General features: G+C 53.1%; 57 protein-coding genes, 3 pseudogenes and 1 riboswitch (1 of these 61 running past the window's edge). Of the genes and pseudogenes, 34 read left to right on the top strand and 26 right to left on the bottom strand.

Annotated features, from left to right (window positions below; translation table 11 throughout):
* Both MK323_04785 and MK323_04780 read right to left on the bottom strand, forming a co-directional pair.
* Positions 1-283, bottom strand: the 5' portion of a protein-coding gene (locus MK323_04785; GenBank protein ID MCH2481474.1) for a glutamine synthetase family protein. 1,178 nt of this gene lie to the left of the window's left edge; only the first 283 of its 1,461 coding nucleotides appear in the window; it begins with the start codon at positions 281-283; its stop codon lies beyond the left edge, outside the window.
* On the bottom strand, positions 270-1,622 hold the full coding sequence (locus MK323_04780; GenBank protein ID MCH2481473.1) for an aromatic ring-hydroxylating dioxygenase subunit alpha: 1,353 nt from the start codon (positions 1,620-1,622) through the stop codon (positions 270-272). The genes MK323_04785 and MK323_04780 overlap by 14 nt, the downstream gene beginning before the upstream one ends.
* A 213-nt stretch (positions 1,623-1,835) precedes the next feature.
* Here MK323_04780 and MK323_04775 point away from each other — a divergent pair, with 213 nt between their 5' ends.
* The 4 genes from MK323_04775 (at position 1,836) to MK323_04760 (ending at position 7,005) form a co-directional block, all read left to right on the top strand.
* On the top strand, positions 1,836-2,984 hold the full coding sequence (locus MK323_04775; GenBank protein MCH2481472.1) for an acyl-CoA dehydrogenase family protein: 1,149 nt from the start codon (positions 1,836-1,838) through the stop codon (positions 2,982-2,984).
* A 206-nt stretch (positions 2,985-3,190) separates the two neighbouring features.
* The gene (locus tag MK323_04770; protein MCH2481471.1) at positions 3,191-4,651 is read left to right on the top strand and encodes an OB-fold domain-containing protein; all 1,461 of its coding nucleotides are present in this window, start codon (positions 3,191-3,193) and stop codon (positions 4,649-4,651) included.
* Positions 4,652-4,663: 12 nt separating this feature from the next.
* Positions 4,664-5,869 carry an acetyl-CoA acetyltransferase gene (locus MK323_04765; GenBank protein ID MCH2481470.1) on the top strand — a complete coding sequence of 402 codons (1,206 nt, stop codon included), beginning with the start codon at positions 4,664-4,666 and terminating at the stop codon, positions 5,867-5,869.
* 38 nt (positions 5,870-5,907) lie between these two features.
* Complete coding sequence (locus MK323_04760) at positions 5,908-7,005, top strand: Zn-dependent alcohol dehydrogenase (GenBank protein ID MCH2481469.1); 1,098 nt, start codon at positions 5,908-5,910, stop codon at positions 7,003-7,005.
* Between the two features lie 69 nt (positions 7,006-7,074).
* Here the strand turns inward: MK323_04760 and MK323_04755 are convergent, their stop codons facing one another.
* The 4 genes from MK323_04755 to MK323_04740 all read right to left on the bottom strand — a co-directional run bounded on the left by MK323_04755 (position 7,075) and on the right by MK323_04740 (position 11,687).
* Entirely contained in the window at positions 7,075-8,469 is a 1,395-nt protein-coding gene (locus tag MK323_04755) for an amidase (protein ID MCH2481468.1), read from the bottom strand.
* Positions 8,470-8,548: 79 nt separating this feature from the next.
* Positions 8,549-9,472, bottom strand: coding sequence for a VOC family protein (locus MK323_04750; protein ID MCH2481467.1), 924 nt, complete (start codon positions 9,470-9,472; stop codon positions 8,549-8,551).
* Complete coding sequence (locus MK323_04745; GenBank protein ID MCH2481466.1) at positions 9,469-10,677, bottom strand: CoA transferase; 1,209 nt, start codon at positions 10,675-10,677, stop codon at positions 9,469-9,471. The genes MK323_04750 and MK323_04745 overlap by 4 nt, the downstream gene beginning before the upstream one ends.
* 143 nt (positions 10,678-10,820) lie before the next feature.
* The gene (locus tag MK323_04740; protein ID MCH2481465.1) at positions 10,821-11,687 is read right to left on the bottom strand and encodes a TauD/TfdA family dioxygenase; all 867 of its coding nucleotides are present in this window, start codon (positions 11,685-11,687) and stop codon (positions 10,821-10,823) included.
* 200 nt (positions 11,688-11,887) lie between these two features.
* Between MK323_04740 and MK323_04735 the strand changes: the two genes are divergently transcribed.
* The 4 genes from MK323_04735 to MK323_04720 all read left to right on the top strand — a co-directional run bounded on the left by MK323_04735 (position 11,888) and on the right by MK323_04720 (position 15,492).
* A complete protein-coding gene (locus MK323_04735) occupies positions 11,888-13,564 on the top strand; it encodes an NAD(P)/FAD-dependent oxidoreductase (protein MCH2481464.1) in 1,677 nt (558 codons plus the stop codon).
* Positions 13,565-13,597: 33 nt separating this feature from the next.
* Positions 13,598-14,044 (top strand): DUF4396 domain-containing protein, encoded by a 447-nt coding sequence (locus MK323_04730; protein MCH2481463.1) that lies wholly within the window; start codon positions 13,598-13,600, stop codon positions 14,042-14,044.
* A gap of 135 nt (positions 14,045-14,179) precedes the next feature.
* Entirely contained in the window at positions 14,180-14,977 is a 798-nt protein-coding gene (locus MK323_04725; protein ID MCH2481462.1) for an enoyl-CoA hydratase-related protein, read from the top strand.
* A gap of 20 nt (positions 14,978-14,997) precedes the next feature.
* On the top strand, positions 14,998-15,492 hold the full coding sequence (locus MK323_04720; protein ID MCH2481461.1) for a hypothetical protein: 495 nt from the start codon (positions 14,998-15,000) through the stop codon (positions 15,490-15,492).
* A gap of 62 nt (positions 15,493-15,554) precedes the next feature.
* Here MK323_04720 and MK323_04715 read toward each other — a convergent pair whose 3' ends face one another.
* The 4 genes from MK323_04715 to MK323_04700 all read right to left on the bottom strand — a co-directional run bounded on the left by MK323_04715 (position 15,555) and on the right by MK323_04700 (position 19,276).
* Positions 15,555-16,715, bottom strand: coding sequence for a Rieske 2Fe-2S domain-containing protein (locus MK323_04715; protein ID MCH2481460.1), 1,161 nt, complete (start codon positions 16,713-16,715; stop codon positions 15,555-15,557).
* A gap of 117 nt (positions 16,716-16,832) precedes the next feature.
* Positions 16,833-17,579 (bottom strand): ABC transporter permease, encoded by a 747-nt coding sequence (locus MK323_04710; GenBank protein MCH2481459.1) that lies wholly within the window; start codon positions 17,577-17,579, stop codon positions 16,833-16,835.
* Entirely contained in the window at positions 17,576-18,277 is a 702-nt protein-coding gene (locus tag MK323_04705) for an ABC transporter ATP-binding protein (GenBank protein MCH2481458.1), read from the bottom strand. The genes MK323_04710 and MK323_04705 overlap by 4 nt, the downstream gene beginning before the upstream one ends.
* A 63-nt stretch (positions 18,278-18,340) precedes the next feature.
* Positions 18,341-19,276, bottom strand: a complete 936-nt coding sequence (locus MK323_04700) for an ABC transporter substrate-binding protein (protein MCH2481457.1) — start codon at positions 19,274-19,276, stop codon at positions 18,341-18,343.
* A 217-nt stretch (positions 19,277-19,493) separates the two neighbouring features.
* Positions 19,494-19,590, bottom strand: a riboswitch (TPP riboswitch).
* A 150-nt stretch (positions 19,591-19,740) separates the two neighbouring features.
* On the opposite strand from MK323_04700, the gene MK323_04695 reads away from it, so the two are divergent.
* Positions 19,741-20,484: an aspartate/glutamate racemase family protein gene (locus tag MK323_04695; protein ID MCH2481456.1), complete on the top strand. Its 744-nt coding sequence runs from the start codon at positions 19,741-19,743 to the stop codon at positions 20,482-20,484.
* Between the two features lie 139 nt (positions 20,485-20,623).
* Positions 20,624-21,013: a PPOX class F420-dependent oxidoreductase gene (locus MK323_04690; GenBank protein MCH2481455.1), complete on the top strand. Its 390-nt coding sequence runs from the start codon at positions 20,624-20,626 to the stop codon at positions 21,011-21,013.
* A 55-nt stretch (positions 21,014-21,068) separates the two neighbouring features.
* Here MK323_04690 and MK323_04685 read toward each other — a convergent pair whose 3' ends face one another.
* The gene (locus tag MK323_04685) at positions 21,069-22,196 is read right to left on the bottom strand and encodes an FIST C-terminal domain-containing protein (GenBank protein MCH2481454.1); all 1,128 of its coding nucleotides are present in this window, start codon (positions 22,194-22,196) and stop codon (positions 21,069-21,071) included.
* Positions 22,197-22,354: 158 nt separating this feature from the next.
* Between MK323_04685 and MK323_04680 the strand changes: the two genes are divergently transcribed.
* From MK323_04680 to MK323_04665, 4 genes are all read left to right on the top strand, one after another.
* A complete protein-coding gene (locus MK323_04680) occupies positions 22,355-22,999 on the top strand; it encodes a carboxymuconolactone decarboxylase family protein (protein ID MCH2481453.1) in 645 nt (214 codons plus the stop codon).
* Between the two features lie 73 nt (positions 23,000-23,072).
* Positions 23,073-23,612 (top strand): AhpC/TSA family protein, encoded by a 540-nt coding sequence (locus MK323_04675; GenBank protein ID MCH2481452.1) that lies wholly within the window; start codon positions 23,073-23,075, stop codon positions 23,610-23,612.
* A gap of 108 nt (positions 23,613-23,720) precedes the next feature.
* A complete protein-coding gene (locus MK323_04670) occupies positions 23,721-24,593 on the top strand; it encodes a phytanoyl-CoA dioxygenase family protein (GenBank protein MCH2481451.1) in 873 nt (290 codons plus the stop codon).
* Entirely contained in the window at positions 24,526-25,692 is a 1,167-nt protein-coding gene (locus MK323_04665) for a metallophosphoesterase (GenBank protein MCH2481450.1), read from the top strand. Before MK323_04670 ends, MK323_04665 begins: the two co-directional genes overlap by 68 nt.
* A 41-nt stretch (positions 25,693-25,733) precedes the next feature.
* On the opposite strand, the gene MK323_04660 is transcribed toward MK323_04665, so the two are convergent.
* Entirely contained in the window at positions 25,734-26,174 is a 441-nt protein-coding gene (locus MK323_04660) for a 2OG-Fe(II) oxygenase family protein (protein ID MCH2481449.1), read from the bottom strand.
* A gap of 86 nt (positions 26,175-26,260) precedes the next feature.
* On the opposite strand from MK323_04660, the gene MK323_04655 reads away from it, so the two are divergent.
* The 4 genes from MK323_04655 (at position 26,261) to MK323_04640 (ending at position 28,717) form a co-directional block, all read left to right on the top strand.
* Complete coding sequence (locus MK323_04655) at positions 26,261-27,205, top strand: LLM class F420-dependent oxidoreductase (protein ID MCH2481448.1); 945 nt, start codon at positions 26,261-26,263, stop codon at positions 27,203-27,205.
* Positions 27,206-27,435: 230 nt separating this feature from the next.
* On the top strand, positions 27,436-28,203 hold the full coding sequence (locus MK323_04650) for a sterol desaturase family protein (GenBank protein MCH2481447.1): 768 nt from the start codon (positions 27,436-27,438) through the stop codon (positions 28,201-28,203).
* A 27-nt stretch (positions 28,204-28,230) separates the two neighbouring features.
* Complete coding sequence (locus MK323_04645) at positions 28,231-28,404, top strand: hypothetical protein (GenBank protein MCH2481446.1); 174 nt, start codon at positions 28,231-28,233, stop codon at positions 28,402-28,404.
* A complete protein-coding gene (locus MK323_04640; protein MCH2481445.1) occupies positions 28,382-28,717 on the top strand; it encodes a DUF6166 domain-containing protein in 336 nt (111 codons plus the stop codon). The genes MK323_04645 and MK323_04640 overlap by 23 nt, the downstream gene beginning before the upstream one ends.
* 21 nt (positions 28,718-28,738) lie before the next feature.
* On the opposite strand, the gene MK323_04635 is transcribed toward MK323_04640, so the two are convergent.
* Entirely contained in the window at positions 28,739-30,376 is a 1,638-nt protein-coding gene (locus MK323_04635) for a thiamine pyrophosphate-dependent enzyme (protein MCH2481444.1), read from the bottom strand.
* Positions 30,377-30,525: 149 nt separating this feature from the next.
* Between MK323_04635 and MK323_04630 the strand changes: the two genes are divergently transcribed.
* The 8 genes from MK323_04630 (at position 30,526) to MK323_04595 (ending at position 41,353) form a co-directional block, all read left to right on the top strand.
* On the top strand, positions 30,526-31,680 hold the full coding sequence (locus MK323_04630; GenBank protein ID MCH2481443.1) for a hypothetical protein: 1,155 nt from the start codon (positions 30,526-30,528) through the stop codon (positions 31,678-31,680).
* Positions 31,677-32,546, top strand: coding sequence for a succinate--CoA ligase subunit alpha (locus tag MK323_04625; protein ID MCH2481442.1), 870 nt, complete (start codon positions 31,677-31,679; stop codon positions 32,544-32,546). Before MK323_04630 ends, MK323_04625 begins: the two co-directional genes overlap by 4 nt.
* A 37-nt stretch (positions 32,547-32,583) precedes the next feature.
* On the top strand, positions 32,584-33,765 hold the full coding sequence (locus MK323_04620) for an acyl-CoA/acyl-ACP dehydrogenase (protein ID MCH2481441.1): 1,182 nt from the start codon (positions 32,584-32,586) through the stop codon (positions 33,763-33,765).
* A gap of 39 nt (positions 33,766-33,804) precedes the next feature.
* Positions 33,805-34,785: a glycosyltransferase gene (locus MK323_04615; protein ID MCH2481440.1), complete on the top strand. Its 981-nt coding sequence runs from the start codon at positions 33,805-33,807 to the stop codon at positions 34,783-34,785.
* Positions 34,786-34,837: 52 nt separating this feature from the next.
* Positions 34,838-35,758 (top strand): aminotransferase class IV, encoded by a 921-nt coding sequence (locus MK323_04610; protein ID MCH2481439.1) that lies wholly within the window; start codon positions 34,838-34,840, stop codon positions 35,756-35,758.
* Between the two features lie 65 nt (positions 35,759-35,823).
* A complete protein-coding gene (locus MK323_04605; protein ID MCH2481438.1) occupies positions 35,824-37,038 on the top strand; it encodes a multidrug effflux MFS transporter in 1,215 nt (404 codons plus the stop codon).
* Positions 37,039-37,195: 157 nt separating this feature from the next.
* Entirely contained in the window at positions 37,196-38,938 is a 1,743-nt protein-coding gene (locus MK323_04600; GenBank protein MCH2481437.1) for an adenylate/guanylate cyclase domain-containing protein, read from the top strand.
* Positions 38,939-39,151: 213 nt separating this feature from the next.
* Positions 39,152-41,353: a SulP family inorganic anion transporter gene (locus MK323_04595; GenBank protein ID MCH2481436.1), complete on the top strand. Its 2,202-nt coding sequence runs from the start codon at positions 39,152-39,154 to the stop codon at positions 41,351-41,353.
* 87 nt (positions 41,354-41,440) lie between these two features.
* On the opposite strand, the gene MK323_04590 is transcribed toward MK323_04595, so the two are convergent.
* The 5 genes and pseudogenes from MK323_04590 to MK323_04570 form a co-directional block, all read right to left on the bottom strand.
* Positions 41,441-42,139 carry a hypothetical protein gene (locus MK323_04590; GenBank protein MCH2481435.1) on the bottom strand — a complete coding sequence of 233 codons (699 nt, stop codon included), beginning with the start codon at positions 42,137-42,139 and terminating at the stop codon, positions 41,441-41,443.
* A 31-nt stretch (positions 42,140-42,170) separates the two neighbouring features.
* On the bottom strand, positions 42,171-43,100 hold the full coding sequence (locus MK323_04585; protein MCH2481434.1) for a TauD/TfdA family dioxygenase: 930 nt from the start codon (positions 43,098-43,100) through the stop codon (positions 42,171-42,173).
* Positions 43,091-43,264, bottom strand: a pseudogene (locus tag MK323_04580) (SDR family oxidoreductase). The gene MK323_04585 and the pseudogene MK323_04580 overlap by 10 nt, the downstream one beginning before the upstream one ends.
* 114 nt (positions 43,265-43,378) lie before the next feature.
* Positions 43,379-43,504 (bottom strand): annotated as a pseudogene (locus tag MK323_04575) (hypothetical protein).
* Positions 43,501-44,097, bottom strand: coding sequence for a hypothetical protein (locus MK323_04570; GenBank protein MCH2481433.1), 597 nt, complete (start codon positions 44,095-44,097; stop codon positions 43,501-43,503). Before MK323_04570 ends, MK323_04575 begins: the two are co-directional and overlap by 4 nt.
* 215 nt (positions 44,098-44,312) lie before the next feature.
* Here MK323_04570 and MK323_04565 point away from each other — a divergent pair, with 215 nt between their 5' ends.
* On the top strand, positions 44,313-45,548 hold the full coding sequence (locus MK323_04565; GenBank protein ID MCH2481432.1) for a quinolinate phosphoribosyl transferase: 1,236 nt from the start codon (positions 44,313-44,315) through the stop codon (positions 45,546-45,548).
* A gap of 41 nt (positions 45,549-45,589) precedes the next feature.
* Here the strand turns inward: MK323_04565 and MK323_04560 are convergent, their stop codons facing one another.
* A complete protein-coding gene (locus MK323_04560) occupies positions 45,590-47,512 on the bottom strand; it encodes an NAD(P)/FAD-dependent oxidoreductase (protein ID MCH2481431.1) in 1,923 nt (640 codons plus the stop codon).
* 36 nt (positions 47,513-47,548) lie between these two features.
* Positions 47,549-49,114, bottom strand: coding sequence for a long-chain-fatty-acid--CoA ligase (locus MK323_04555; GenBank protein ID MCH2481430.1), 1,566 nt, complete (start codon positions 49,112-49,114; stop codon positions 47,549-47,551).
* A 151-nt stretch (positions 49,115-49,265) separates the two neighbouring features.
* Here MK323_04555 and MK323_04550 point away from each other — a divergent pair, with 151 nt between their 5' ends.
* Positions 49,266-49,901: a 2-hydroxychromene-2-carboxylate isomerase gene (locus MK323_04550; protein ID MCH2481429.1), complete on the top strand. Its 636-nt coding sequence runs from the start codon at positions 49,266-49,268 to the stop codon at positions 49,899-49,901.
* A 419-nt stretch (positions 49,902-50,320) separates the two neighbouring features.
* On the opposite strand, the gene MK323_04545 is transcribed toward MK323_04550, so the two are convergent.
* Positions 50,321-50,638, bottom strand: coding sequence for a hypothetical protein (locus tag MK323_04545; protein MCH2481428.1), 318 nt, complete (start codon positions 50,636-50,638; stop codon positions 50,321-50,323).
* A gap of 165 nt (positions 50,639-50,803) precedes the next feature.
* Positions 50,804-50,986: a hypothetical protein gene (locus MK323_04540; GenBank protein MCH2481427.1), complete on the bottom strand. Its 183-nt coding sequence runs from the start codon at positions 50,984-50,986 to the stop codon at positions 50,804-50,806.
* 195 nt (positions 50,987-51,181) lie between these two features.
* Here MK323_04540 and MK323_04535 point away from each other — a divergent pair, with 195 nt between their 5' ends.
* The 3 genes from MK323_04535 (at position 51,182) to MK323_04525 (ending at position 53,089) form a co-directional block, all read left to right on the top strand.
* Positions 51,182-51,565 (top strand): hypothetical protein, encoded by a 384-nt coding sequence (locus MK323_04535; GenBank protein MCH2481426.1) that lies wholly within the window; start codon positions 51,182-51,184, stop codon positions 51,563-51,565.
* Positions 51,566-51,674: 109 nt separating this feature from the next.
* A complete protein-coding gene (locus MK323_04530; GenBank protein ID MCH2481425.1) occupies positions 51,675-51,944 on the top strand; it encodes a hypothetical protein in 270 nt (89 codons plus the stop codon).
* A gap of 860 nt (positions 51,945-52,804) precedes the next feature.
* Positions 52,805-53,089: a hypothetical protein gene (locus MK323_04525; protein MCH2481424.1), complete on the top strand. Its 285-nt coding sequence runs from the start codon at positions 52,805-52,807 to the stop codon at positions 53,087-53,089.
* 107 nt (positions 53,090-53,196) lie between these two features.
* On the opposite strand, the gene MK323_04520 is transcribed toward MK323_04525, so the two are convergent.
* On the bottom strand, positions 53,197-53,703 hold the full coding sequence (locus MK323_04520) for a GNAT family N-acetyltransferase (protein ID MCH2481423.1): 507 nt from the start codon (positions 53,701-53,703) through the stop codon (positions 53,197-53,199).
* 459 nt (positions 53,704-54,162) lie between these two features.
* Between MK323_04520 and MK323_04515 the strand changes: the two genes are divergently transcribed.
* Both MK323_04515 and MK323_04510 read left to right on the top strand, forming a co-directional pair.
* Positions 54,163-54,513 carry a hypothetical protein gene (locus MK323_04515; protein MCH2481422.1) on the top strand — a complete coding sequence of 117 codons (351 nt, stop codon included), beginning with the start codon at positions 54,163-54,165 and terminating at the stop codon, positions 54,511-54,513.
* A 757-nt stretch (positions 54,514-55,270) separates the two neighbouring features.
* Entirely contained in the window at positions 55,271-55,768 is a 498-nt protein-coding gene (locus MK323_04510; protein MCH2481421.1) for a hypothetical protein, read from the top strand.
* A gap of 144 nt (positions 55,769-55,912) precedes the next feature.
* On the opposite strand, the gene MK323_04505 is transcribed toward MK323_04510, so the two are convergent.
* The 3 genes and pseudogenes from MK323_04505 to MK323_04495 all read right to left on the bottom strand — a co-directional run bounded on the left by MK323_04505 (position 55,913) and on the right by MK323_04495 (position 57,403).
* Complete coding sequence (locus MK323_04505) at positions 55,913-56,248, bottom strand: GYD domain-containing protein (GenBank protein MCH2481420.1); 336 nt, start codon at positions 56,246-56,248, stop codon at positions 55,913-55,915.
* A 409-nt stretch (positions 56,249-56,657) separates the two neighbouring features.
* Positions 56,658-57,110 (bottom strand): hypothetical protein, encoded by a 453-nt coding sequence (locus MK323_04500; GenBank protein ID MCH2481419.1) that lies wholly within the window; start codon positions 57,108-57,110, stop codon positions 56,658-56,660.
* A gap of 143 nt (positions 57,111-57,253) precedes the next feature.
* Positions 57,254-57,403: pseudogene (locus MK323_04495) on the bottom strand (aminotransferase).
* Between the two features lie 86 nt (positions 57,404-57,489).
* Between MK323_04495 and MK323_04490 the strand changes: the two are divergent.
* Positions 57,490-57,671: site-specific integrase (locus MK323_04490; GenBank protein ID MCH2481418.1), on the top strand; the 182-nt coding region annotated here is incomplete at its 3' end.

The raw sequence follows: 57,671 nt of genomic DNA, 5'->3' as shown, positions 1-57,671 counted from the left end.
CACCGCCTTCAGACCACACCGGGTAAACCGTCCGATGAGAGGTATCCTTGGCCAGTAGTGTGGAGGTGATCGGGCAGCCATTGCGAAGCAAAACATCGATAGTGTCCGCGACCAGACTTTTACCGCGGAGAACCCCGTGCTGATCGGCAAACGACAACCGTAGGGTGTCGAGATTTTTTTCGGTGCTTTGTACAACGTCGGCAGCTACAGCCCGCTGTTCGTCTGACCACAGAGCATAGCGCTCTACGAAATTCTCCTGCCCGGTCGAGTCAGTCACTGCCATGGTCTGTTCCGGTCTTCGCGCAGGTCGCTGATCCAGCCAGTATGGCATTCCAGGGACTTTTCACACGCCGTTTCCGGTCTAATTCTCGCCAGTGATCCTGCCCGCGGGTTCCTGTGGATATGACATCAACAGCCTCAGGCCCAAATCTACCGATAATTTGAGTCGCATGGGCAGGCGGACGACCCGCCTCCAGGTCACCGATCGCGCGCAGCAAAAGTTTTCGGTATTCGCGAATTCCAGCATCTGTTCTGCCGAGGTGTTCCCGGGTACGATCCTGAATCGCTCCCATGGACTCGACCGCCCATTGGTCGTGTACGTTGATATCATTGCCCATCCCGGTATAGGTCCGTGTACGCTGCTCTTCCGGGTCGTAACCGTAGTTGTTTCGTTTGTTCTGCCGCGACCGATAATTCGGTAGTTCGTAAAGATCCAGCCGCTGACTACGCATTTTGTTTTTGTCAGTAGGTGTTTTGAAACTGGTGAACAGTGCATACCAGTAACAGTTTTTGTCATCGACCGGCACATGCCACTGAGTGATCGTCATCTCACTGCTCATCGGGATACAGATGGCCTGCGGGAACAGTTGGTTGGTCACCCTGACGTGCTTGCGACCGTCCCCGAGATCGCGTACCGCCGTCAAGCGAAGGCCGTATTCGGTCTTGTCTACCTCGATCTGAGGCCGGGGATGCTCGCGCAGCAGGGTCGTCATCGGAATTGCATCCTCCCCCGCGGTATCCCGGAACTGCTGGCCATAGGTGTGGCCGGGGTCACCCGCTTGTGAGTAACGATGCAGGAACGATGCGTGAGCCGGGTCGATGCCGATCTCCAACGCCTGGAGCCAGTTGCACTCCAGGTGACCCTTGAAAGCGAAAGTGTATTCCTCCGGTGCCTCGAAACAGTCCATTTGGTCCAGGGCCGGGGGCGGCCCGTCGCCCATGAAAGCGAAAACGATCCCATTACGCTCCACGCAGGAATAGGCTGTCTGCTGAATCTGGCTGAAGTACGTGCTGCCCTCTGGTTCGGCTGGCTGTTCCAGGCAGTTACCGCCGGTGTCGTACAGCCAGCCATGAAACGGGCAGCGTATACCACCATCTTCCAACCGTCCAAAACAAAGATCCGCACCCCGGTGCGCACACTGCCGATCGATCAGACCCAGGCTTCCCTGCTCATCCCGGAAAAGAACGAGTCGTTCACCAAGCACCGATACGGCCACCAGTGGGCGCTCTCCGGCCAGTTCCTCGGACAGTGCAACCGGTTGCCAGTAATGGCGCAACAGCTGGCCGGCTGGTGTTCCGGGCCCGGTCTGGGTGACAAGTTCGTTCTGTTCTGTGTTCAGCATCCCTTCGCGTCCTGTACATCCGCCATTTCGGGCAGAGACTTTACCGCAATGTTCCCTGTCGGAGCCAGATGGACGCAAAGAGCGCTAAATGGCAATCCACTTTCTGGTAACGTTGTTTCTGGGAAAATCCGCAAATGTGCCCTGTACGTACGCGGGCTGGCTGGTACAGCCCGTGACCGCTTCTTCAACCAGTGAGCCTGGAGGTGTTGGTCCATGTTTGAACGAGAACTCTTTTCTACCGAACACGAGATCTTTCGCCGGTCAGTGAACTATTTTGTCAATGAACACATCGTGCCCCATCACTCGCGGTGGGAAAAGGAAGGACAAGTCAGCCGGGAGGTCTGGCATAAAGCCGGCCAGAATGGCCTCCTGTGCCCCACCATACCCGAGCAATACGGGGGTGCAGGCACTGACTTTCTGTTCAGCGTAGTGATTCTGGAAGAACTGGCACGAGCCGGCACGATGGGGCCTGGGTTTTCGCTGCACTCAGACATTGTCGCCCCGTACCTGGTTCACTACGGTTCCAAATACCTGAAAGAAAACTGGCTGCCCAAGATGGCCGCGGGTGAGGCGATTGGCGCAATAGCAATGACAGAGCCCTCAGCCGGATCCGACCTGCAGAACATCCGGACCACCGCCACGCGGGACGGGGACGAGTTCATAGTCTCTGGCCAGAAGGTATTTATCACCAACGGTCAACTCTGTGACATCGTGATCACTGTCTGCAAAACCGATCCCGACGCTGGCGCCTCAGGCACCAGCCTGATCCTGGTGGAAGCCGATCGACTCGGATTCGAACGTGGCCGTAACCTGGACAAAATCGGATGTAAAGCGCAGGACACCTCGGAGCTTTTCTTCGACAACGTTCGTGTACCCGTGGCGAATCTCGTCGGTGAGACGGGTCGAGGGTTTATCCAACTCATGGAACAGCTGCCGCAAGAGCGCTTGCTGCAGGCAATCCGCTCAGTCGCTACCGTCGAGGCCGCACTGGAATGGACTGTCGAATACACCTCAGAACGAAAAGCCTTCGGCCAGTTGATCTCAGACTTTCAGAACACGCGTTTTACGCTGGCAGACGTCAAGTCGAAAACGGTGATGCTCCGGGTTTTTGTGGATCGCTGTATACAGATGCACCTCGAAGGAAAACTCGACGCGGTTGATGCCGCCATCACCAAACTGCTCTCCTCAGAGATGCTTGGCGAACTGCTGGACAAGTGCCTGCAGTTGTTCGGTGGTTACGGCTATATGTGGGAATATCCTATCGCTCGAGCCTGGGCTGACGCTCGAATGACCCGCATCGCCGGTGGTACCTGCGAAATCATGCGGGAAATCATCGGCCGCAGCCTGATCGGCAAGATTTAGTGCTGAATCGCCAGTAACACGCGATTAAACGATCGGCAAACCTCGCTGAGCGGGGTTTTCTTTGACCAGGGTCGGCGCTGGAATGGCGCCTGCCAAAGGCCGTCGGTAACAAAGCACTATAGACTGTAAAATGTGTGTGAGCCAACCGCACCCAAGGCTCTTGATCGTGCGGTTGAACCCGCACTGACACTGACTGGAGTTACGCAATGGCCCTTGGCATACTGGCAATTGGCGGATATCTGCCGAAAGCGCGTCTGCAGCGTACAGACATTGCAAATGCCAACGCCTGGTTCAACCCCGCGCTTAAAGGCCTGGCCAACGGTGAACGAACCATGGCCAACTGGGATGAAGACAGTGTCACGATGGCTGTGGAGGCAGGGCGGGACTGCCTGACTGGTATTGATCGCAATATTGTCGCTGGTATTTATATGGCATCGACCAGCTTTCCATTTCAAGACCGGCAAAATGCCGGGATTGTTGCCGATGCACTCAATCTATCCACTCGAATCCAGACCCTGGACATCTCATCATCGCAACGGGCCGGTAGTTCTGCCCTGTTGACCGCACTACTGTCTGTTCACAGTGCTGAAGGACCGATTCTGGTTTCAGCCAGTGAAAAACGCCGCGCTCGCGCTGCCAGCCCGCTCGAATTGACCACCGGCGACGGTGCAGCAGCTGTTCTGGTCGGTGAAGGAGAACCGATCGCCCACTATATTGGAGGACATACAGAGGCTGTTGATTTTGTCGACCATTATCGCGGTGAAGGTGAGGCCTTTGACTACAACTGGGAAGAACGGTGGGTGCGCGATGAGGGTTATATGAAGATCGCTCCAAACGCTATCAACAACCTACTGGACAAAGTCGGTGTTTCGGCACAGGACATCGACACGTTCTGCTTCCCCGTTGCCATGCGCCGCGTGGCCTCGAGTCTCGCACGCAAAATCGGGATTGCAGAAGAGTCCGTGGCGGATAACTTACAAAGCAGTTGCGGCGAGACCGGTAGTGCCCATGCACTCGTGCTGCTGGTACATGCCCTGGAGCAGGCCAAGCCGGGCGAGAAGATCCTGGTCGCAGGTTTTGGCCAGGGCTGCGATGTTCTGCTTTTTGAAGCCACCGACACAATCAAGGCGGCAGGTGATCGGCTGGCTATAAGTGGACATCTCGCTAACGGTCGACCAGAGAACCGATACACACGCTATCTTTCATTCAACAATCTGCTGACAATGGAACGCGGCATCCGGGCAGAAGTCGACAAACAGACCGGGCTAAGTACGCTGTATCGAAACAAAGGGATGTCGCAGAAACTGCTGGGTGGACAGTGTTCGGAATGCGGGACCTGCCAGTTCCCAAAATCAAAAATCTGTGTCAACCCGGGCTGCGGTGCGATCGACAGTCAGGCAGATGAGCCCTTTGCCGACAAAGCGGCAAAACTCAATTCCTACACCGCCGATCGCCTGACTTATTCCCCCGATCCCCCAACCTATTTCGGCATGGTACAGTTTGAGGGTGGCGGCCGGCTGATGAGTGATCTCACCGACATTGACCCCGACGTTGAACTAGAGGTGGGTATTTCCATGCGGATGGTGTTCCGGGTAAAGGACTACGATAGGCTGCGCGGTTTCCGCCGCTACTTCTGGAAAGCAACTCCACAAAACGATACACATTGAGGAGATTCAACTATGGCATCAGGCATCAAAGACAAAGTGGCCATCCTGGGTATGGGATGCTCCAAATTTGGCGAGCGCTGGAACGACAATGCTGAAGACTTGATGGTCGAGGCTTACGCCGAAGCCCTGGAAGACAGCGGTATCGAGACAAACCAAATCGAAGCTGCCTGGTTGGGCACTGCCATCGAGGAACAACATGTCGGCAAATCCGGCATCCCGCTGGCAATGGCGCTTCGACTTCCCTATATCCCTGTGACGCGAGTGGAGAACTTCTGTGCCAGCGGTACCGAGGCATTCCGCGGTGCAGTCTATGCTGTAGCTTCCGGTGCCTGTGATATCGCACTCGCTGTTGGTGTTGAAAAACTCAAAGATACGGGCTACGGCGGGCTGCCACAGCGAGGTCGCGGCTCTGTCAATGATCTATTTTGGGCAAATGCATCGGCACCGGGCTCATTCGCCCAGCTGGCAACGGCTTACTCGGCAAAACACAACATTCCAGCTAAGGATCTGAAACGTGCGATGGCCCATGTCTCGGTAAAAAGCCATGACAACGGATCGCGTAACCCTAAAGCACACCTTCGCAACAAAATTGACGAAGATAGGGTCATGAATGCACCCATGATCGCCGAACCGCTGGGTCTTTTTGACTGTTGCGGCGTCAGTGATGGTGCGGCGTGCGCTATCGTCACCCTGCCGGATATCGCTCGAGGGCTGGGCAAGAAAGACCTGGTTACGGTGAAAGCCCTGCAGCTGGCGGTTTCCAACGGCACCGAATCACAACACAATTCCTGGGACGGCAGCTACTTTGCCACTACCCGTAAAGCTGCCGAACGATCTTATCAGGAGGCCGATATCACCAAACCGCGGGATCAGATCAGTATGTTTGAGGTTCATGACTGCTTCTCGATTACCGAGGTCATCACCATGGAGGATCTTTACATCTCCCCTGAAGGTGGCGCTGTCAAAGACATTATGGATGGATTTTATGACGCTGACGGCAAGGTGCCCTGCCAAATCGATGGTGGTTTGAAATGCTTTGGACACCCTATCGGGGCCTCGGGCCTGCGGATGATCTACGAGATGTACCTGCAGATGACTGGCCGCGCCGGAGAACGACAACGCGAGCAGGATCCAGTGCTGGGCATGACCCATAACCTCGGTGGCTATCCACACCAGAATGTCTCCTCGGTCACGATCGTGGGTCGTGAAGGTGCCTAACACGTGTCCGATCTAATCTTTTTAAGGATGAGCCGAAAATGAAAATAAAAGCCGCTGTACTGTACGAGCCAAATAAACCCATGGTTGTGGAAGCCATCGATCTGGAGGAACCCAAAGAGGGGGAAGTGCTGGTTCGCATCGTTGCAGCAGGTGTCTGTTATTCCGATTACCACATCATGTTGGGGGAATGGACTCACCTCCTGCCTGTTGTACTCGGGCATGAAGGCGCCGGCGTGGTTGAGCAAGTGGGGCCTGGTGTCTCACGACTTACACCGGGCCAGTCGGTCATTCTGAATTTTCGCGCTAACTGCGGGACTTGCCACTACTGCATCATCGGTCGCCCGGTGCTGTGTAACGGCGTGGATGCCCCCAGGAACACGATGTTCGATGGCAGCAGTCGCTTGAGCAAAGACGGCAAGACGATTCACCATTTTGCGCGTACATCATGCTTTGCGGAGTACGTGGTTGTACCCGAATCGGGCGCTGTTGCGATTCGCGCCGACATGCCGCTGGATAAAGCCTGTCTTGTTGGCTGTTCGGTGATGACCGGGGTTGGCGCTGTGATCAATACCGCCAAGATCGAAGCCGGCTCATCAGTAGCGGTCATTGGCTGCGGTGGTATCGGTCTCAACGCCGTACAGGGCGCCGTGCTAGCTGGTGCGGGCCGGATAATCGCAGTGGACCTGCGCGACAACAAACTCGAATATGCCAAGACATTCGGCGCCACCGATATGATCAATGCCAGCAACGGCGACGCCGTGGCCGAGGTCATGGAACTGACAGCGGGTGGAGTTGACTATGCCTTTGAAGCGATCGGCAACGCCCACACCATCCACCAGGCCTACGAGATGCTGGCACCCGGCGGTACAGCCGTCGTCGTCGGCATGGCCCCGGAAAACGACGAGGTATCGATCAATGCTCTATCCTTCCCGCGAACAGAAAAATCAATTGTAGGCTCCTGGTATGGTGGTGCACGACCTTGGGTCGACCTGCCACTGATCAGCGATCTTTACCTAAGCGGCAAACTGAAGATCGACCCCATGATCAGCCGCACTTACGGACTTGATGAGATCAATACCGCCTACGACGCACTTGCAGCCGGGGAAGTCGCGCGCAGCATCATCGTATTTGACTGACCTCCTGCGGTGATCCTGCGATCCAAGGTGATGGGCGCTGCACGCCCTAACCGAATCTGCTGGAATCGGCTATAGCGGCGGCCGTAAGCTGCCCACTGGATGGGCTTTTTCAAAGGCAAGGGCGGCTCGCAGTACCAGCGCATCACTGCCAAGCGGACCCACGATCTGCAACCCAATCGGTCCCCCGGCTGCACTGAATCCACACGGTACCGAGATTGCCGGCTGGCCGGTGAGATCAAACGGCGCAACAGTCGCCATAAACTCACCATCACTACTCTCACGGTGTGGGGGCTGGTCATACCCAACTGGGAACGGTGCGCAGGTCAGAGTCGGCGCGACGAGAAGATCATACTTCTGATGGAAGGCTGCCATGCGCGCGCGCAACTCAATTCGCCCGGCTTCACCATCGAGAAAATCCACTGCACCCATCGCGTCACCCCGATTGGCACAGCGCAGCAGGGCTGCATTAGTCAGCTGTTTTGCTTTTACACCCAGGCGCCTGCGAATGCGAGCAGCTATCGGATCGCACACCACATCAGAAAGCGCATGAGCAGAACTGAGATTAAGCCGTACCGTGGAGACACCGGCACCCAGGTCTGCAAAAATCTTCCTGCTGCGCGCCGTGACCTGGCGGACGTCATCGTCCACTCGAGCAACACCGAGATCAGGCGAAAACCCGATTTTCAAACCCTTCACACCCCGGCCCAGTTGGGACAGTACATTTGGTGCTGCCTCCTGTATCGCATAACCATCCCGAGCATCACCACCTGCCATCACACTGAAAGCAAGGGCTGCATCACGCACGGTGCGGGTAAGTGGTCCACAATGCTCCATCATCATCATCGGACTGGCCGGCCACACGGGGACGCGGCCAAACGAGGGTTTAAATCCCACTACACTGCAAAAACTGGCAGGTCCCCGTATAGAACCGCCTGAATCGGTACCCGTGGCGATGGCAACCATCCCAGTCGATACAGCCGCACCTGCCCCACCACTCGAACCACCGGGGGTCCAGTCAAGATTCCAGGGATTGCGCGTAACACCATGCAGCTCACTTTCAGTGACTCCACGCCATGCGTATTCCGGGGTCTCGGTCTTGCCCAGTATGACCGCACCGTGGGCCTTAAGCCGTTCAACCACGATCGCATCGACAGACCAGGGTCCACTGGCGTTAATCGCGAGTGAGCCATTCAGGGTTGGCCAGTCTTTTGTTTCAGTAACGTCCTTGATGGCGGTCGGCACACCATCAAGGAGTCCACGCGGCACACCTTTAGCCCACCGTGCTTCCGACGCCCGGGCACGACGACGCGCTCGTCTTCTGTCAATCAGCCGCCACGCATTGAGACTATCCTCACACTCATCTACCCGGTCGAGAACAGCGTCGAGAACCTCAAGCGGTGAGAAATGACCTGCCTTGTATCCTCTGATGAGCTCGGAAGCACTCTTATAGGCTAGCTCTTTCATAACTGATGAAGTTTCGGCTACTACCGAAAATTAGAATTGCTAACTGAGTCTGAGTCTAATATCGATACGAACTAACCCGTCAGACGTCGTCCCGCTCAACAAAATGAATCAGCACCCCACCTAACTCCGCAGGATGAACAAACCCGATCAGGGCTCGACGGGAACCAGGTCGGCCAACTGAATCGATTAACCGATATTTACGTCTGTCGAGGTGTTTTAACAAACCATTGATGTCGGGTACTTTCAACGCCACGTGATGTAATCCAGGACCCCGTCGTTCAACGAAACGGCCGATTGCGCTTCGGTCTTGCCGTGTATTGCCGGGGTCGTGACGATCAATCAACCGAGGTGAGTTGCTATCAAGTTCCGACAGAACCTCAAGTTCGCAATCTCCGACATTCAGAAAGAGCACACGAAGTCCGCCTACCTGCTGCGGCGCCCTCTGGTGTTGGACGATCCCGTACCGATCTGAAACAAAATTTTCCACAGCCAACTGAGTTTCATAGTCGGTCTGACGACTCTCAATTCGACAGCCCAAGTGATTGTGAAAGAACGCTTCCTCATTTGCGGTGTCTGCGCTGGCTATGCCAATGTGGTCAATGCGCTCGACCCAGTTGGAGGTCGCTGGCTGTAAATCCAGGTTGCAACAGAACCGAACGGCAGCCCCACAGGTAGCAGACCGATCAACCTGCACCTCCTTCCAGTTGCCCGCTACAGTCTGAATTGGCGTTGCTTGGAGAGCCAAACCTGTTGCTACTGAGAGAAGATCGGACTCAGATACGTTTAGAGCCATATGATCCAGGCCTGTTCTATCCGGAGAGCCTAGAAACCCGTGCCCTTGTTCTACAACGCACAGGCAACACTCACCAATAGCAAACAGTCGAAGCGAACCATCCGGGTGTGGAATAGAACGACTGGTTAATTCAAGCGTATCGTTAAAAAACGCCGAAAGACTTTCAGGATCGGATGTTGACAGGGCTATATAAGCTAAGTGTGGATTCATGTCGACTCCGTACTCTGAAAAATTATGCCATCTTCTTTCAGTTTAACCAGCGCCTGTGACTTCAGCCCCAATTCTTTCAAGATTCCATCGGTATGTTGTCCCAGTAGTGGAGGTGGCGAGCGCACTGTCTTTGAGCCTATGGATTCTAGCCGGAGAGGATTTGATAACTGCTTTATTTCACCTAGTTGTGGATGGTCCACCAACTCAACCAGTCCCGTGGCTGCCACGTGCGGGTCTTCGAACAATTGTTGTAAATCGAAAACAGGGCCCGCTGGAACACCGTTCTCCATCAGAATCGTGGTCCACTCTATTGCACTACGCGAACATAGCCGTGAATTTAAAATTTTACGCAATTGTTCTCGATGACTGGAACGAGCGTCGTTGTCGACGAACTCACTCTGCTGGACCAGATGGTCAAGATCGAGCAAGTGACAAAGATTCTCCCATTGAGACTGGGTCGCCGCTGCTATGTTAATTATGCCATCAGCTGCTTCAAAGGCACCATATGGATAGATCACGGGGTGTTCGTTACCAATTCGTTGTGGTATTTCACCCAGGCTGAGGTAACGCTGGCCCTGTACACAAAGCATCCCCACGACCCCAGCCAGAAGCGACGTTTCGACTTTTTGACCGCTCCCTGTGCGCTCTCTCTGATGAAGTGCAGTAATCGTTCCCAAGGCACTCCAGATTCCGGAAACGAGATCGGCAAGTGGCACTCCAAGACGCGTTGGCAGGCCGTCTGCCTGCCCGGTAATGCTCATCATGCCTGACATGCCTTGGGCAATCTGATCATAACCCGGCCACTGACCATAAGGACCGTCGGTACCAAAACCTGTGATACTTGTGTAGATAAGCCGTGGCGCGTCCTTAACAAGCGTATCGTAGTCAAGACCGATGTTTTTCGTTGTTCCTGGTTTGAAATTTTCGACCACTACATCGGCATCCCGAGCCAGTTGTTGTAAAAGCTCAAGGCCTCGTGGCTCTCGAAAATTAACTGCTAAACTTTGCTTATTACGGTTGATGCTGAGGTAAAAAACGCTAATTCCGTCGTGATAGGGTCCCCAGCTGCGGGACATATCCCCACCCTGAGTGGGCTCGGTTTTAATTACTGTTGCTCCCAGATCACCGAGAATCATCGTACAAAAAGGACCGGCGAGAGCCCGCGTCAGGTCGAGTATTCGAATTCCTTCTAGAGGTAACGGCATGGTTACACTTCATTGATGACTTCAATTCTATCTACGATAGAATAACCGAACCCACTGGGTGAGGAAACAATCGTTACAGTTTACGCCCCGATAATTAGGCAGGCGACCGGTCGATGACGTTCGATGGTTAAATACGTAAGGGTTTACGTCGGCCGATCCCCATTAACCGTCACCCGGTGCATGTATCGACGCTGACCGTGATAATCATTCAGTGCGTAATGCTGTACGCAGCGGTTGTCCCACATCGCCACCGAACCATTTTCCCAGTGAAACCGGCACGTGAATTCGGGCTTTGTGGCTTGTTTATAAAGAAACTCAAGCAATGGTTTGCTTTCGTCCTCGGTCATGTTTTCAAAGCGAACCGTAAATGCCCGGTTAACAAAAAGACTCTTACAACCTGTCTCCGGATGGGTGCGGATTACGGGATGCAGGTTTTCGACAGTAGGTTGGCGCATAGCTTCCTCGGACAACTTGGTCGAGCGGGTCATATTGCGTTGCTCTGCTTCGGTTCGATCGGACAGAGTGTGATCAGAATGCACAGCCCGAAGACCGCACAGCAACTGCCGAAGACCGGTCGACAACCCTTCAAACGCAAGTTCCTGATTGGCAAACAGCGTGTCCCCGCCACTGTCCGGCACATCAATCGCATAGAGAATTGAGCCTAACGCGGGACGTTCTAGAAACGTAATATCTGAATGCCAGACCCCGCCAATGTTGTGCTCGGCATCTGCTTCCTTGACGATGGGCAATATTTCTGGATGGCCATCCAGCGGTACATACTGAGGATGCACATTAAGCGTGCCAAACCGGCGTCCGAACGCTTTATGACTTTCCAAGCTCAGATCCTGATCACGAAAGAAGATTACGTGATGATCAAGAAACGCCTGGTGAATCTCGCTGAAGGTCGGAGTATCACAATCCGCGAGGTCTACGCCTGAAATCTCAGCGCCAACAGCACTGCTGAGTGGTCTGACCTGAATAAGCTGGTAACACGTATCGTCAGTACTCATGTCATCCACACAGTGATCCTCGATGCGCTGTCGCGTCAGTCGCTATATCTTTTACAGAATTTGACCAAGTCATTCTACGCCCACAACACACGCGCTCCAACCTCATTGATCCATCTGATCAATGTCTGGCCGAGATCACAACGCCAGCAAGATAGAGGCTTTATACTTTCTTGATTACCTCTTTTTGCTACCACCGCATTATGTCGTCCAAACAGCACACGAACAGACAACGTAGAATCAGCGATTACGACGTTCTTGTTGTCGGTGCCGGGTTTTCAGGCCTCTATCTGCTATACCGATTACGTGGTTCTGGCTTTAGGGTCCGAGTCGTCGACCGCGCGCCGGATGTCGGCGGTACCTGGCACTGGAACCGCTACCCCGGTGCACGATGCGACGTAGAAAGCGTACAGTATGCCTACAGCTTTTCACCGGAACTCGAACAGGAATGGGTCTGGACCGAAAAATATGCGACACAACCCGAAATACTCCGATATGCACACCACGTTGCAGAGCGTTTTGATCTAAGACGGGATATTGAGTTCAATACCACCGTGACGTCGGCCGTATTCGACGAATCCAGACATCGGTGGCTCGCTGAAACCAGTGACGGTCGATCAATATCCGCAGACTTCTGTATCATGGCCACCGGTTGTTTATCAACCACGAACACACCGATGTTTGAGGGACAGGATTCTTTTGCTGGTCCGGTCTACCACACCGGAGAGTGGCCACACAAGGCGGTAGACTTTACCGGGCAGAAGGTAGGCGTGATTGGAACGGGTTCTTCGGCAATACAGTCGATTCCCATCATCGCTGAACAGGCCGAACATCTGTATGTTTTTCAGCGCACCCCACATTACACGGTACCTGCGTGGAATCGAATGCTTGAGAGCGATCCAGCGTCACGCAAATCGGGAAGAAAAGCCTACGGCTATGATGCGGACCTCACGATCGAGGAGATAAAGGCCGATTACGCCGGTCTTCGCAAACGCGCGCGCAGGATGTTTAACGCTCTCGCATTCATCCCTAACCGCAAGTCAGCCCTGGAAGTCGATGAATCCGAACGGCAGGTCGAGTACGAAGGATTCTGGCAGCGCGGTGGTGTAGTGTTTCTGGGTGCCTATACCGACCTCGCTAAAAGCCTTGAGGCCAATGAGACAGCAGCCGAGTTCATACGCGAGAAAATCCGGCAGACTGTCAATGACCCGGTGGTTGCCGAAACTCTGGTACCCACCTACACCATCGGCTGTAAGCGACTCGCCGTTGATACCAACTACTATGAAACCTACAACCGATCCAATGTCACGCTGGTAGATGTGAGTCAGTCCCCTATTCAGAAAATTACACAACAAGGCGTCTATGCACTGGACCAGGAATACAACCTCGATTCCTTGATCATGGCGACTGGATTTGACGCCATGACCGGCACCCTGCTCAAAATCGACATCCGCGGTCGTGACGGTCTCACGCTTAAAGAAAAGTGGGCAGAGGGACCCAAGGGGTATCTTGGGCTGGGAATCTCCGGATTTCCTAACTTGTTTATGATTACAGGCCCCGGCAGTCCGTCCGTACTCACCAACATGATGCAGTCGATCGAGCAGCATGTGGACTGGATCGTCGCGTGTCTGGAACACCTCCGAACCCACAATATTGCCGCCATTGAGGCCACCCAGTCAGCTGAGGATGATTGGGTGGCACACAACGACGCCGTAGCCGACGATCACATGCGAAATTCCTGCAGTTCCTGGTACGTGGGTGGCAACATTGAAGGCAAACCACGGGTGTTCATGCCCTACGTTGGTGGATTTCCGCTTTACGTCGAAAAATGCAACGAGGTTGCCACACAGAATTACCTTGGATTCACACTGACCACGTAAACCTGGTTAGGCTATTCGGCATATACTCAGCGCATGGCGACAACGGCTCAGCCTGCTTCTTTTATCTGGTCCTGCCAACACACCTGGCGGAGTGCCTCCAAGAATACACTCTGGTGTCTTGCCGGTTGTTCGATCGGCGACTGGGGCACTATCCTTTTCTTTCAGCTGACTGGTATCAGCTGGTCTACGATTGCCATCATGTTGATGGCAATCGTCAACGGCATACTGACTTCAATTGCACTCGAAACCATCATCCTGTCCCGACAGATGACCATAGCTACCGCATTTAAAACAGCTATTGGAATGTCACTCATCTCAATGCTGTCCATGGAGATCGCCATGAATCTGGTCGACGTTGCAATCACAGGCGGCGCGATGCTTATCTGGTGGATTTTACCGATCATGTTTGCAGCAGGTTTTATGGCCGCGGTCCCGTACAACTACTGGAGACTCAAGGCGTTCGGTAAGGCCTGTCACTGAGACTGTTTTCCGCTCAAGTAAACCGCTCCTGGGTATTTGTTACCTGGTGTAAAAAATAAGATGACTGCTAAAGTTGGCTACTGTACTGACGCCACTGGTACAACTGGCCAATTTTTGATTGAGCCCTGAAACTTCATGGAGAACGATATCCTGTATGAGCATCACGGGCACGTCCGCCTGATCACGATCAATCGCGCCGCCAAGATGAATTCACTGGACTTTGCAGCCCACGAGCTAATGGTCGAGATCTGGCGCGAATTCAATGCTGATGCCGATGCGCGGGTAGCAGTGCTGACGGGTACCGGCGAAGCGGCTTTTTGTGCTGGCGCTGATCTCAAGACTTACACCATGCCGTTTGCGACGACACCGGCACCGGAATTCACCCGCGTGTATACCAATGGCCCCGGTCTTGGGGGGATCACCCGAAACGTTAATGTTTTCAAACCGATTGTTGGAGCAATCAATGGCTATGCCATCTCGGGTGGACTGGAAATTGCCCTGGCCTGTGATATACGGTTTTGTTCACCCAATGCTGAATTTGGACTGCAGGATGTCCGCTGGGGTTTCCACGCCTGTGATGGCGCTCTGATTCGCCTGCGTGAAATCATCGGTCTGGGTCACGCCATGGAGATGATCCTCTCCGGCGACCGCTTCGACGCTGAGTTCGCCTACCGCACAGGACTTGTCAACCGAATTGTTGAACAAAGCGAACTGCTGCCAGAAACCATGACCTATGCTGAAAAACTCGCATCGCGCGCACCCCTTGCACAACAACTTGCCAAGGAAGTGATGTACCGTACCCATGGTTTGACCATGGATGAAGCCCTTCGTATCGAATCACTGTCATTCCGAAGTCTTGCGGACACCGAAGATCTGGCTGAAGGTAATCTTTCGTTTCGTGAGAAACGTGATGCTGTGTTCAGGGGAAAATAGCACGACGGCAGGCGAACGCAATGGCTAAACGATTTTGGTATCTCAGTCCCGACTGCGAAATGACCCTGGCAGAGGGTCTTGACGAATATACGTCAGCCTATTCTTTTCTTAACAATAATGACGGAAAAACCGAAGCGAGCGCCTGGTTCAGAAAACACGACCTGACGCATGTGGTTTTCGGTACGCTGCCATTCGAGATTCGGGGGGAAACCATCAATGACCTGTGGACGATCTTTGGGTCGGACGTCACGTTGAAAGGCTATATGCAGTTTTTCTCAGCGACCCAGATCAGCTATAACACGATCATCGAGAGTTATATTCCCCGCTATGGCAACAAGTTTAGTGTTTACTGGGAAATGGTCAGACAGATTCCCATATCCTGTGTCACAGTTGTACGCGCGTTCAAGATGACCAGGAAATGGCCCTGGCACCATCCCGAGGCTTACCTCACCCGATCACTGAAGGACATCAGGGTTGAATTCGGAATTCGACTGATCGATACCGCACAGTCTTAAGACAAAGCTTAAGTTACCAGGCAACATTTGCCTGATCTGGCGGTGAAAAACCTGGCACGAACTTATTGGACCATCTCGCTTACGGTCTGTTCAAAATAGGCCAGTGCCGGTTCATTACGGCCATAGGTCAGGTGTGATTGTGCGCCAGAGTCAAAGCCAAACTGTATGCCCTCACCGGTTGGAAAATCCTCATTCGATACGGTACCGATTACCAGTTCAAGATTACGCTCCCAGTGCGCTCCGGCACTCTCGCTGATAACGGGCTCTGGCACCAGAAAATCCAGAATAATCACAGACCGATCAACAGCATTGTCCAGCGGATAGATTCGCCAGATTTCCAGGTGGTCGGCCTGGACCACAAAGACAGTATTCGGGAAGAGCACGTAGACCAGTGCGGTATGGGTCACAAGATCCCATTCCTCCTCAGACAGGTCACGCAACGATTCGATGCTTCGACGCGGATAAGTGACCCGCAAATGAGGACCAAAGGGATGAAACAAGCACAGGTTACTGAAGAATATCGGGGAGATCGAATTCTTGTGCAGTACGCCAAAGTGATAAGGCTCGAGAAAAGTATCGATAGCGAGTTTCCAGTTCATCTTGAGATGAAGCGAGCGTGAGGCATAGTGATAATGGCTCGCTAAATTGTAACTGCCGAGTTCGGGCCCTAATCCTCCCAATTGACTTCGCATATCGATCTCGCTCGATACATCACCGGTTTGAGCAGGCGTCGCAGACGCCCAAATCATGCCATCTGATTCCGTCGCAGGCAGAGATATCAACCCGCAGTCGGATCTGTCTATGCCGGGAAAACTCTGCTTGTCCGGTATACCCACCAGATTGCCCCTGGTATCATAATTCCAACCGTGATATGGGCAGCGGAATCGTTTTCCAGTAGTGCCGTGCCCCTCCGCGACCCGGGCACCCCGATGCCTGCACACATTCATAAATGCTCTAACTGTTCCGTCCTCCCCACGGACAACCAACTGGGGAACACCAGTATGGTCACAGGTCAGAAAGTCTCCCGGTTTGGGCAACTGGCATGACAGCCCGACCAATAAGGGTCGCTGTCGAAAAAGTACTTTGCGTTCCTTCGATAACCGTTCCGGCGATGTGTAATGACTCACTGGATTACAGTAAGTTTCAGCAGCGAGCTGGGTCGTCCCAGCATCGATGTGCTGTAGCACATCATGTACCAGGGCTGTTTGGAGCTTTTGGTCCATCGCCAGTATGGACAAAACCACCTCAAGTTTGTTCGGTGAATCCCCACGGGGCCTCAGCAGGGAATACAGTGCCTTAGTTTAGCGGTGTTACGACAGGTTGTTTAGTGTCGATGATCCTCAGGTGCCAACGGACCATCGGGTCAGCCGCCGGCCGACCCGATTGACCAGGGTATGCAAAGCAATCGTCATTGCTACAAGGGCAAACAATGCTGCAAACATCAGATCGATCTTCACCCGGCCGTTGGCCAACAGCATCAGGTAGCCCAGTCCGCGGGAAGCACCAACCCATTCTCCAATCACAGCCCCGATCGGTGCATAGACGGCGGCCAGCGTAAGTCCCGAAGCCAACGATGGCAGTGCGGCCGGCACCCGAATTCTGAACAGAGTCCGGCTGCTGGACGCATTCATGGTTGTCGCAAGGTCAAGAAATCCGCGGGGCGTGTTTCTCAATCCATCGTAGAATGTCGAGGCGACTGGAAAGTAAATAATCAGCAACGTCATGACGATCTTTGAACCCACCCCATACCCCAGCCACAGGGTCAGCAACGGTGCCAATGCAAATATGGGCACGGTCTGACTGAAAAGCATTAACGGCAGTAACAGTCTGCGGGCAGATCCCGAAACCATCAGATAAAGCGAAGTGCTGATACCAAGAACGGTGCCCAGCAGCAACCCGGCAAGGACCTCTGACAATGTGACCAGTGCATGTTCGCCGATTAACTCTGCATGATCGACTGCGGCGCGGCCAACCCGCAATGGGCCAGGTAAGATGAATGATGGCACTCCCGTAACCCGCACAAGCAACTCCCAGACGGTCAGGGCAACCAATACCACGATCGCGATATCTCGAATTTTTTTAATCATGACCGCAATGCGTCGAACAAGCGCGACTGTATATCCACTGTGTCCGGAGCATTGAATCCGCGAATAGGTGGCTGGGCAGCGATCTGGGTTTTCTGCAGCCCGGATTCAGTCAGCAGAAACACTTGATGAGCAATGCGTGCAGCCTCGGCCGGATCATGCGTCACCAGCATGACCGTCCGACCCAAGAGCACTTCAAAGGCAAGCTCTTGCATCTCGCTGCGGGTCCGGGCATCCAGTGACGAAAACGGTTCGTCAAGTAGCAACAAGGGTTTATCTTCCATTAACGTTCGCGCCAGAGCAGCGCGTTGACGCATACCTCCCGAGAGTTCATGTGGTCGCTTATCCGCATGATTACTCAGACCCACTTGACTGATAAGCTGACCTGCCCGTTCAGACATCGGCTCTTCGCCGCGCAACGAGGCACCCAGCATGACGTTTGCACGAACATCAAGCCATGGCAGGAGAAGATCAGCCTGGGCCATGTAGGCAACCTGTTCTCGCAGGGGCCGACCATCAGTGCTCTCTATGGATCCATTAAATTCACCGCCGGTATGCAGTCCGGCTATCAGCCTGAGTATGGTTGACTTCCCGACCCCGGAAGGGCCAAGCAGGCAGGTCCACTGCCCACCTTCAAGCACAAGGTCAAGCTCGTCGAACAGAATTACATCCCCGTGACGGAATCGTCCCCGGATTTGCAATTCAGGTGCAGCATTGGGATGGTTTATCCCAAGTTAACCCCCGCGACGGCTGCGGTTCATGACCTACTCACCTGTGATGTCGATCGCCAACGCCTGAACCGGTTTGATATTGGCTATAAGGCCTGCCGATTTGAGAAAGACCTCCATATTCCGGTAGCGCCCAGCATCCAGAGCAGCAGGACGCAGCGCAAAGCGCGACAGTGTATCGGCCCAGGCCTTCCGATTCAGCTCGTCCTGGAGTTCCTTGGCTGTCGCCGAGAAGATTTCCCAGCTCTGTTGCGGATGATTGACGATGTACTGAGTGGCTTTCTCTGTTGCGGTGAGAAAGCGCCTGATTGCATCCTTATTATGTTCGGTCCGGTGGGCCACGTAGATCAGCTCGTCGTACGGTGGGAGCCCTTCCTCTTCAAGATAGAAACAACGCCCCTTGATGCCTTCGATCGCCATCTGGTTGAGTTCAAAATTTCGGTAGGCACCGATCACGGCATCCACTTGGCCAGACATCAACGACGGCGACAGTGACCAGTTAACGTTAACCAGTTCGACATCAGCCAACGATAGATCGTAGCGGCCGAGAATCGCCGTCAGCAGTGCCTCTTCAACCCCAGCAACTGAATAGCCGATTTTTCGACCTTTCAGATCGGCGATGCTTCTAATAGGCCCCTCATCCAGCACCAGCAGGCAGTTCAGTGGCGTCGCTATCAGCGTGCCGACCCGGACCAGAGGCAGCCCCGCATGCACCTGAAGATGCAGCTGCGGCTGGTAGGAGATCGCCAGATCGAACTTGCCAGCGGCCACCAGTTTCGGCGGGTCCGCAGCATCGGCCGGAGCAATGATCTCCACTTCCAGACCTTGCTCAGCGAAATAACCGTTCTCCTGGGCAATGATAATAGGCCCGTGATTAGGGTTCACAAACCAATCCAGTATCACGGAAAGCTTAGCGGCAGCCGCCAGCGACGGTATGATCAGAATCAGAACAAATAGTAGTGTTCTCTTCATCACGGTTTTCCAACCCCCTTGTGTATTACGTTAAATTAAAGATCAATCTGCTGGCCCATCTGAATCCGAATGGCCGCACCGTGTCAGGACACACAGAGGATGAACATCCAGACGCTGCAGGCAAGCAATCAATGCCATTAAGACTGTGAATCTGGAATGTGATGCGCAATTCAGATCTCTCCTTCCGGCTCTGGAAATCTGAAACCGCGCTCGAGACTGCAGGCGGGAGTCCGTTTCCTTCGCCGGCATTACCCGGTTCAGGTTCGATGGGTCAGCGTTCGCTTCTCAGCCTTTAGGCACCCCAACGGATAGCGGCTTCTAGAATAGCAGTCGTTAAGCACCAAGACAACACATCCCGACCCCTAAGACCGCTGAGCGTGCACCAGTGACCTCATACACTGATGTAGGCTATGCTTAAATAGGGAGCTTTCAGAATGCCTGATAACCACAACACCGAACATCCGATGGCTGGCGGCGGCAAGACTGTCTACGGTGCCAGTGTCGGAATTCTCATGCTGGATACCATTTTCCCGCGCATACCCGGGGATTTTGGCAATGCCGCTACCTGGCCGTTTCCCGTGATGTATCGTGTCATCCGCGGTGCATCACCTCACCGCGTGGTTCGAGAGCGTGCAGACGGGTTGCTCGATGCATTTATCGAATCAGGCAAACAATTGGTCGCCGACGGCGTCGATGGCTTGACCACAACCTGCGGTTTTCTATCGCTGTTTCAGGATGAGCTGGCACGTGCAGTAGACGTGCCCGTCGCCGCATCTTCATTGATGCAGGTACCCCTGGTTGAAAAACTCCTGCCTCCGGGCAAGCGGGTGGGGGTGATGGCGGTGTCCCGAGAAAATCTGACTCCCGATCATCTGGCCGCCGCAGGCGCGGCCCTTGATACTCCGATTGTGGGGACAGAAACTGGCCGGGAGTTTTTCCATTTTATTATGGAAAACCGGCCGACGATGAATGTGAGCGCCTGCAGACTCGATCTGCTTGATGCGGGTAGACAACTTGTCAGCGACCACCCGGATGTTGGTGCGGTTGTACTCGAATGCACCAACATGGGACCCTATGCCCCCGAACTGCGACGTGAGCTTGGCATTCCGATTTTCAGCGGCATCTCGTTTATCAGCTGGTTTCAGTCAGGACTGCTACCGCGCGAGTACAATGGCATCACTGCCGATCCACGGCATTTGGCCGGATAAGCCTGTGCACATACTTTGCGCACATAGGTCTGCAGCATGCCGGGCGTACTGAGATGACCCGACAGGCCCCATTACTATGTTCATTTTCACCGCCCGGATAAAGTGACCACCAACATTTATCGACAGGAGTACCCTTAAGATGATTCCAGAAAGTGCTGCCGACCTGATGTCCTGGGAGAAGAAAGCATTTGTCCACCTCGCGCTAACTTTGGCCGATGGAACACCCCAGTGCACACCACTGTGGTTCGACTACGATGGCACCCACGTCATCATCAACAGCGCCCTTGGCCGGGTCAAGGACCGGGCCATGCGGCGTGCCCCGCAGGTGGCCCTGGCGATATCTGATCCGGATAACCCCTACCGCTATATCCAGATCCGGGGCAAGGTCGTCGATATCACTGAAGAAGGTGCCTACGACATGATCGATCACCTCTCCGACAAATACCGGGGAGAACCCTTTGACCATACCGAGGGAGAGGTCCGGGTCACTTACCGGATTCTCCCTGAGTCGGTCCAGCCCAAAGGCTGAAAAATCTCTTATAAGGTGTAAGCGCTCCTTCCAGAACCCGGGTCGAACGCAGACGTTACAGGAACATCGTCAGGACGCCCGTGTATCCGTAGAGGCGCTGGTGTGAGATCTCGCCATTGGCGAAGAACCCAACCAGTGGCAGATCGCCGAATTCCTCCTGGATGAAGCCAAGTTCTTCCGAGTTCGTGCCGAAGGTGTGGCGGCCGCGCCCCAGGCAAGAGAAATAGAGCGCCCCCCTGGGCTTGGCCTTGGTTGTCCGGTCCTTAATCTGTTTGAGCATTCGGACCAGGTCATCCCGAGCGGTCGTACCGTCTCGCCGACAGAACATGATCTGCGTACCTTTCTGCGGCAAATCACCGATCGCGATGAGCCCGTTTTCTGCATCAATACCGACAATGTTGCGCACCAGGTAGTCGCCGGTATCAGAGCCTACGACGGGCAGCGCCGCAAATATGTACCCTGCCGTTCGAGCCAGGTCAGCTGCCAACGTCTCTCCAATATCCTCCTTGAAGATCTCCAGTGCGGGGCGTCCATCGATGCGCAGCACAATGTTGCGGCTGACTTCGGTAATCGTCCGCTTCGGCCCGATTGGAGAACAGCCCTGGGTCAGGCCGGTGCACACCGGCACCTTTTCCGAGAACAGCACCCCTGAGACACCCCCGGACGTAACGGTATCGGCAATCTGCAGGTTGCGGCTGCGTGAAGACGTCAGCCCACCGACCAGGTATCCACCGTTTAACATCTCGGAAAGATCGGGAATTAATTGCTGGAGATCGGGGCTCTCCGGTGCCGCGTGGACCACCGCAAAGTTCTGGATATTGTCGCCAAACCACCCTCGATGCTGATGATCAAAAGCATCCAGGTCGTCCTGCACGGCCGGAAACACCCGGAAAGAAGTTTCCGGGAAACCGCAGGCCATGACGGTCATCGCCGGCTGGTCGTAGTCCTCATGACCGGTGCGGAGTATGCCGATGCCGGTCGTTCCGACCCAGTGCGGTATGCCGGTCTTGTCCTTAAGACGTGGCACGATTTCCGCCAGTGCATCAACGTGGCTGTCGGTGGTATAGATAAACCCGAGGTTCCCGGACCATGGCTGACTGGCAATTTGCTCTGCACACTGGTCGACGGCATCCTGCCACCGTTCCAGCATGGAACTCCCAACCCGAAACTGCTCTGCACTCATGGCGATCCGTTGCCCTCCACTGGCAAATAAAACGACTTCAAGGCAGCCCACAGGTCTCAGCGCACCCGAGGACTAATCGTTGGCGTAGAATGATATCTAGAATATACAGCCAAGCCCAGTGTGAAATGATCAGGTGACCGCACAAAAAGGAGATTCTCATGGCACGCGTTCGCGATATTGATATCAGTGAAGTACCTGAAAACATTCGACCCATCTACGAACAGTTTTCGAATGAATACGGGCCTTTCCTAAACCAGGTTAAGGTATTTGCCCACCGCCCGCCTGCCCTGAAACACATCATGGGTCTGCTGTTGGACCTGGCCGACGAAAGCCTGCTGCCTAAACGCCACCTGGAGATCGCTCTGGTCGCAGTGTCCAAGCTCAATGAGTGCACCTACTGTGTTGCCCACCATGCCCCCCGACTGGTTGATCAGGGGTTGTCGGCGAAAACGGTTGCCAACATCCTGGACCCGGACTGTGAAGGGCTGGACGACATCGACCGACTGGTTCGCGACTTTGCTGTGGAGGTTACTCTCAGATCAAATATTCTGCGTGACGACATCTTCGATCGACTGAAACAACATTTCAGTGAAGAGCAGATCGTCGAACTGACCCTGCGCACCGCGCTGTGCGGTTTCTTTAACCGATTCAACGATACCCTGCAGATCGGTATGGAAGCCGGCGTAATTGAGGATATGCTTTCCCGGGGTTCAAGCATGGACGACCTACCGCACCCTGGATCGCTGAAGACACAACATAATGCGCCGATCGGGCAACCGATTCCCACTGACCAAGTCCAATGAGTTGGGCTATGCGATCAAACTCAGGAATGTTTTTTTGGACTATTTTTCTTCTAAGCACATAGGAGGCTTTTTGATGCAGACACCGCTCGTTCCCCGACAGCCTGTTCCTAACCTTACTGTTCCCATTGTCGACGGTAGCACCTGGACACTGGCTGACCAAACGCCCCAACAGTTCACCCTGATCGTGGTTTACCGTGGACTGCACTGCCCCATCTGCTCACACTACTTGGCTGATCTCAATCGACGAATTGAGGCCTTCAATGAACTTGGTGTCAGTGTGCTGGTACTATCGAGTGACGATGAAGCCCGAGCCAGTCAGGCTAAACATGACTGGCAGCTCGGCAGCCTGGACGTGGGTTATAACCTGTCGCTAGAAACTGCACGCAAATGGGGGCTTTATATTTCATCTTCTAATGGTAAAACGTCAGCCGGTGTGGTTGAACCCGACCGCTTTCCGGAACCTGGCCTGTTTCTCGTGCGACCCGATAACACTCTTTATTTCGCGTCCGTCCAAACAATGCCTTTTGCCCGCCCATCGTTTGCCGACATCCTCAAAGCTGTGTCTTTTGTGATTGAGAAAGACTATCCGGCTCGAGGCGAAATCAGCAACTAAGATGTTATCTGGCCTTGATGGACTTACCTGCAGTACGGTAAATTACTTCATCATCAATGTATTCCACAGACTGCCCGGTCATAGGCACAAGCGCTTTTCTTTTCTACCTTGAACAAACATCTGCCGATTCAGATCACTACGGATCAGAAACAACAGTTCGCTCGGGATGGTGTCGTGTGTCTGCGCGGACTGTTTGATGAGAACTGGATCACATTACTGACAGCTGGTATTGAACTCAACCTTTTAGAACCTGGTGAACACTCTCGAATCTGGGATCGTACTGACAACAATCGAACCGTTTTCTACGACTCTGATAACTGGCGGCGTATCTCCCAGTATCGGCAGTTTGTTTACGAGAGTCCGTGTGTATCTGTCGCAACCGCACTTCTGGATACCGACAGCGTCAACTTTTTCTTTGACGCGGTATTCGTCCGCTCTCCTGGAGTTACTTTTGCGACACCCTGGCACCAGGATGAGCCGTACTGGTCGGCCGAAGGTCTCGATACAGTCAGCATCTGGATGCCGCTGGTCCCGGTTTCTAGACAAAGTGCTCTGGCGTTTGTACCCGGCTCCCACCTATGGCCAAACCATTACCGTCAACAGGATTTTGGAGAACTGAATCCAGACAGGCAGCCGGATGTAGACACTGTTCATTTTGCTGACGACTGGGAACCATTCCCTGATATTGATGCCGACAGAGACGCATTCGATGTAATTAGCTGGGAGATGAACCCCGGCGACTGTATCGCATTCAACGGCCGCATCATACACGGCGGCTCCGGTGCACTACCACCCGAGCGGGATCTTAAAGTGTTCAACACCCAATGGCTGGGCGACGATGTCCGGGTCAGCTTCCGTTCCTACGGTATGGATCCCGACCACACACAGAAAATGCACGCCGCAGGTCTTCGTCATGGCGACCGTCTCGACGATACCGTCTACCCACGGCTGCCCGCACAACAACTCAACCCGATCAGCTGAAAGCGCTCGAGGCCAGGGCACAATTCGACTCATGACCCGAAGGACACTGCAGCGTGCGGCGTTTTTCTGGCTTTTCGTCACGCTGTCCGCATACCTTGTGTACATCTATCCCGTTCAACGGTTGACCGACTGGCTTGGCCGCCCGGATCTTCTCAAACTCCCCTCCACGGTAGGTCTGTGGATGCTGATGATTGCCATCCTCTGGCTGTCTTTCCGACGGAGAAGCCGTGTGCTTGAGTGGATACTTTTCAACTGGCTGGGGGTCGGGTTTGTATTTTGCGTACTCTGCCTGGTCTATGATCTTGTCCGACTGATCAATCCACTCAACGACCAAGCCGCTGCAGCCGTGATCCTGTTGATGGGGGCAGGTCTTGTGACCTTTTCATTTATTACCGCACAGACAACCACGCACAAGACATTACGTTTCCACAGTCACCGACTCCGCAAGGACTACCGGTTAGTCCAGATCAGCGATGTGCACATTGGCTCACGCAGCAGCAGGTTTCTGGACCGCATTGTGCAGAGCATCCAGACACTTCATCCCGACATGGTTCTAATCACCGGTGACTTTCTGGATTCAAGTCGCATCAGAGCGAAAGATATCAAAGCGCTTAAGACACTCGCCATGCCGGTGTATCTGTCGATCGGCAACCATGAGCGCTATATCGGCCTGGACAAGGTGGTGCCCCTGCTCGAAGATACTGGCGTCAGGGTGCTTCGAAACAACAGTGTGTATATCGACGGCCTGCAGCTGATCGGTATTGACGATGCCGATGATGTTCATCAGGTTGGTCGTGAGCTTGCCGACATCACACTCGATCCTCAGTGTTTCAAAGTACTTCTCTACCACCGACCACTGGGATGGGACTCAGCGGTAAAAGCGGGTATTGACCTGACACTTTCCGGGCATACCCACAATGGACAAATCTTTCCGTTTAACTACCTGGTCAGACAGCAATTCAAATTGATCACCGGCCTGCACCGAAGCGGTCACTGCCAGCTTTATGTTTCTCCCGGCACAGGGACCTGGGGACCTGTGATGCGCCTGGGATCACGCAATGAGATCACCTGTATTGACCTGATTGCATCGGGGCTCTAGCAACCGAGACCTGCACTGAGCTAGGGTCCCTTGCCCACGCCTCAGGCAGGGACCACGTCGAACGCTATGCTGATGCGCCGCTGATCAGCTTCATGGGCGATGGTCCGATGGTAAAAGTAGGAAGGGAACAACAGCAACAGGCCCTCTTCGGGCTGAATAAATTCCACCAATGGTTCCGAACGGGCATGAAAATGTGAAGGTCGACTGCCAAACTCGATCCAGCCGCCATTCGAGTCGCCGGCCAGCACGACTTCCGGTACCTCCACGTAATACACACCACTCAACCAGGCTGATGGATGTATATGTGGGACCTGATGACTCTGCGTGTGCATCACGACCGCCCAGAGCGTTAGCCAGTAGTCATCTGGTTTTCGTGCCGCAAAAGGATGCTCAGCCGAGACTGGCAGTTGTGAACAAAACTCATCAATTGCTGAACGGAGGAGCTGTTCCAGTTCAGCAACGGGTCCGGCCTCATCCAGCAACAGTTGCCCGATTACGGCAGTTGCGGTAATTTTAGACTACGCAATCTATCATTTGCCGATCGAAGGCGATAAACGGGGACAACACCATGCGCTACGGTTTTTACCTGCCCACTAGAGGCCCGACTTCAGATGCCGATTCTCTGGTTAAAATCGTTGAAGAAGCAGAACGGCTGGATTTCGACTCAACCGTGATTGCGGACCATGTGGTGTTTCCGGTACAAATCGAATCAAGCTACCCTTATACGGTAGGCGGAAACTTCCCCGGGGGCTGGGAGACGTTGGAGCAGTTGTCGTTGATAGCCTTTATTGCCGGCAAAACACGGGACCTCCGGCTGATTACCAGTGTCATGATACTGCCACACCGCAATCCCGTGGTCACCGCGAAAATGCTGGCGACTATCGATGTGCTGTCTAAAGGTCGGCTAACAGTCGGCGTGGGTGTCGGCTGGCTGCGCGAAGAATTTGAGACGCTGGGATGCTTTGAGTTTGACCGTCGCGGCGCACTGTCTGATGAATATCTTAAGATCTTTAAAATTCTCTGGTCGCAGGAACCCGCCAGTTTTGACGGTGAGTTCTACCGCTTTGATGCACTCCACTTTCTACCCAAGCCGGTACAAATCCCGTATCCACCGATCTGGATCGGCGGCCACAGCCGGCCAGCACTACGACGGGTAGCGCGATTCGCGGACGGCTGGCATCCCGTCGGTGCCAATCCAGCCGTACCGCTGCAACCGAACCAGTTCGCCCAGTCCTGCGACGAACTGCGTCGGCTGACCGAACTCGAAGGCCGCCGCTATGAAGATCTTACGATCTGCTTCAAGGCGCCTCTCTATGACAAGGAAACAACCACCGTATCAGGCATTGATCGGCGTCCGTTTTCGGGCAGTACATCACAGGTCGTCGATGACATCGGTACTTACGGAGATCTTGGTGTGCATGAGTTGATTTTCGACTTTCGCTCCGATGCACTGAATGAAACACTGGAGCGCATGGCACAATTCCGTGAGGAAATCTGTTCACAAGCACCTTAGCCGGTACTGTGAGATTTCAGCCTGTCTGCCGGTCGACTTTTTAGATCAGTCTGCACGGGACACACCGGAATTACGGCGCCCGATGCCAGCCGATCACCTGTCTATGAAGAAGCCCTGGCAGGCGTGTTTTCCTGGACCCCGCTAATTGATATATTTGATAGGTCACCACTAATCTTACGAGCCAGAGTACCGCCAAACCTGAACTGGTAACCCTACAGGAGAAGCCTCACATGCTAAGTGAACGGCAACGTAATTATCGGCAGGAATACCGGTCACGGATCGACAGCTGGTACAACGGTCCGGTCCACATACTCCTGATTTATGTGATCGGACTCACGGCGATGTGGCTGTTCGCCCAACATCTTGAGAGTGTACGCTGGTGGGAATGGCTGTCGGTGCCGATATTTCTGCTCGGCTGTAATATCTTCGAGTGGTACCTGCACCTCAAGATCATGCACCGGCCACAGAAATCAAAAGCCCTGCGTGCTATCTACAACCGACACACGCTTCAGCACCACCAGTTCTTCACCGACTCAGAGATGCGCTTTCGCGACCAGAAAGACTGGCGCGTGACTTTCTTTCCGCCTTATGCATTGGTCGTGTTTATCCTGATCTCAATTCCAGGCGCCGTGCTGTTCTACTACCTGCTAACCCCCAACATCGGCTGGCTTTATATTTCGACCACCACGAGTATCTACCTGATTTATGAGTTCATGCACTTTTGCTGCCATATTGATGAAAATCGTTTTGTTAGATACATGCCGCTGGTCAATACGCTTCGCCGTCATCATACGGCCCATCATCATTCACGACTGATGATGGAAAAAAACATGAACCTGACCTTTCCGGTCGCGGACTGGTTATTTGGCACCTCTGACCTGGATCGAGGACTGCTGGGTCATCTTTTCAACGGCTACAGTGAGCGGCACCTGAAAACCAACCTCCGAGGCCGACCCCAGCGGCCGGATATTGCCGCGGCTCATCCCATCACACACTGACAGACAGCAACCGTTCCAGCACGTACCATGCCGGTTCATATCAAAATCATTGTTTCCATCATCACATTGATCGTCGGCGCACTGTTCCTGTACTTCGAAAATCGTTACGGTCAAGTCTTTGTCGGGCTCGTTGGCGCCGGCCTGGCTGTGTTTATGGTTATTGCAATGTGGATGTTTCGTGAACCAGGGCGGCGCGCCTGACCTTTCACTCGGTATGAAGTACTACGAAGGCCGCCGGACTATTGATGGCATCATGGTCACCGTGGACGGCGAGCCGCTTGACACACGGTATGACCTTGGGCAGTTCACCGATCTTGGCTTCGAGTGGTCTTATGAGGGCGATTCGCCTCGACAACTGGCCCTGGCACTCATCGCAGACTGCATCGGAGATGACGACGCCCGTAACCTGTCGACCGTATTTATGACACGGGTGATAGCCGAACTCGACAATGACTGGCAACTGAGCGAGGAGGATATCCGCCGCGAGGTCCGATCGATCCGCGACGCGGCCTGATACCTGATCAGTGCCTGTTGTTCAGTGCGTAGCCACACCCTGAGAAGGCGGTCGCCTGACCAGATCCCAGATGCTCGGTACTGCCCCGATCGGTACCACGATTAGTCGAGGGCTGTTAGCTGCCAGCGCCTGTGTCAGTTCGACTTCGAAAACCTCCGCTGATTCAACAGAGCATGAGCGAATCCCAAAGGACTCGCCCAACGCCACGAAATCTGGGTTGGTCAGGTCGACAGCAATGTGCCGACCGCCATAACTCGCTGCTTGTATGGTCTTCACGTTGCCGTAACTGGCATTGTCAAGAATAACAATCACTATTGAAATGTTATGGTGCACTGCGGTGGCAAGTTCCTGCAACGTGAACATAAATCCCCCATCACCACACACTGCAACTACCTGGCGGGCAGGATCGGCTACTTTCACTCCCAGTGCAGCCGGCAGAGCGTAGCCCAGGGTTGCCTGGAATCCGGGACCCATGATAGTGCGTGGCTGATAAGCCGGCAGTGCATAACGAACATACGAACCCAACTGAGTTACATCCGCGACAACGATGCCATCTTCGGGCAATGCCGCTCGCAGTGCACCGGCAAGTGCTGGTAACGGCTCCAGGGTCGACAGCTTGCCAGCGACTGCTTGTGCGGCCTGATTGCAAAAATCGAGATATGAGGCTCGATCGACATCTGTGGCTGGTACCGTATCGACAATCGCCTGTAGCCCTTTATCCGCTGAAGTCATCAGTTCGATATCAGCCGGCAACGGACGCCTGATCGCGGCTTCCTCGATATCGATCCGTATTACCTCGACATCTTGCTGCCGCCCCCAGGCAAGCGCCGGTGCGGTAAACCGTGTCCCGACCACCAGCGCAACATCTACGCGTTCCCAGATATACTGCCCGGTGAGGAAGGTAAAAGACAACGGGTGGTCGTCGGGCAACACACCCCGGGCGCTGATAGTAGAAATCACCGGGATACGGAGTTTTTCTGCCAACTGTTTAAGCGGCCCGCCGGCCGTCAGTGCACCACCGCCTACCACAATGACAGGGTGCTGCGCTGCACACAGACTTTTCACCGCCCGCTCGATCAGCACGGGATCCGGTTCGGCGGTACTTTCACCTGACGGTGCTTCCCGTAGGGTTACTTCTTCTGCAAGCGCCAGTCGATCTGGCGCCATCTCGAGGACCGCGGGGCCGGGTCTGCCTTGGGTCATTGCCCGGAACGCCTCCTCCAGCAGCTCGGGCACCTGGTGCGGATGGTCGGCCCGCTCGGACCAGCTCACCACGCCACGCGACACAGCCAGCTGGTCGCGTAGTTCGTGGGCAATACCCAGTCCTTCACCGATCTGGTAGGACGGGATCTGACCGGTAATACACAGCACCGGTTGTCCGGCAGCAACCGCAGTCGACACAGCCGCCATCGCATTAAGCATACCCGGGCCCGGAACGGCCATGAACACGCCAGGTCGCCCCGTCGCCTGGGCATAACCCATGGCCATAAAAGCGGCCCCCTGCTCATGGCGAGTGTGGACCGTACGGATCCTGTCCCGGCACCCGTGAAGTGCGTCAAACAATGGGTCGAGTTGGATACCTGGAATACCGAACACCGTATCGACACCGTGCGCGAGCAGTCCTTCAACTATCGCTTGAGCACCATTTAGCTTTGGCATCACCTTACTCCTTTTCAACCCCGTATCATGTTGACAGAACGCCTGGGTGTGCATTATCCAGCACACCGGCCAGATTCGAGTCTCTGCGGCAGATTCTGGCCGGCTCACCCATAATACTGAATTTCACCGCTGATCATACGCACCACTGTATGTTACTGCTTGAACACGACGCCAAGACACTGCTAGGTCGGTATGGACTGGCGATTCCTCCAGGCATTTTGGTCAAAGCAGGGGATCGGGTTACCGACAACAGGCTGCCGGACGGCCCCTGGATCGTCAAGGCGCAAGCTGCGACCGGCGGACGTGGAAAAGCGGGCGGCATCCGCACCTGTGAAGATCGAGCACAACTCGAAAGTACCGTTCAAGAACTCTGTTCACGGCTTATCAATGGCGTACCAGTCCAGGGCTGCCGGATCGAATCGAAAATTTGCACCACTCGTGAGTGTTACCTCAGCCTGTCACTCAATCCAATTACAGGTCTGGTAGATATTCTGGTCTCGCCAGCCGGAGGAGTTGAGATCGAATCCTCAGTGTCTAAAGGGGGAGCATTGCGCCGAGCCTCTGCACTGCCCGACTCGACAGCTATCGTCACAGCGGGCACACCACTCCTCAACGCGCTTGAGGCTGATAAGCAGACACTGGCTACAGTCCTTGAACGTCTGGCTGACGCGTTCCTCGAACTTGAAGCACTGCTGGTTGAGATTAATCCTTTATTCATATTGCCCGATCAAAGTTGTCTGCTGGGTGATGCCAAGGTCATACTCGACGCCAATGCGTTCACTCGACAACCGCACCTTGAGCGATTTCTTGTAGATCGTGTAATCGATTATCCTGAGGCTGTCCTCAAACTCCATCATGGGTTTGATTTCATTGTGACCAACCCCCAGGGCACGGTCGGCCTGCTGACAACCGGTGCCGGGCTCAGCATGATGCTGTGTGACGAATTACGCGCGCGTGGCCTGGCACCGTACAACTTTTGCGATGTTCGTACCGGCGGCTTGCGCGATGACCCGCAGCGCCTGGTCGACGTACTCAGTTGGCTTTGCCAGGGACCGTGTACCAAGGTCATTCTGATCAACATTTTCGGCGGAATTACTGACCTGGGTGTGTTCGCTCGCCTGCTGGTGCAAGCCATGGATCAGGTGACGGAGCAGAATTTGCCGATGATTGCCCGGCTGATCGGACCGAACCAAGCGATGGCAACTGACATACTGACAGCCTCATCACTCGAGATTTCGGTACACCAGAACCTGTCCCCGGCCCTCGACGAGGTCGGCGCACTGGTCAGTAGGGAGGTATCGTGATCCTGAACGATCTGCTTTGTGCTGACACACCGGTGATCGTTCAGGGCGCGACCGGCCGCACGGCAAGACGTCAAATCGCAGTGATGAAGGAGTATGGTACCTGTATTGTGGCTGGGGTATCACCAGGCCGGAGGTCCGGGCCGGATGACGAAGTCGAGATCTATCCCACCTGTGGGGGTGCTGTTGATGCCACTGGAGCCGTGACTGCGATTCAGTTTGTACCGGCAAGCACGGTTGCTGACGCGGCGTGCGACGCACTGGAATCCGGCATTAAGCTGCTGGTTACTGTAACCGAGGGTGTGCCGGTACATGATTGCGCCCGCATTCGCCGAAAGGCCATCGACTCAGGGGCCGTCTGGATTGGCCCTTCGACGCCTGGCATCGCGGTGCCTGGGGTTATTAAACTGGGGTTCATGCCGGACATTGCTTTAGCCCGCGGATCGGTGGGCGTAATGTCCAAAAGCGGCACCTTGGCCTATGAGGTCTGCTACCGCCTGGTGTGCGAGGGCCTCGGCCAAAGCAGTTGGATCGGCGTCGGCGGAGATCCGGTCAAGGGGACACGGTTTGCAGAACTGCTAGACTACTTTACAACTGACCCCAATACTGAATCGGTCGTTGTGGTCGGCGAAATCGGTGGTGCTGAAGAGGAAGAACTGGCTGCGGCGCTGAGCGACAGTGCCTTTGATAAACCTTGCCATTGCCTGATCGCCGGTGCCAGTGCCCCTGCTGGCAAAACACTGGGTCATGCCGGTGCCCTGGTTCATGGTCATCATGGCAGCTTTGCTGCGAAGGTCACCGCGCTGGAGGGGGCCGGCGCAGTGGTGCATCGGAATATCGACAGCATGGTCAGCGTAATAACTACCTGAGGTTTATATACTTACGCTTGTCAACTGGAACGATATGATGGATGAAGACACCCTCACATTCGGGTTGACTGAGACCCAACGCGAGATGGTGATGTCCGTGCGACGACTGGCGCAGCAACGGTTCAAGGATCGATGGCGGCAATGGCAGGACGGTACCTTTCCCTGGGAAAACATGCGCGATCTAGCCGAGATCGGCGTGCTCAGTATGTCTGTACCAAAAGCCTACGGTGGTCTCTCGATGTCGGTGCTGGACGCCGCTCTGATCCTGGAAGAGATCGCGAAGGTCTGCTATGTGACCGCCATGGCGGTACTGGGTGAAGTGGGGACACAAACCTGGATGATCGCCCACTTTGCACCAGAGAATATCAAGCGCGACATACTCCCCCGGGTCGCTGCAGGGTCGGCCGTACTGTCGATCTGTATGACCGAACCCGACGCAGGTACCGATCTGGGCCGGATACGCACCAAGGTCACGCGCGACGACAACGAACTGATACTTTCGGGCACTAAAACACTGATCAGCCGGGCCGATGTTGCCGAAGGATTCGTCGTATTTGCCCGGATCGGTGATACACCGGGTGTCGGAGGCATAGGCGGTGTCTACGTTGAACGGGATACTCCCGGCATGACCGTCAACACCGCCTACCACACAATCGGTGGCGAGTACCTCTCGGAGGTGGTTTTTGATCAGTGCCGTATCCCATCGACTCACCTGCTGGTCGACAGCGGCGGTTTTAAAGACCTGATTTCGGCGTTTAACATTCAACGCTGCTTGAATGCCAGTATTTCACTGGGCCTGGGTGAAGGCGCCCTGGAAGAGTCAATACGCTATATGCGAGAGCGTAAAGCCTACGATCAGCGCATTGGGGATTTTCAGGGCATGCGCTGGAAAGTCGCGGAAATGTATCGCGACATTGAAGCGTCGCGGAGTCTGCTTTATCGTGCCTGTGTCAGTGCCAATCCGTTTCCAGACCCCATACTTGCGGCGTTGGCCAAGATGACGTGCAACCAAATGTCCCTGCGAGTGACCAGCGAGGCCGTACAGATCCATGGCGGCTATGGATTTGTCGAGGAGTTCTTGGTAGCCCGCCAGTACTGCTGCGCACGTTATGGTTCACTCGGTGGAGGGACCACTGAAACGCTTTCAAACCTGGTCGGGCGTACATTAGTCGACGGGCTTGATGATGCCGACGGGTTATTGGGATATCATAACTATTGAGATCGGTTTAAGCCGTATCCAGATGGAGAAGGCTGCTCGATGCGCTGTTCATGGCTGATCCCTGTACGTGACGGCGGCACCTGGCTTGCTGAGGCCGTGAGGTCCGCGCTAGCCGGGTGCAGTGACGAGGATGAAGTCGTACTCGTCGACGACGGCAGCGTTGACGGTGCAGTTGAGGCCCTCACACCTCATCCGAAACTGAGGACACTACACCAACCGAAACGCGGTCTGGTTGCCGCGCTTGAACACGGGCGGGGACAGTGCCGCGGCCAATATATCGCTCGACTGGATGCCGACGACATCGCGCTACCCGGTCGACTGGACCATCAGATTGCGGCGCTCGATACTGACCCAAACCTCGCTGCGGTCGGCGGTCGCGCCAGACTTTTTACAGACAGTGGGCCGGTAGCCAAAGGCATGCAATGCTATGTTGACTGGATCAATAATCTCGATGACCCACACCGTGAACTTCTGGTCGAAAGTCCGTTACTTCATCCTGCAGTCACATTCAGAACTGCCCACGTGGAACACGCCGGTGGTTATCGCAGCGGCGAAATACCTGAAGACTATGACTTATGGCTTAGGCTGGTGGTAAATGGCCACCGCATTGCTAATGTGCCGTATGAGGTCGTATCGATTCGGGATCATGCCGGTCGCCTGACGCGTACCGATCCACGGTACAGTCGAACCGCATTCGACAGCTGTCGGCGCAAATTTCTTCAGGCAACAGCTCTGGCCGGACCGTGTAGGGTTGTTCTGTGGGCAGGTGTACGGGGTGGGCGGCCGTGGCTACGCTGGTTGAAAACCGGTGGCCATCAGATCGTTGCAGTAATCGATATTACAAAGTCGACCGTTCGTTCTGGCGTTCCTGTTTTACCCCCCGCCGCGCTCCTGGACCTCGAACTCGACGTATTGCTGGTGGCTGTTGGCACCCGCGGTGCGCGGGACCGTATCCGCAATGAACTGGCAGTGCGGCGGCCGGACTTGGTGGAGGGGCATAATTGGTGGGCTCTGTTATGATGCCGAATAGAGACTGCAGATCAACAGCGTATTTCAAACTTGAGGGGGCGCAATGTCTGAGGGAACCGTTTTTATCGACAATGACTTTGTTTCACCGGCCGATGCAAAAATGTCGATCTTTGATGTGGGATTTATCTGGGGTGACACTGCCTATGACGTGACCTCCACCTGGAACAACTGGTTCTTCATGCTCGAGGAACACCTCGACCGGTTTCAAAAGTCGGTCGACCGATTTCAGCTGAAAAGCCCGTACAGCCGCGACGAGATCCGTACGATTTGTGCCGAGTGTGTCCAGCGTTCCGGTCACTCAAACGCCTACGTAAAACTGCAGATGTCCCGCGGTGTACTTTCAAGCCGGACCGTAGATCCCAGATTAACTGACAGTAAATTTGTTGCGTATGCAATCCCTTATGTCTGGATATGGGGCGAAGAGAAATGCCGTGACGGTGCAAACCTGTATCTCAGCACCTTCGAGCGAGTATCGTCAAAAGCCGTGGACCAGCGGATCAAGAACTACAACCGCGCGGACCTTGTTCAGGCCCGCTTCCAGGCACTCGATGAAGGCTGTGATGATTCCATTCTGTGCGGACCTGACGGCTACCTGACCGAGGGCTCTGGCTACAACATTCTACTGGTAAAGGACGGCAAAGTGGCCAGTCCTGATCACAACGTTCTGGAAGGTGTGACACGCAGTGTCGTCTCGGAACTGTGTGCACTCGAAGGTATTGCATTTGAACTGCGCAAGATCCATCCCGACGAACTCAGCGACGCGGACGAGGTGTTTGCCAGCACGACTGCAGGCGGTATCATGCCGGTGATCCGTATCAGTAACAAACCCGTAGCCAATGGCGAAGCAGGCACTCTAACCCGTCAATTACAAACGCGATACTGGGAAAAACGCGAGCAAGGCTGGCACGGTACCCGGATAGACGAGATTCTGGAATCGCCTGTGCGTAAAGCCAGCACCGCTTAACATACCCCGTACTTCATCATCGTATTTGCGACCGGTCGCTGACCGATCGCAGTGCCTGGAACACAATGAGTCCTTCTCGTGAACCCATGAGGGTCGCGGAGTTTGCATCGCTCGTCGCGCTGCTGACCAGTCTGGTAGCGCTTTCCATTGACGCGATGCTCCCAGCCCTGCCGCAGATCGCGGCCGACTTGGCCGTCAACGATCCGAACGATGCCCAACTCGTGATCGGCCTCTTTCTGCTCGGCAATGCTTTTGGCCAGCTGTTGTTCGGACCCCTGTCAGATGCCTTTGGCCGTAAACGTGTCATCGTTGCAGGGCTCTTGCTGTTTCTGATTGGCTGCTTCGTGTCGGTGATCGCTGAGAGCTTCTCTGCATTGCTGGTAGGACGTGTGCTGCAGGGTGTCGGTGCATCTGGACCACGAACTGTGAGCATGTCCATGGTGCGTGATCTTTACTCCGGCCGGTCAATGGCACGGATCATGTCGATCTCGATGAGTATTTTTATTCTGGTGCCCACCCTCGCGCCGGCACTGGGTCAGGCCATCATGCTGCTTGTGGGCTGGCGCTACATTTTTGGCACCTTCATTGTATTTGGTGTGCTGGGTCTGTTCTGGTTACTGTTACGCCAGCCCGAAACACTGGCGAGCGAACATCGCCGCCCGATGCGGCCCGCAACGCTAGTTAGCGGCTTTGTCACCGTCTACCGCAGTCGCGCCGCATTGGGATACAGCCTGGCGATCGGGACCATGTTCGGCGCGTTTATCGGATTTTTGAGTTCAGTCCAGCAGATCTTTCAGGATGCTTTCGGCGTTGGGACATGGTTTCCCTACCTGTTTGCCGTACTGGCCATTTTCCTAGGCATCGCGTCACTTCTTAATTCGAGAATCGTGATGCGCTTTGGTATGCGAAAAATCGTCACACTGGCTATGACCTGCAGTCCCGTAGTGTCGCTGGCGTACCTTGTTATTTGTCTTTCAGTCGATGATCCGGGCTTGATCGGGTTCATGGTCTGGGGTGCGCTGTGCTTTTTTGGCATAGGTCTTTGTATCGGCAATATCAACGCACTCGCCATGGAACCGCTTGGCCAGATTGCGGGCCTGGGCGCTGCTGTTGTGGGTTTCTTTTCCTCGTTCGTCGCGATTCTGGTCGGTATTCCGCTCGGCCGTGCCTATGACGGCACCCAACTTCCTCTCATCGCAGGTTTCGCCGTACTGGGTGCAATAGGCCTGCTTCTCGTGCTCTGGGCAGGACGTGATGTTACTCAGACATCACAAAACTAGAAGAAATTCTGTGGCGTAATTGGTCAGATGTTTCAATGTCTCACCCACCGACAAACTCGCCCTGACACTGATGCTTTCTACTGGCAGGTTGACTGGGTGTGCAAACTGTGCGACAAAAAACACTGGCTGTTAGGCACCTATCTGTAATTGGATCGAAATGGAAAGAAAGCTGAGCACAATATTTGCCTCTGACGTGGTCGGATTCAGCAAGATGATGGCCGCTAACGAGGAAATGACGCTTGAATTACTGCAGCAACGCCGGCTGGTTATCGATGGGGTCATCGCTGAACATGACGGCAGCATATTCGGCACTGCCGGTGACAGCGTGATCGCCGAATTTGCAAGCCCCATCAGAGCCACCCAATGTGCGGTCCAGATGCAGGGCAAGATGCAGGCCATGAATGAAGATGTGCCAAAAGAACAGCGGATGGTGTTCCGCGTCGGCATCAATATCGGTGACGTCATGGTATCCGACGACAATCTTTTTGGTGATGCCGTCAACATTGCCGCGCGCCTGGAAGCCGAAGCGAAACCTGATGGTATCTGCATTTCAAAGTCGGTACTCGACATGGTCAGTCAAAAGTTACAGGTCTCCTACCAGGATGCCGGTGAACTTGAACTGAAAAACATCGAGCAGCCCGTCCAGGCTTATTTTGTGATTCAGAGCAAGGGCGCGACGCGCTACGTCCAGCATACCGATGCACCCCAGGTGAAAGTCGAGCGTACTGAGGCGGGCTCACTCGCTGTCATGTTATTTAAGAACCTGAGCAAGGATGAAGAACAGGCCTATTTCTGCGAAGGATTTTCAGAAGACCTGATCTCGGCCCTGTCACGGTTTCGCAAGCTGATGGTGGTATCGGGTAATGCCAGTTTTGCCTACCGGGATAAATCCCGAAGCCCGAAAGAGATCGGTCGGGAACTCGGTGTGCGCTACATACTGGAAGGCAGTGTCAGAAAACTGGGGCCCAAAATTCGGATCAGTACGAGCCTGATCGCAGCCGATCGAGAAAACACAGTATGGTCAAACAACTTCGACACCACCATGGATGAGATCTTCGACATTCAGGACGAATTGGTCGAAACCATTGTATCCACAATTGTTGGCCGGGTAGAAGCAGATGCACTTCAGGAACTCAGCAGTAACCGACCCGAGAATCTGGCGGCTTATGATGTTGTCCTACAGGGATTGGAATACCACCGACGCAGCATGACCGCCGGAGAAAATGCCCGTAAAGCGTATGAGCTTTTTAACAAAGCCATCGAGATTGACCCCAACTACGCCCGTGCTCATGCCTGGCGAGCCTGTTCGATGGCAAACACAGCTGAATGGTATCCGCAGGATTTTGACGACAGCTGGTTTGACGACTGTACGGCCAGCGTGACCCGAGCACTTGAGATCGACTCCAACGACCCGGAAGCACATCGAATCATGGGTGCTATCAAACTAAAAACAGGAGATTTCGACCTTGCGACGTATCATCACGAACGCGCCGTCGAACTCTGTCCCAGTGATGCTTACATCCGGTCTCGCTACGCATCGTTACTGATTTATCTGGGAGAACCACAGCAGGCACTGGACGAGATCCACCGGGCGATGCGAGTAGACCCATTCTGCCCGGATGTGCTGTTCGAGGACGAAGGCATGAGCTACTACTGGCTGGGAAACTACGGAAACGCGATTGAAAGTTTACGTAAAGTCAAAGTACCGACCCGAAACAGCCTGTTTTACCTTGCCGCTGCGCTGGCCAAAGCTGAACAAACGGAAAAGGCGTCGGATACCCTGAAACAGGCGATTACCACCATGGACATGACTGTGGAACGATTTGTAAGTGCCCAGGGTTACAAAGACCAAGAAAAGCGGGACGAACTTCTCCAGACACTGGAACCCATTGTTGTCTGATTTAATCCGGCTGCAACCATTCAGCCAGCAACAACACGCATCACCCCCAGCTAACAATAATTAATGCACGGTGTTGGTTAAGATGCGTACTCAGATCTACCAGATTCTGTATAGCGATAGCCGGCCATTCGCCCACCCACGCCCGGCGTATCATTATTGTCGTAGGATCACGCGGCAAACTGTTTTACTTTTCACACGCAGACAATACACGTGATGTCTAGTTTTACTCGCCCCCAGTTTCCAGGTGACCTAACTGGTGGTGCTATGGCCATGGCATTCGCCATCCCCGAGGCCGTGGTGTACGGCGCCATGGTATTCGCACCCTTTGGCCTGGAATACATCCCACAGGGTGTCATTGCTGGAGTGATAGCAGTGTTCTGCGCCAACGTATTCACCAAGCTACCTGGCAGTGTTCGCAACCAGGTGAACATGCCAGATCCCATGCTGTCTCTGATGATGGTTGCGTTCTCTGCGAATCTTGCCGCATCCCATCCAGGTGCGCACCTCGACACCATATTAACGCTGTTGTTTTTTATTGTTTTATTGTGTGGATTCTTTCAGACGCTGTTCGGGTTGTTCAAAGTTGGGGTTCTGGCGAAGTACATTCCCTATCCGGTATCCGCTGGTTTGTTCAATGGTATGGCCATACTCCTTCTAATCAGCCAGATCCGACCGATGCTGGGACTGGACTTCGATACACCCATCTGGGCATTCGAACACATCAAGTTTCTGACATTCGTGACTGGCAGCGTAACGATTCTCACAGTAGCCTTCGCCCCGAAACTCAGAATCCGAATCCCTGCGCCTTTGCTCGGCATGGTTGCAGGTGCGGCCATGTACTATCTGTTCGTTCTGATCGGTCAGGGCGAACACCTCGGCGAAACACTCGGAACGATTCCGCTCACTGTGCCAATGCCTGTATATGCTCCGGATTTCTGGGAACTGCTTTCGTCGAGCACCCTCGGCAAAGTGTTGATTGAAGTTACGCCGATGGCACTGGGACTCGCCACCATGGCTTCGCTCAAATCACTGGTGGTATCGGTGACGGCGGATAACCTGCTTCGGGAGCGCTCAGATTCAAATTGGGAACTGATCAGTCAGGGTTTCGGGAACATCACCTCATCTCTGTTCGGCGGTCTTGCCGTTGCTGGCGACCAGACTGCGACAACAGAAATGTTCCAGTTCGGCGGCTCTACCCTCTACGCGCGGCTGTTTGCCGGTCTTGTGGCCTTGGCTGTTGTTCTTTTTCTGGGGCCAGTTCTGTCACCCGTACCGCGGGTTGTGTTGGCTGGCATCCTGGTGATCGTGGCACTTCAGGGTGTAAACCGCTGGAGTCTTACCCTGCTACCGAAACTTCGTGAACGGCAAGACCGGGGACAGGTGGTTTCCGATCTCGTCGTGGTGGTGCTCGTCGCCTGCGTATTCGTATTTATCGACATACTCGTTGCCATCTCGATTGGCGTACTTATCTCGATTATTTTTTTCGTGGTCCGGATGAGCAAGGACATCGTACGCCGGGAATACAACGCGTCAAGAATTCGCTCCAACGTCTACCGGCCCGACAAGGATATCATCTATCTTGAGCAAAATGGCGACAAGATCCAGGTATACGAACTCGAGGGTTCGCTATTTTTTGGCACCGCCGATAAAGTCGCCAACACCATCGAAGACTCCCTTTCGGAAAACATTGATACGGTCATTGTCGACCTGGGCCATGTCGCGGATGTAGACAGTACAGGGGCGCAGATTCTTCTGCGCATACGTGACCGATGTCTGGCCAAGGACAAAAAACTGTTGCTCAGTTCGCTGGATCTGATACGCGACAACGAGGTGTTATCGACTGCACTTTCCGTATCTAACCGTACTCCCCATCCGGATCAATCCTATGTATTTAAAACTATCGATGATGCGCTGGCTCGCGCAGAAGACTGGCTCCTGGACAAGGCGTTCGGTATTAACCGTGAACAACATGTTCTCTCACTGAATGAGACAGACCTGCTTCAAGACTACTCCAGCCAGGAGATCGCAGTGCTTGCCGCCTATCTCGAACAACACGAACACGATCAGGGCGAAGTCATTCTGCACCAGGGTGAAGCAGGTGATCGACTCTGTATCCTGATCCGTGGGCGAGTCGATGTGGTGATCGATTTACCAGGACAAGGCGGCGAAAAAAAACTCCTCAGCCTGTGCGCTGGCACCATCTTTGGCGAAATGGCGATTATTGATCGAAAACCCAGAGCTGCAAACGTAGTCGCGAATACCACCGTGACAGCGATGCACCTTCGAGACGAGGCACTGTCAAGATTGCGCAAGGAATATCCAGAACTCGATCACCGGCTGAGCATGGGAATCGCCAGTGAGTTGTCCAAGCGCCTGCGTATCGCGAACCGTGTCATCACAGAACACAAGTCCTGACGTCGATTACGTATGGTCCAGATCCGATTTCAGGATTTGCCACACAGGCACCGATGGCAGATTCCATACCGACGCAGGCTTAAGTGGTCATCGGTTGGTTTCTGATCTCCCACCGGCAACACCACCAAAGCGGTCAACCACTGACAGGCAAACGGCAACCAGAGGCCCGACCCCAAAGGCCATCATCAGTGTACCGATACCGACCACGCCACCGAGTTGCCAGCCAACGATCAGCACCGTGATCTCAAGTCCGGTTCGAACCCAACCGATCGGATAATTTGTGCGCTTCTGGATCCCGGTCATCAGTCCATCGCGAGGGCCGGGGCCAAGGTTGGCTGTGAGGTACAAAGCACTGCCAAAAGCCAGTAGAAAAATACCGAGCAAACTCTGCGCCATTGCCATAGCGAAGCCGGTTGGCTGTGGTAGCATCGGTATAGTTACGTCGATCGCAATCGCGACCACGATGATGTTCGCAATCGTGCCCATCCCCGGTCGCTCTCGTAGCGGAATCCAGGTCGTCAGAACCAGAATACCCACAACCAATACGCAGGCTCCGATAGACCACCCGGTCTGTGCAGAGACACCTTGCGCGAGGGTTGTCCACGGGCTGACACCCAGTCCTGACACAATGAGCGAGGCGTGACCCATGCCGAAGATCCATAACCCGACCAACAGGAAAAACACACTCTTGAACCCGGGACGCAGGGTCATCGGATCCACCGCGCTCCAGGTTGTGGTCGGCACAGCCCGGGCCAACTGAAATAACGCCCGCTGTTTCTGTTGCATTAAGAGTGCATCAACATCAGTTCATGGCTTGTCACGACAACACGGCTTCAATCGGCTCCCCCTCAATTGCTCGGGACGTCGATCCATCTACTGCCGTAGGCACCTCTCCCAGTAGCGTGACTCGATAGAACTGTCGGTCAAAATCAGTCTGGTAAATGTCGCTGGGTGCCAGATGAGCCGTTGCACGGTTGTCCCAGAAAGCAATGCTGCCTTTTTCCCACCTGAAGCGCACTGTGAACTCAGGGCGCACCGCGTGCTCCCAGAGCAGTTCCATGATTTGCTGGCTTTCACGGGGAGTCAAGCCGGTAATGGATTTAATATAACTCGGGCTACAGTACAGCACCCGCTCGCCGGTTTCCGGATGAACAGTGACCAGCGGGTGTTCGCTGACCATCAGTCGCCTTTTAACACGCGTCTCAAATTCCTTAACACTTTCCCCGTCCGCAGTAGCTTTCGCTTCGAATCGGTGAACCCCGCGTAACTTATCAAGCATCTCCCGGAAAGTTGGTGACAAATTTTCGTAGGCTGTGACTAGATTGGTCCACTGAGTATCGCCGCCATAGGGCGGCACGACATCACCGCGAAGAATAGACGCTGCGGGTGGGTTGAGTGCAGCAGTAACGTCGGTGTGCCAACCAGACCACGGTCGGGTCGTGGGTGGAGCCGCATTCTGGGTTGCCGTTCTGAATTTGCTCACCGAGTAGATTTCAGGATAGGTCTCGTCATGGCCGAAAACGACGTGCCCCGGTGTTAAAGCGCCAAAATGGCGCGCAAACTGAACCTGCTGGAAATGATCGAGATGCTGGTCTCGGAAAAACACGACTTTCCATTTCAGAAGTGCCTGGCGGATCTCGCTGACTGTTCCCGCTAAGAGCGGCTGAGTAAGATCAACATCTTCGATCTCCGCACCGATGTGTACAGACATCGGTCGAACATTAATCTTCGAATTTGTTACTGGCATGGAATGCTCTTTGGGCCGATCGCGGTCTGCCAGGGGCTTAGCCTGCCGCCACAAACATCCAGCGTGGCACCGGTCACGTAAGAAGAATCATCAGACAACAGGAAGATGGCGGCACGGGCAATTTCGTCGACCTGGGCTGGCCGACGCATCGGGATCTGCTCGATGCTCAGACTGCCGGTATCATCGATACAAACCGTATCCACTGATATGGTTAACGGAATTTCAGACAACCGTGTTTTACGGCAACCGATGGTTGCGTCACCACATTGACCACAGTAACAGTTGTCTCGAAGCCAGATCGAGTGGAAAAACGACTCCCGGCCATCATTCCAGACCGTTCGAACACCCGCCTCAACGGTCTCCACAGTTTGTAGCGACAACCCTGTCACCGTTCGGTCTATCATGTTCCCCGGTATTCCTCTGGCTTGCCCAGCATCGTGTCAGCTGACCCTGAACCCGCCGCGGTCACACCTAAGGGTCGCAGGAGCATCTGATAATTTTCATCGGTAAACGGCATGGACCGGCCTGTTTCCGTGTCAAAAAGCTCACGCGAAACCGTGCTCAGTCGCCCCAGGTAAATATGTAACCCAAGACTTGGCATCGCACCCTCGGTATGAACTGCGTGTATGCCATCACCGCCTAGCACCATCGTGTCTCCAGGATTCAGAACCCGGCGCTTAACCAGTTCCAACTGGCCTGATTCTGCCTGCCGGTAAAGCAGATTAACCTCGATGCCTTCATAGACACCCAGAAATGCGTGCATCCGATGATTGTGGGGAGGCACCAGCTCGTGTGGTGCGAAACGCACCCAGTAAACCGAGACCTCGTCGTCCTCGTACAGACATTCATCCGCCGAAATAAAGGAACCGACCGCCTTGGCGATGCCCTGAGGATCTGCGAATGTCTGCGATATAAGCGCTTTAACAGCCGCCATAGGCCGTGTGCCAGCCGCCGCAGAGCGCGCACATCGCACAAACCTATTCAATGAAAAAGACATGTCGATCTCTCTTGAATCACAAACAGCGATGCCACCGTCATGGTGTAGAACCTCCTGCCGGCACAAACACATTCAGGATACCAATGAACCGAATGTGGATGAACGCTATGATACGCCATATGATAAGCCTTTCTGTTGTTACGTTCGTCGATCAGGCCAGCTGACCACGATAGCAACCGGTTTGCGCAGTAACGCCGTTCCCGAGTTTACCGATCATGACCCCTACAGCCCTGCCAATCACGATTCCTACGGAGGTTTTTGACATCCCGGTTCACGAGGTCCGCAGGGGTTATCGAAGCGATGTTTACTTCTGGCGTGCCAAACGAACACTTGAGGCCAATCATCGCAGTAATACAGCAGCTGTACAGGTGTTTCAGAAAGGTGAGGCGGTGGTGTGCGGAATCGAGGAAGCACTGGCAATACTGATGCTTGGGATTGGCCATTACCGGGATTCCACCCACGCATTTGAACTATTCGATCGGTACATCGAGCAGAAAAGACGGATCCGTTCGCTCTATCGCGCTGATCCAGAGCAGCTTCAGGAAGCCCTGGAGGAGCGAAATCGAATCGAATTTGCGCTGGATGAGGAATGGGTCCGCGAACTCGGCCAGATCAGCGTCAGCTCTCTACGTGACGGTGACACGATTGCGCCGTGGGAGACCGTACTGCTGATTGAGGGACCTCTTTCGGAATTTATACACTTGGAAACTCTTTATCTGGGGGTACTTGCACGGCGGACGCGAATTTCAACCAACGTCGCACGGGTTGCCCACGCCGCCAACACCAAGCCGGTTTTCTTTTTTCCGGCGCGTTTCGACCACTGGGCTGTACAAGGCGGAGATGGCTATGCGGCCTCGATCGGTGGTGCGGCCTCCGTCTCCACAGATGCACAGGGCGAGTGGTGGGGAATGAAGGGTGCGGGCACCATACCGCATTGCCTGATCGCCGCTTGCGACGGGAGCACGGTCGAGGCAACACGCTCGTTCGCGGAGACCTTTCCGGACACATCACTGGTGGCACTGGTTGATTTTGACAACGATTGCGTCAAAACCTCACTGGAAGTGGCTCATGCGATGGGGGATCGCCTCTGGGGTGTCCGACTCGATACCTCTGAATCGATGGTAGATGTGTCACTCAAAAGTGCAGACAGCCTTACCGATAAGGCCGGCGTAAACCCAGCGTTGGTTCGCAACGTACGTCAGGCATTGGACGATGCCGGGTTCAGACGTGTACGGATCGTGGTTTCTGGCGGTTTTGACGTCGAAAAGATTGCATCATTTGAATCGGAACAAGTACCTACCGACGCGTATGGCGTTGGCTCTGCCTTTATGAGAGGTAGTTTCGATTTCACCGCAGACGTGGTGAAACTGGACGGGGCGCCGATGTCGAAAACCGGTCGTCAATTTCGGGACAACGAGCGCCTGGTCCCGCGGGCCTTGATGACCAGCTGATAAGGCAATCTGGTCAGTATTCGAGTCGTTCCGAAATCAGGTTAAGCGTTGTGGCTGATGTTCATCCGCCCGGCCGACCGGCCCTGACTCAGTGCCTCGGTGAGTCCAGCCGGGTTTCGACAGTCACCGATAAATGTTTGTGGGTAGGACAAAGCCTCTGCCAATTGAGGGAGTGGGTTATCGGGCACTGATCCCAGGGCAAGAACCAAGACGTCAGCCTGTATTCGTTCCTCGTCTCCCGACGGGTTACAAACCATAACAGCCGATCTCTCGCACCGTATCAGCTGTGACTGCAACATCATGTTCACGCCGTAGTGCCTGAGCGACGCCAGACGCATTTTACGTAGATTCCATTCCAATACACTACCGGCCCGTGACCTCTTCTCGACGATGGTCACCCGATCAGCGGTCGTTGACAGAACCTCGGCAACATCCAGCCCTACAAGCCCACCACCCACAACCACCACGTCACCGGTCAGCGACTCGCGTGTGGTAAGAACTTCGATCGCCTGAACCACATGTTCGTGCGGTGTACTGTCGTCCAACATCAGTGACCTTGGCACGCTCCCGGTCGCAACAATCAGATAGTCAGGCTGGAGCGACCGGATCAGATCCAGATTCACCACCGTGTCCAAAACAATCTGGATATCCGCACGGTCGACTTCTTCTACATAATAGTCCAACAACCGTTGAAACTGCGGCTTGGACGCAAAACCGGCTGCCAGCTTGAGTTGCCCCCCCAGAGCACTTTCGCGTTCAAGCAATGTCACCTGCCGACCGCGATCAGCAGCTGCCAGTGCCGCTTCCAGGCCCGCAGGTCCACCGCCGATCACGACGATATGGCCCGGTTTCACTTCCTTCATATAGGCCGTTTCTTGACCCATTTCCGGATTGACAGCACAGCGTGTCTGTTTAACGCCAACAAACTGGATGCAGACGTTGCAACCCAGACACGGTCGTATTGCCGAGGCGCTCTTCTCCGTTGCTTTACGCGGAAGGTCGGGATCGGCAATCAAGGCCCGTCCCATTGATACCAGATCTGCAGATCCGTCTCTGAGGAGGCGTTCGGCTGCATCCAGATCGACTATACGGCCTACCGCAATCACAGGAAGATCAGTCTCCTGACGAATCGCCTTAGCCAGATCGCCAAGGCACGCACGCTCCTGCAGGTAAGGCTGTACGATCCATTCCATACTCGAATAACACCCAGCAGACACGTGCAACGCAGAAAATCCCGCCTTCTCAAACAAGGGCACCAGGCAGCGTGCCGCATCTAAGGTCAGACCACCTTTGAGTTTTTCGTCAGCCGAAAAACGCAACAGAACCGGGAAATCATCACCGACCGCTTCACGAATGCCCCTACCGATTTCGAGAACAAACCGGGCCCGACGTTCGCTGCTACCGCCGTAGGCATCTGTCCGGTTATTGGACAGTGGTGACAGAAACTGTGCCCCGAGATAGCCATGAGCGGCGTGAATCTCGACCGCATCGAAACCGACCTGCTTGGCCCGAACTGCGCCTTCTACAAAGTCAGCAACCAGCTGACGAATTTCTGCACCGCTCAGTACTGAAGGTGCAGCTTTCATCACCGGGCAAGGAATCGCGGATGGAGCCACCAACGAATTCCCCGTATATTTCGGATGCATCTGTCGACCCGGATGAAACAACTGTATTCCAGCCCCTGCACCAGTGCTTTTTATACCCGACGCCAACCGCGTAAGACCTTCCTCATACCCCGCGTGATGAATCTCAAGCGTGTTTGGATAATTCACCGATCTCGGAGTCACAGCTGTGTTCTCGACGATAATGAGACCAACTCCCCCCCGGGCTCGCCGACTGTAGTATTCGTAGAGTTGGGATGACACACTCCCGTCAGGCGCGCCGTACAACGTTGCCATGGGCGGCATCACGATCCGATTGCGAAGCGTAAGCGAACCGATGGCCGTACTCTGAAAAAGTGTCATGCGCTACGGCAGATTCTGTTGCCGACTGACCATCGTTCAGTTACTGCAACTGATTTTCAACTGTTCAAGCCCTGTACGCGTGATCTTGCCCGATGAAGTCTTGGGCAACTCGGGTAGAAACACAACGCCTTGAGGGCACTTGAATCTCGGCAGTCGATCGGCGCAGTGGGCCAATAGATCGTGATCGGATACCTGATAACCCGGGCGTACGACGATGTAGGCCCTAGGGCTTTCGCCCCAATGTGCATCAGCGACACCGCAGACGGCGGCTTCGAGCACCGCTGGATGATCGAAAAGGATATCCTCGATCTCCTGCGGGTAGATTTTTTCACCACCACGTTTGATCATGTCGTTCCTTCGACCAACGATAAAGATATATCGTTCCTCGTCCATATAAGCCATGTCCCCTGTACGTAACCAACCGTCACGAATTGCCTTGGCGGTGTTCTCCGGATCCCTCCAGTAACCGGCCATCACGCTATCACTTCGAACACAAATCTCACCGATTTCCCTGTACGGCACTTCAACACCGTTGTCATCCATGATTGAAAGTTCATGGCCCGAATGAGCACGTCCGCAGGATTTAAGGCGTTCCAGATCTCGTGCAGGTGCTCTGAGATCATGGATTTCGGGTCCCAGTATGACGATGTTGGCTGTACTTTCTGTCAGACCGTATCCCTGAAATAGAGTCGGTCCAAAAAGTGCAATGGCTCTCTTTAATCGGTCCAGTGGCATAGGTGCTGCGCCGTAACCGACTCGCCGCAGGCTGGAGAGATCGTACCGATCAGCGTCGGGTACTTCCAACATCCGAAACAACATGGTCGGCACCAGAAACAGATAGGTAATCTTTTCTCGCTCAATGGTTTCCAACACCGTCACCGGATCGAATCGATCCAGAGTAACGCTGGTACCGCCGAGGTAATAGGTCGTGAGTGTCTGAAAAACGGTAGCAGCAACGTGGTACAACGGACAGACGTTAAGGTTTACCGTATCATCGGAGAGCTCGACACCACGGGCCGAATCGATCACGTTCGTACAGACGTTTCGATGGTTCAGCATCACACCTTTTGGCTGCCCCGTGGTGCCGCTCGTGTACACCAATAACAGCAGATCGTCTTCGTAAACCACCACCGGCGGCCCCTTGTCGGATGCGGCTGCAAGAAACGCGCTGTAGTCCCAAGCAAAATTGACCGGGTCACCCAGAGAAATAAAGTACTTGAGCTCAGGACAATTCGACCGAATTGCGCCAACAGCTTCTGCAAACTCCGGTTGAAAGAATATTACCCGGGCGCCGGAGTGCCGCAGTATGTAGGACAGCTCATCAGGTTTAAGCAGGAAATTCAACGTGGTCAGCACAAAACCGCCTGTGGCTGCCGCCAGGATACCCTCGATATAGATGTGACTGTTGCGAGAAAGGAAAGCGATTCTGTCACCTTTCGCAAGACCGAGTTCACTCAAAGCATTGACAATTCTATTCGACCGTCGGTCCAGCGCACCGTAAGTGACGACACTCCCGTCAAATTGGGATGCTACTCTGTCCGGAATCATCTGCGCGTTGTGCCGGATGATCTGATCGAAAGTATTTATGGACTGTGCTGGCATTGTCGGCCTAATCGGATCCAGCCGGAAATATAGAAATCGGCACTGTTCACTTTAAACGAACCTCACAATAGCCACATCAACATTCCAGACTGAAACTATCCAGCAAAGAATATAGAATTGTGTTCGGTAGCTCAAAACCCCGGGGCTGGTTATGACTCATTCGGCTGAGTGGTATTTCGACTTCATCTCGCCATTTTCTTATCTGCAATTTAAGCACTTCGGTAGGCTGCCCGATTCTCTGGAAATCCGACTGGTACCTGTTCTGTTTGCCGGACTGCTGAACCATTGGGGCCAGAAAGGCCCTGCAGAAATTCCTGCCAAGCGGATCGAGATGTACCGTTATTGTCACTGGTGTGCCCAGCAGAATGATATTCCCTTTAAAACGCCACCAGCCCATCCATTTAATCCACTCAAGGTTCTGCGATTGGCGATCGCACTGAATGCCGACCACAACGCAATCGCCGTGATCTTCGACCACATCTGGGGCAAGGGTAACGACATACATACGGATCACGGATTTCAGATTCTGGCTTCAAGCCTCGGTGTCAGCAACGCAGAAAACCTCGTCTCCTCAGATACCATCAAGCAAACACTCCGCGACAACACAGAACGAGCAGTGGCGACGGGTGTTTATGGAATTCCGACCTTTGTCATCAATGATGTGCTGTTTTGGGGATTCGACCGCACAGATATGCTGCTGGAGTACCTCAAAGATCCTACTCTTCTGCAGACATCCGAGATGCAGCGCCTGACCGCAGTACCATCAGCAGCTGAGCGAAAGCAATGATTCTTAAACGTTGTCTGCGATCGGATTCCGCCCTGCACACAAGAAATTTAGCCTCAAACCCCTCTTGAAAAAAACTCTGAACCGCTGAGACACCGTCGTCCGCAAACCTGCGCCATGTATCCCAGAACCTGGTGCAGCAGAGATCACACTACTCAATATAGCAGCTGATAAAAACAGTTGACCTGCCTGATAAAAATTATTTGTTTGCGGTCATTCAGCCGCTACGGATACTCTAGGCTAGACAGTTGTCATTGTGCCGCGGTAGAACACAAAAGTTCTACCGCGGTTTTGTTTACAACAGTCTACAAAGACGATTCTAAGTACTGGGAAATATATACGCCATTGCGATCAGGATCGAAGCCCAGCAGGCTAGCGCAAACACGAAACTTAAGAAAGTGCCCATAGTGCCTCCTCAATAACTATTGCTCGAAAACGACCGAACCGGAAACCGCATCAGTAACACCCAACTCCGATGTGATCTCCTCCAGCGCATGACGCATTGAGTTCAGGCTCTCTATCATCAAAGGTCGTGCTTCAGCCAAAGCACTCTCTGACTCCCAAATAGCCACAAAACAATAGCTGTATTCGCCGGTCTTGATCAGGAATTGACTGAGCATTCCATCTAATCGTCCATATAAGCCATCTCCCTTTTTTACAGAGCTAGAGTGGAGCTCAATAAATTCGTCGTGGCAATCGGCTTTTACAACATACCGAACAACGTTCATGAATTTAGCCATTAGTTCTCCCTCAAGCTGGCCGCTATCGGTGAGATAGCGCTGTATCAAATGCAAATTCCGCTTTCCGTCTAGAAGTCTAACCCATAGACAACCGAGGTTCTCTGTTTAGGTTGTACTGAGACCATTACCCAATTGGTTGTTCCTTCGATTTATAGTCAGCAATGGTCAAGAAGCAGTATAGATTCTATACGCCAGGTATAGGAGTCCTGCAGCTGCGCTGAACTCCATCAGGAGCACGCCCATGATCATCCATCGATTGAGTTTCCTTTTCGGCAAATAAGTGTTGTTCTTCTGCGCAATCTGCCGTTCCTCTTCATAGGTCAGTTGTTTTTCTAGATTTGCGTTCATGCCTGCAATTGTATTACCAACCAAAAGATTGTTTAACCTATTTTATCTAGATCTCAGTTTACTTTTGTCACTTCCGGATACCAAATTTATTCACATACCTTGAACTTCTGCTATGCTGATCACTGAAGTATGCATTATTGGATCTTTGGGAACATTAGATTTTTTCCCCACACAATAAAACCTAAGGAGATAGACATGGCTTCGAAAAACGGACAGGTGACCTTCAATTTCGCACTGCTTGTACCCGCTGAAAATACCGGCCCAGTCGAAGAGATCATTGCGACGCATGCGGCCTGGATGAAAGAAACCCACTCGCTGGAGGCTGGCAACGGAATCCATCTTGTCGACTATCACGTGGCCAAGGGTGAAGAAGCCAACGACCTGTTGGATCCAAGTAAAGGTACAACCGGTAATATTTTGTATTGCATCAACGAGGTCTATGTCGAAGCGGATGGCATTGAACAGCACATGGCACAAGCCATGCAATGGGAAAGTCTTGAAGCTTTTGCGGGCACCTTAATGCAATATGGGAAAGTACTCATCGGTGGGGGATCTGTCATTCATTCCATGAATGGATAGCTGGTGATGTGTTAATTTAATACACCAACCTCGTCATAAGCCCCGCCAGTCGGGGCTTAATTTATATATCAATGTATAACTATCGCATCATCTATAGAAGGAGCATCCTATGAGTATCACCGTGGTGATATCAGCCCAGGTTTCAGATTTTGATCAATGGAAATCGAAGTTCGATGGACTTGAAGATCAACGAGTTGCTGCTGGCATCAATGCGAGAGCCTATCGCAAGCCAGATGACCCGAACACCAGCTATGTCATTGGCACTGCACCGTCGAAAGACGTGTTTGTTGAGTTTTTTACCTCGCCGGATAGACAGGCAATTCAAGACAGCGGCGTGATAACCTCACCACCAGAAATTACCTTCCTGGAAGAATGTTGAGGTAACTGCTCTATCTGCTCCCAGTGAGGGCGGCAATAATCTACATCTGGGAAAGCGGGGCATATAATTTTCGCGGCTGACCAGTCGGCGCAAATCCCTTTAAAATCGATTATAAAGCCGTTGTAGCTTTCCACCATGGCGGGCCAGGTTCGTAATCATCGCAGTCTGTTTCTAACACACAAACATGTCTAAATTGATCAATACCCCACAACTCACATGTCGCTAACGCTGCAGCCTTATCCTGCCAACCATCTTTGTAACAGGTGTCATTTTCGGCGCAGGCCCTACAACAGTTGGCAAGTCCGTAATAGGCCTCGTGATCACCCTTCCCCACAATCCAAGGATTGTCAGTATTCCATCCGACAGGCCGATTCCAGCAGGCAGGATCATCTGGGTTTTCGGCACTCCAAGCAGCTTTATTTGCGGCCCGGTCTTCTCACGTTTCGGCAAAGACATAGCTCTGAAAGGCCAACACTCCAAACAATACAATCAGCATCTTCTTCATTATCAACCCTCCTCCATTAAGTTAATTTAAATCAACCTCTATCGGGCCTATAGATCCCATAATATACTTGGACAACTGTTCAGTGATGGTTCTTACAACCTCATTAATTGCACCACATAATTGAACAATATGTGGCCCCAGCCATTGATCATATATGGGGTGAAACTGTTCCGGAATTTGTATATCTCATCCAGCTATGGGCTGACCAACATTCTATTTTTTTAGCGACAGTTTCGGTTTTACACCGATTTTAGTCCGGAGATCACGACGTCAGGTGTTAGTGTCAGCCGTCTACTTTTTCTACTATTCCAAATCTGGTAGTGTCTGGTTCACCAATTTCCAAAGGAGAAGACGAATGTACTTCAGAGTAACCACCTATGGGTTTGACCCCAGCCGGCTTGATGAATTTCTCGCGAAGGCCAACGAGACGTTGCGAGATGATCTGAAAGCCGTAGCGGGCCTTGAAACTGTCCACACGTGCGAAATTAGCGAAGGACAGGGAATGATCGTCGCACGCTATGACAGCGAGGCATCCGCAACGGCAGCACAGCCGGCAATCCAGGGCATTTTTGCACAGATGGCTGAATTCATGACCAGTCCGCCCGATATCAAAGGCGGCACTGTTATCTGGGAAATGTAAGCCTGCAGCGGGCAAATAAGAAACGCCCCGCAGAAGCGGGGCTTTGTTAGTCCGGTCGGCTTCACTCTCGACCGATTACAGCCATCATTTACCTGGTTTTTGATTTATCAAAGGTCATTTGGAATGTTTTTCCATTCCTCGATTGTGATTTCCCTGCCGGGATAGGCGGACTTAGCGAAGGGCCAAACTTCGCTGATCCACTTTTTGACAGTACCGTAGAGATCCGAATCCAAACCGTTGCCCAGCTCCGATGCTCTCACCCACATTGAAATCACCACATCAAAGCTGCTTTTCCGGCTAGGATCCAGGTAGACACAACCAAGGCATCGTGTTTCATCCAGTGTCATTACCGTGTAAGCAAAAGAATAACGAAGCATAAACTCCCTCTGGTGCCAACCAAGGTCAATGAGATCTTCCTCAAGTGTAAGTCCCATGGGCCAGTTAGAACCAGAGATGAGGCTGTAGGTATTTCGAAGATGGTCAACGCTAGACATCACAGCATCATAATCTTTGATCAAATCGTTAATGGTCAACATCCGTAATCTGAACTGAGCTGTCGCCAGTTCGGAAGGAACGATGAAATCGTCGCTCACCAGAGTTTTTCGATTTTCCATACGGTTGCCTGAGTCAACTCACTGCTGAGTTCATTCTACTTAGATTAAATCCAAAACGGAGCGATCAGGATAGATCCAATTCGCCATGCAGCGGGCCTCACTTATAGGATTGCGACACAATTGTTTTTACACCCCAGTAGGAGACCCCCAATGTTCCAGAAGGACAATGACACCCCTGCAGCAATCTGCCTAGGCATTTACCTACTAGGCGGTCTTTGTTATACCGTTTTACTGCTGATTGGCTATTTCAGAATCCGCGCCCGACTATAAACTTAGACAGATCGCGGTGTCCTGGCTGTTATTTGGGTTTAAGATAGCGGGATGAAACGTCTGAAATTAAGCTAAGCCAATAAGCTAGTTGTAACTATTTTCAATATGTTTTGGAGAACAATAAACCCAATTACCATAGCGATTGCAAAATCGCCTCTACATTTCCTGATCAGTCAGAACCTTGTTGTATTGAATTTTATAGGAATAAAAACCGGTAAGAATTATGCAGTTCCAGTAAGTTATTTTGAAGAACCAGAGGGAAAACTAAGTTGTGTAACCGATAGACGAAGTATCTGGTGGAGGAATCTTCTTCAACCGTCTAAAATAAAAATTTTGTATAAAGGTAGACTAACTGATGCACTAGTTACCGTTGAGTATGAGAACAATAAGATGATTGCCGATCAACTAGAAGCCCTTTGTTCACACAGTAGAATTGACGGTTTTTTTGCTAAAGTCGGTTATGAAAATGGAAAGCCAATACGAAAAGATATAGAGGAAGCAGCCTCAATGATGACTTTGATACAACTCTCTATCTACTGAAATTTTCGATCAACGAGTTTTTGAAAGTACAGCGGATCAGTCGAGCCGAATAGCGCAGAATGTCAACTTTGCGGTTAAGTCTTATCCCATTGAGGGCTTCCTGTCTTCCAACAATGTTTCATTTTCAAAGTAGCGTCAACAGAGAGGCTTGTGCTTCCAGATGTTGCTGAGAAGGCAGAGCGATTTACAGTTTTAGTGTCATATTGGGAATAGAACGAATACAAAATTAATGACTACGAGATTCGAATTAAGAGCAAGGTATATCGAAGGATGGTACGAGCTTGACGCTGATAAGCTGGTTTCAGCAACTTCGTATGACTTCATGTTTGATGATCCTGCCGAGTTAGCACCAGTGAATCGGGAGTCATTGGCAGAATATATGATCCGTTGGGACAAACGAACTCGATTACTTGGTGCGACCAATGAATGGGATTTGTCAGACAGGGTGCGTCAAGATAAAGATGGGATCTTGACGGATTGGGAATGGTGGGAGCTTACTGGTACAGAACTTTGTGGGATGGCCATAGTAAAGACTAGGGATGATGGAGTGTTCTTTGAACGAATCACCTATTTTGATCGAACTGGGAACAGTAATTCGTCCTAGAACACCACAGAAATCAGTAGGCGGCATGAGATGGAAAAGATCCTTAACAATAGTCTTGCAGAGAGGTTTACGGTTTTAGTGGGGTGTTGGGAGTAGGATAGGCGTTATTAAGTGTTTGCCTAGAGAGATAGATGATTTTATGTCGAGGTCATCATGAAAAAGTTTCTATGTAGTCTCCCGATTATCTTAATTAGCCTGTTTCTGTTTACCGGTTGTGCGCTTACGACTGCCTACAAAAATATTTTTCCGTCAGCAAGTTCGTCGTCTACTGAATCCAGCTCTAGTTCTCAAGGAGGCATTAAACAGAGAGAAACAAGTCAATCGGCACCTGTCGACAAACAGGTGGCAATTGTTGACGATATGGATGACCTCTACACAGGAGTACTACACGACTACAAGGGGGGTACTTACTCAGGCGTACTGCTCGACGGTAAACCGCATGGTCAAGGAACTTGGACCCATTCCAATGCAGAATATGTGGGTGAATGGAAGAATGGAACTATTCATGGTCAGGGCATCTTTACGTCGTATGCTGGAAGAAAATATATCGGGCAATGGAAAGATGGTAACCCTTGGCACGGAAACGTATACGACGAAAATGGGGAAGTAGTTGCGTTCTATTTGGAAGGTGTTAGGACAGAGAATCAGTAGGGCATTGGTCTTGAAATGAATCACATCTACACATTCCTCTGTCTGTTCCTGCTGAGAGCTGTTTCTAATCGCTTAACACCCGCCGAAGCGGGTGTTAAGCATTGAGAGTCAGAATCAGTTTATGAACTGATTATTGATACGAGACTACGACGACGGTGGTGAATAAGCCGCCTTATTGGCTTGGTATACCGCGCTCGCCTTTACCACATCGTCTGAGCTGTACAGAGCAATAGTTTTGAAGTCCGCTATTGCGCCGCCCAGTACAGTTGTTAACACAGTACCCAGATAGCTCGGCAGGTCGTCGTATTCAACGATTATTGCAATATGATAGTCCTGCCCCAGCATGCCGTAGAAGCCAATAAGTTTGCCGCCACACTGCTCAACCACTGCGCGGGCAACATCTTCTCGGTTACTGCCGGATTCGGCGATATTCCGGATTGCCTCCGGGGTGTATTTAGCCTGTAACATGTATAAAGCCATTGAGTCCTCCTTGTTGATTCTTTGTTGATACGCTCGGTAAGTATGCCCGGTAGCCGGAATCGCATGCAACGCGTTTAGACGGGTGTGGCAGTAGGTGGCATGAGATGCAAAAGACCCTTTACGATTATCTCAGGGTCATCGAGCCATAAGCTAACCCGATCCCACCACAGTAATGCATCTCTCAACACTGACTCCACAATCAGTGCTTGCTACCATTAATTTTTTCACCCCGAAAAATTTTCACCCCGCCAACATTTAGACTACTCAAAATCCCCCGATGGTGAGCGGGCACAACAAAACGTAATACGAAAAATGAAAATGGGGGTGGGTAGGGGTCAGTCCTTCATGGCTTTTCGATCTGCCCTGCCCTTTTAACGCTGTGTAAAACAGCAGTAGAGCTGTGTGAGTTTTAACGCTTTTCCTTTTTAGTAGTCTTCTTCTTCGTTGCCGCAAACGGCACAACATTTTCCCGCGTGGCTTCTTCTTGTGTGTCTCTGTCCTTCCACTTGGCTATTAACTGAACTCTTTCTAGAAAGTCTTCATACCTGTTTTCGTTATTACTGCTAACGCTTTCATACTGTCCTTCCATTCTCAACAACATAAACCTAACCAACCAAGTTAGTGCTTGGTTATCTAAACTGTCATGAAAATCCCATATTTCTTCTTGCCTAAAACGTCCATCTATAAGTCCTTTGTAGATTTCCCGTTCCAAGTCGTCGTAGAAATACTCAATATTAAATCCTCCCTGTTTAAGATCGTCAACTCCTTGCTCTGCCTCTGTTTCTGATATTTGCTCTTCCCGGAACCACACTTCTAATTGAAATTCTCTAAACCTATCCCAAGCCAGTTCGCTAAAACTCATTTCATTTATTCTCCATGGATTCGCCTCACTCTTTCCGCTTGTCACAATTTGTCACACGTTTTACCGAATCAAACCGGTACAACAGTAATGCATGGTGTATGCTGACAAGCGGTACAACACGAATGGAGATTGAGATAGCCTGATCACGCTTTGACATTTTTCCCAAGGTATTCAATGGCCTTTTGTGTGCCACCTGAACCATGTGGAATGTCCAAGGCAATCAATCCCATCTCGATAACCCCCAACGCCCCAAGCATCGTCGGGGCATTGACGTGACCCATGTGGGCAATGCGTGATGTCCATAAGTGACTGATATGAATATTCATTCTCTCGTCATAAATCTGAAATCCACACTATATCCACATATGGAGATCAGATCATGGCAAGTATACGATTTAGAAACGGTCGGCACGAGGCACAAGTAAGACGCAAAGGCCACGCGCCACTCAGTAAATCCTTCAGCAGTAAGACCGTCGCCAAGCAGTGGATCAAGGCCACTGAAATCGACATGGAACGCGGGGAATTCAAACCGCGAGTCAACATGACGGTGGATCAGTTGAT

The sequence above is a fragment of the Gammaproteobacteria bacterium genome, assembly GCA_022450155.1.
Taxonomy (GTDB): Bacteria; Pseudomonadota; Gammaproteobacteria; order Arenicellales; family UBA868; genus REDSEA-S09-B13.
This window is presented reverse-complemented; position numbering and strand designations above follow the sequence as displayed.

What these genes read in the sequence shown, in the direction of transcription:
- MK323_04780 (MCH2481473.1), bottom strand. Translation starts at nt 1,622, where the DNA reads ATGCTGAACACAGAACAGAACGAACTTGTCACCCAGACCGGGCCCGGA.
- MK323_04715 (MCH2481460.1), bottom strand. Translation starts at nt 16,715, where the DNA reads ATGGACCAAAAGCTCCAAACAGCCCTGGTACATGATGTGCTACAGCAC.
- MK323_04510 (MCH2481421.1), top strand. Translation starts at nt 55,271, where the DNA reads ATGAAAAAGTTTCTATGTAGTCTCCCGATTATCTTAATTAGCCTGTTT.
- MK323_04605 (MCH2481438.1), top strand. Translation starts at nt 35,824, where the DNA reads ATGAGTCCTTCTCGTGAACCCATGAGGGTCGCGGAGTTTGCATCGCTC.
- MK323_04655 (MCH2481448.1), top strand. Translation starts at nt 26,261, where the DNA reads ATGCGCTACGGTTTTTACCTGCCCACTAGAGGCCCGACTTCAGATGCC.
- MK323_04545 (MCH2481428.1), bottom strand. Translation starts at nt 50,638, where the DNA reads ATGGCTAAATTCATGAACGTTGTTCGGTATGTTGTAAAAGCCGATTGC.
- MK323_04505 (MCH2481420.1), bottom strand. Translation starts at nt 56,248, where the DNA reads ATGGCTTTATACATGTTACAGGCTAAATACACCCCGGAGGCAATCCGG.
- MK323_04725 (MCH2481462.1), top strand. Translation starts at nt 14,180, where the DNA reads ATGGAGAACGATATCCTGTATGAGCATCACGGGCACGTCCGCCTGATC.
- MK323_04665 (MCH2481450.1), top strand. Translation starts at nt 24,526, where the DNA reads ATGGCGACCGTCTCGACGATACCGTCTACCCACGGCTGCCCGCACAAC.
- MK323_04620 (MCH2481441.1), top strand. Translation starts at nt 32,584, where the DNA reads ATGGATGAAGACACCCTCACATTCGGGTTGACTGAGACCCAACGCGAG.
- MK323_04690 (MCH2481455.1), top strand. Translation starts at nt 20,624, where the DNA reads ATGATTCCAGAAAGTGCTGCCGACCTGATGTCCTGGGAGAAGAAAGCA.
- MK323_04765 (MCH2481470.1), top strand. Translation starts at nt 4,664, where the DNA reads ATGGCATCAGGCATCAAAGACAAAGTGGCCATCCTGGGTATGGGATGC.
- MK323_04770 (MCH2481471.1), top strand. Translation starts at nt 3,191, where the DNA reads ATGGCCCTTGGCATACTGGCAATTGGCGGATATCTGCCGAAAGCGCGT.
- MK323_04500 (MCH2481419.1), bottom strand. Translation starts at nt 57,110, where the DNA reads ATGAGTTTTAGCGAACTGGCTTGGGATAGGTTTAGAGAATTTCAATTA.
- MK323_04595 (MCH2481436.1), top strand. Translation starts at nt 39,152, where the DNA reads ATGTCTAGTTTTACTCGCCCCCAGTTTCCAGGTGACCTAACTGGTGGT.
- MK323_04745 (MCH2481466.1), bottom strand. Translation starts at nt 10,677, where the DNA reads ATGCCGTTACCTCTAGAAGGAATTCGAATACTCGACCTGACGCGGGCT.
- MK323_04720 (MCH2481461.1), top strand. Translation starts at nt 14,998, where the DNA reads ATGGCTAAACGATTTTGGTATCTCAGTCCCGACTGCGAAATGACCCTG.
- MK323_04560 (MCH2481431.1), bottom strand. Translation starts at nt 47,512, where the DNA reads ATGACACTTTTTCAGAGTACGGCCATCGGTTCGCTTACGCTTCGCAAT.
- MK323_04730 (MCH2481463.1), top strand. Translation starts at nt 13,598, where the DNA reads ATGGCGACAACGGCTCAGCCTGCTTCTTTTATCTGGTCCTGCCAACAC.
- MK323_04630 (MCH2481443.1), top strand. Translation starts at nt 30,526, where the DNA reads ATGTTACTGCTTGAACACGACGCCAAGACACTGCTAGGTCGGTATGGA.
- MK323_04635 (MCH2481444.1), bottom strand. Translation starts at nt 30,376, where the DNA reads ATGCCAAAGCTAAATGGTGCTCAAGCGATAGTTGAAGGACTGCTCGCG.
- MK323_04675 (MCH2481452.1), top strand. Translation starts at nt 23,073, where the DNA reads ATGCAGACACCGCTCGTTCCCCGACAGCCTGTTCCTAACCTTACTGTT.
- MK323_04550 (MCH2481429.1), top strand. Translation starts at nt 49,266, where the DNA reads ATGACTCATTCGGCTGAGTGGTATTTCGACTTCATCTCGCCATTTTCT.
- MK323_04740 (MCH2481465.1), bottom strand. Translation starts at nt 11,687, where the DNA reads ATGAGTACTGACGATACGTGTTACCAGCTTATTCAGGTCAGACCACTC.
- MK323_04755 (MCH2481468.1), bottom strand. Translation starts at nt 8,469, where the DNA reads ATGAAAGAGCTAGCCTATAAGAGTGCTTCCGAGCTCATCAGAGGATAC.
- MK323_04775 (MCH2481472.1), top strand. Translation starts at nt 1,836, where the DNA reads ATGTTTGAACGAGAACTCTTTTCTACCGAACACGAGATCTTTCGCCGG.
- MK323_04710 (MCH2481459.1), bottom strand. Translation starts at nt 17,579, where the DNA reads ATGATTAAAAAAATTCGAGATATCGCGATCGTGGTATTGGTTGCCCTG.
- MK323_04570 (MCH2481433.1), bottom strand. Translation starts at nt 44,097, where the DNA reads ATGTCTTTTTCATTGAATAGGTTTGTGCGATGTGCGCGCTCTGCGGCG.
- MK323_04650 (MCH2481447.1), top strand. Translation starts at nt 27,436, where the DNA reads ATGCTAAGTGAACGGCAACGTAATTATCGGCAGGAATACCGGTCACGG.
- MK323_04700 (MCH2481457.1), bottom strand. Translation starts at nt 19,276, where the DNA reads ATGAAGAGAACACTACTATTTGTTCTGATTCTGATCATACCGTCGCTG.
- MK323_04590 (MCH2481435.1), bottom strand. Translation starts at nt 42,139, where the DNA reads ATGCAACAGAAACAGCGGGCGTTATTTCAGTTGGCCCGGGCTGTGCCG.
- MK323_04535 (MCH2481426.1), top strand. Translation starts at nt 51,182, where the DNA reads ATGGCTTCGAAAAACGGACAGGTGACCTTCAATTTCGCACTGCTTGTA.
- MK323_04540 (MCH2481427.1), bottom strand. Translation starts at nt 50,986, where the DNA reads ATGAACGCAAATCTAGAAAAACAACTGACCTATGAAGAGGAACGGCAG.
- MK323_04680 (MCH2481453.1), top strand. Translation starts at nt 22,355, where the DNA reads ATGGCACGCGTTCGCGATATTGATATCAGTGAAGTACCTGAAAACATT.
- MK323_04530 (MCH2481425.1), top strand. Translation starts at nt 51,675, where the DNA reads ATGAGTATCACCGTGGTGATATCAGCCCAGGTTTCAGATTTTGATCAA.
- MK323_04750 (MCH2481467.1), bottom strand. Translation starts at nt 9,472, where the DNA reads ATGAATCCACACTTAGCTTATATAGCCCTGTCAACATCCGATCCTGAA.
- MK323_04615 (MCH2481440.1), top strand. Translation starts at nt 33,805, where the DNA reads ATGCGCTGTTCATGGCTGATCCCTGTACGTGACGGCGGCACCTGGCTT.
- MK323_04520 (MCH2481423.1), bottom strand. Translation starts at nt 53,703, where the DNA reads ATGGAAAATCGAAAAACTCTGGTGAGCGACGATTTCATCGTTCCTTCC.
- MK323_04695 (MCH2481456.1), top strand. Translation starts at nt 19,741, where the DNA reads ATGGCTGGCGGCGGCAAGACTGTCTACGGTGCCAGTGTCGGAATTCTC.
- MK323_04565 (MCH2481432.1), top strand. Translation starts at nt 44,313, where the DNA reads ATGACCCCTACAGCCCTGCCAATCACGATTCCTACGGAGGTTTTTGAC.
- MK323_04685 (MCH2481454.1), bottom strand. Translation starts at nt 22,196, where the DNA reads ATGAGTGCAGAGCAGTTTCGGGTTGGGAGTTCCATGCTGGAACGGTGG.
- MK323_04600 (MCH2481437.1), top strand. Translation starts at nt 37,196, where the DNA reads ATGGAAAGAAAGCTGAGCACAATATTTGCCTCTGACGTGGTCGGATTC.
- MK323_04585 (MCH2481434.1), bottom strand. Translation starts at nt 43,100, where the DNA reads ATGCCAGTAACAAATTCGAAGATTAATGTTCGACCGATGTCTGTACAC.
- MK323_04735 (MCH2481464.1), top strand. Translation starts at nt 11,888, where the DNA reads ATGTCGTCCAAACAGCACACGAACAGACAACGTAGAATCAGCGATTAC.
- MK323_04760 (MCH2481469.1), top strand. Translation starts at nt 5,908, where the DNA reads ATGAAAATAAAAGCCGCTGTACTGTACGAGCCAAATAAACCCATGGTT.
- MK323_04555 (MCH2481430.1), bottom strand. Translation starts at nt 49,114, where the DNA reads ATGCCAGCACAGTCCATAAATACTTTCGATCAGATCATCCGGCACAAC.
- MK323_04610 (MCH2481439.1), top strand. Translation starts at nt 34,838, where the DNA reads ATGTCTGAGGGAACCGTTTTTATCGACAATGACTTTGTTTCACCGGCC.
- MK323_04645 (MCH2481446.1), top strand. Translation starts at nt 28,231, where the DNA reads ATGCCGGTTCATATCAAAATCATTGTTTCCATCATCACATTGATCGTC.
- MK323_04525 (MCH2481424.1), top strand. Translation starts at nt 52,805, where the DNA reads ATGTACTTCAGAGTAACCACCTATGGGTTTGACCCCAGCCGGCTTGAT.